This is a genomic window from Halomonas sp. GFAJ-1, assembly GCA_002966495.1.
Classification (GTDB): domain Bacteria; phylum Pseudomonadota; class Gammaproteobacteria; order Pseudomonadales; family Halomonadaceae; genus Vreelandella.
On record CP016490.1, the window covers coordinates 921,980 to 978,527 of the forward strand.

Here is a 56,548-nt window from a genome sequence, read left to right on the forward strand (position 1 = left end):
CTCAAAGGGGTAGGCGAGGCGCTAGCAATTAAACTGGCGCGCCTGGGGATTGAGCGCATTAGCGATCTGCTTTTTCACCTACCGCTGCGCTATCAGGACCGCACGCGGCTAACGCCCATCGGGCTGCTGCGGGCGGGTCAGGAAGCCGTGGTTGAAGGAGAAGTGACCGCCAGTGACGTGGTGAAGGGGCGCAGACGCAGCCTGCTGGTTCGCCTGCGCGATGGTAGCGGTATTTTAAGCCTGCGGTTTTTCCACTTCTCCCCCGCTCAGCAGCAACAGCTGCGCCCTGGGGTAACGGTGCGCGCCTTTGGCGAAGCACGCGCCGGGGCCACAGGCCTGGAGATTTATCACCCGGAGTACCGGCTAAGCGGCGGCAGCGAAACGCCGGTTGAGGAGTACTACACGCCGATTTATCCCACTACCGAAGGGCTTCACCAAACCCGCCTGCGGGCACTTACCCAGCAGGCGCTAGGTATGTTAGCGCAAACGCCAGCGGCGCTGCCGGAGGTGATACCCGACGCCCTGCTTCAGCGGTTTAACCTGCCGGGGCTGCACGCTAGCCTACAACTGCTGCATCAGCCGCCGCCGGATGTGGATTTAGAGTCGCTCACATATGGGCACCACCCTGCCACCCGCAGGCTCGCGTTGGAAGAGCTACTGGCCCACCAGCTTAGCCTGCGGGAAGTACGCTTACGCATTCAGGCTGACGGCGCGCCGGCGCTGCCTTCGGGGCGTGGTCTGCAAACCCGCTTCTTAGCTCAGCTGCCATTTGCGCTGACCGGTGCCCAGCAGCGCGTACTGGAAGAGATCGCCCTGGACCTTGCTCGCCCAGCCCCAATGCTGCGGCTGGTGCAAGGGGATGTGGGTTCAGGGAAAACGGTGGTAGCGGCAATGGCTGCGCTCTCGGCGCTGGCGGGCAACTGTCAGGCGGCGATGATGGCACCCACGGAGATCCTCGCCGAGCAGCACTACCGTGCCTTCAAGGCGTGGTTTGAACCGCTAGGCATTGAGGTGGCGTGGCTGGCGGGCAAACTTAAAGGCAAAGCGCGGCTAGATGCCAAAGCGGCCATTGCCGATGGCCGGGCGCGCATGGTGGTAGGCACCCATGCGCTGTTCCAGGCCGATGTGCATTTTCAGTGCCTGGGGCTGGCGATTATTGACGAGCAGCACCGCTTTGGGGTTCACCAGCGCCTAGCGCTGCGGGAAAAAGGTGAAGCCGGTGGATTGACGCCCCACCAGCTCATCATGACCGCCACCCCCATCCCCCGCACCCTGGCCATGAGCGCCTATGCGGATCTCGATGTCTCGGTGATTGACGAGCTACCGCCGGGGCGCACGCCGGTAAAAACCGTGGTGGTGTCGGATGAGCGCCGCCCCGAAGTGGTGGAGCGCATTCGCAACGCCTGTAGCGATGGCCGCCAAGCCTACTGGGTATGCACGCTGATAGAAGAGTCAGAAGTGCTGCAGTGCCAGGCTGCTGAAGTTACCCGTGAGGAGCTGACCCAAGCGTTGCCGGAGCTGTCGATTGGCTTGATCCATGGGCGCATGAAGGCCAGCGAGAAAGTCGCGGTGATGGAGGCTTTCAAAACCGGTGAGTTAGATTTATTGGTGGCCACCACGGTGATTGAGGTGGGGGTGGATGTGCCTAATGCCAGCCTGATGATTATCGAAAACCCCGAACGCCTAGGGCTTTCACAGCTTCACCAGTTACGTGGCCGGGTAGGGCGTGGCAGCACTGAAAGCTTCTGCGTGCTGCTTTATCACCCGCCGCTCTCGAAAAGCTCCCGTGAGCGCTTGGGCGTGATGCGCGAAACCACCGATGGCTTCCGCATCGCTGAGAAGGACTTAGAGATCCGCGGGCCAGGGGAAGTGCTGGGCACCCGCCAAACCGGCCTTGCCCAAATGAAAATTGCCGACCTTGAGCGCGACGCTGACCTATTAGAGCGTGTGACTGCCCTTGCCCAAACGCTACAGGGCAACGCCGAGATCACCGCCGTGCTGGTACGCCGCTGGTTAGGTGAAGCCGCTGGCCGCTACGGGCAGGTGTAGCAAGCGTGTTGTCAGGCTGCGGTGGGCGTTGGTTCCACCTCTTGCGTGCGGGCTAAACGGCTGGCGGCATCGCCTAGAGGAGCGAGTTGTTGGGTGATCAGGCGTAGCTGGCTCTGAATAGGCCGGTAGAGCGTCACGGCGCTCTCTTCATCGGGGGTGGGCTGCTCTTCTATTTGTACGAGTAGCTCGCGGGCGTGCTCATCCAGGGGTGCGATGGGCAAGCGTTTATGCAACTGCTCCGCCAGCTTTTCTAACAGGGCGCTGATGCGCTTAGCAAGGGGAACTAGCGCGGCATCGTCTTCGTCTTCTGCTAGCCGATGACGATGGGCTCCCAGTGCTGAGAGATGGCTTAACAGCGTATTGGACAGCACCAAAAAACGCAGCCCGTTATCGGCATCCTGCTTTCGGTAGTGGCCCGGCTCGTGGAGCATATTGGTCAGCAGCGTTGAGAGGGCCGCATCGGCATTGTGGGCATTACGGCGCGCTAGCCGGTAGGCTAAATCGTCCTGTTTGCCCTCTTCATACTGATGAACAATTTCGTCTAAATAGCGGCGGTGATTAGTCAGCACGTTGGCGGCTTCCCGGTAGAGCCTGCGGCCCTGCCAGTCGGGCAGAATAAAAAACACCGCGAGTCCCGCGATTAACGAACCAATTAACGTATCAAACAGGCGCGGCCAGATTAAATCAAAGCCGTCACCCACCTGATTAAAGCTGCACAGTATCAGCAGGGTGATGGATGCCGTAGCAATGACGTAGTGCTTTTCACGGTTAGCGAAAAATGAGACGCCCGCGGCCACCGCAATCATGCTCTGTACCAAGGGTTGAGGAAATAGGCTAATCGACACCCATCCCGCGACTAACCCGAGTACCGTGCCGACGATGCGCTGGGAAAGAAAGCGCCGCGTGGTGGCGAAGTTAGGTCGGCAGACAAGTAGCGTGGTCAGCAAAATCCAGAAGCCCTGCTCCGGGTCTAGCCACTGCAGCAGCCCGTAACCAACCACCAGCGCGGTGGTTAAGCGTATCGCATGACGAAAGGTGGGTGACCCCAGCGTAACGTTTAGCCGTACCCGGCGCCAGGCTTCCAGTAAGCTGGATGGCGAACGGTCAAAGAGCGCGCTGTCCCGGCGCGGGTCATCGCTATCGGGGTTGTGGGCACTGGCAATCTGCGCCTCTAACGTTGCAAGATTATCGGCCAAGGCGTTGAGGGGGTGCATCAACGGCCGCCATTCCGGCTTGCCGCGCTCGCTCAGATTATCGATAGAGGCGCGCAGGTCCGCGAGCGCCTGCTCACTTAGCTGGTGGTCAAAGGGGCGATTAAGCAGCAGTGATTTGGCCAACTGACGGCAGGCACGACCCTGCTGGTCGAGTAGCCGCTGGCAGCGGAACAGCACGTCGTGGTGGAAAAACGCTTCGGTGAGCGCGCCGTAGGGGTAGTGGGTCGAACTTGCTCGTTCGTGGATATCCTGGGCGATAAAGTATATCCGCAGGTAGCGGTTAAGCTTGCGACTCCCGCGCTGGCCTTCTAGGCGGCGGAAAATCATCTCTTTCGCTTGGTTAAGGGCATCGACCACAAGGCCATTTTGCCGCGCCAGCGCCACCCGGCGGGCCTCTATATCCACGCCGCGCACGGGTTCAAACAGCGCAGATTTGAGAATTAAAAACTCGCCCAGAGTTTTATATACCCTGGCCATGCTCTGCTTGACCGGCTGGCGGGAGAACAGCGCGCACCACACAACAGAAATAACCCCGTACCACGCTGCCCCGGCTAATAGCAGCAGTTGGCGAGCGGCGACGTCTTCATCCACGCCGCCGTGCTGTTCAATATTGATCATCGAGTAAATCGATAGAATCAGCGTGCCCGAGGCAATAGTGGCGTAACGCTGGCCGATGGCGCCCAGCATAATCAACGTGAAGGTAGAGAGTGCCAACCCAAGGGCAAACAGCCACGGCCACGGGAATAGCCACTGCACCACAAACGACGCCGAGGCAAAGCATAACAGGGTGACGGCCAACGCTTGTAGGCGCCCCTGCCAGCTGTCATCGGTTTCTGAAAGCGCGCTTGCGATAATGCCTAAAAACAGCGGGATCACCAGTGCCACGTCTCCCGCTACCCCGCTAAACAGCAGCGCCCCGCTGAAGGCGATAAACACCCGCAGGCTATAGGCGAACTTATCCAGTGTCCAAAGGCGCCGTAGGGGCAGTGAAAGCGGCATAGGGGCTCTTGTAGGCAGAGGTTGTTAGACTTTAGTTTATATGCTGCGTTGCCGCATGGCTAGGGAGACGCTGTTGTGGCCTATCAACGAAAAGCCCCGCAGTGCGATGGGCTGCGGGGCAATAGGCGGCAAGCAATAGAGCCACTAGCGTTACAAATACTTCAACAGCTTTTGCAGCTTGTTCATATCGGCGGAGTCGCCGACGAGGCGCACCTCGCCGTTTACCATGCCGTCTAGAAATGCCTGCTGGGTCGGCTTCTTGAGGATGCGTAGCGCGGCATCTTGGTCGCGAAAACGTAGCTCAAGATCAAGGTCAACGGGCAAGCCTTTGCCGGTGGTTACCCCTTGGGGCGTCATCCGGTAGTAGCGGGCAATGCTTAAGTCTTCGGTGGCAATCCCCCAGTCCAGTCCGCGCATGCGTTCTAGCTGCTCTTTAAAGCGCGGCTTGCGGCGTAGGGCACGCTTGAGCATAAAACTCAGCAGCCACAGCGTAAGCGTTAGCTTCATTAGGAAACGGCGTCCTTGAGCGCTTTGCCTGGCTTAAAGGCAACGTTTTTGCTGGCGGGAATTTGTAACGGGGCGCCAGTTTGCGGATTCTTGCCGGTACGTGCGGCACGTTCGCGAACGGTAAAAGTACCAAAACCAATCAGGGCGACGTCTTCGCCCTTGGCGACGCTGTTCGTGATCTCATCCAGGATGACGTTGAGGACTTGGCCCGCTTTGTCTTTGGAAAGGTCGGCACCTTCAGCAATAGCAGCGGCGAGTTCAGGTTTGCGCATAGAGGAAACTCCCTTGTAACAGAATCAAGCGTACGCTTGTGATGTGTAAGAAACAGTGTTGTTTAAGCATTACCCGGCTGGTCCAGCTTCTTAGACTAGTCGTGAATGCGGCGAAAATCAGCCTAGCAGCGCAGGGGCTGCTCTGGAAAGCTCCACTTTCCTTCTCACGCAGCCGCCTGTCAACGCAAAACCAATCAAACGACCGTCTTTATCTTCTGCCAACGCTGCCATTTCTCCCCCTTCTCCTTCAATTCGCCACTTTTCGGGCGTGGTTAACGGCGGGTAGGCCACCACGGGGAGTAGCGTTGTTTTTACGATGACCGGCCATGCGCCAAAGGCGACGCGAGTGGGCGTGCCGCTTAGGGTAGCCGCCAATGCTTTAATGCTGGCCTGAAGCGGCTGTACGTACATGGCGTTAACACCTTCAACACAGGCCACGTCGCCTAAGGCGTAAATGTTAGGCTCAGACGTGCGCAAGTAGCGGTCCACTTGTATACCGCTAGAGGCCACCGCGAGCCCAGAGGCGTTTGCTAGCGCGGTGCGTGGGGTAAGTCCCGTGGCCATTAACACCTTATCGGCTTGAAACGACTCGCCGTTATCAAGCTGGATGTCTATAGCGTGGTCATTAACGGCGTCGGTTATTGCCGTAATGGCGTGGCCCAGGTGGAGTGTTATGCCCGCCTCTTCAAAGGCTGTGGCTAGCGCGCGGCCTAGCGGTTCGGGCAGTAGGCGCGCTAGCGGCGTGTTTTCGGGGGCCAATAGGCTGACGTGGTGGCCGCCAGCAATCAGGTCGTTAGCAAACTCGCAGCCCACCAGCCCGGCACCAATCACCGCGACCCGCGTGGGGCCTTGTGTTAGTGCGGTATGAAAACGGCGGTAATCATCTAAGTCGTTCACGTTGAAGCAGCGGCTGCTAAGGCGCTCGGGCACGCTGAAGGGCGCGCGTGGGGCCGCGCCCGTCGCTAAAACTAAGTCGTCATAGTAAAACTCTCGGGCGTCACTCAACCGCACCTTTTGGTTATCCACATCCAGTTGGACAACCTGGGTGTGGGTAACTAGCGTTGCGTTAAGCTCTTCTGCTACGTCGGCTGCGCTGCGCTGGGCCAGCTTTTCGGGGCCAATGCGTTTGGCAAAGCCGGTGGAAAGCAGCGGTTTACTGTATTCGTCGCCGCTGTCAGCACTCAACAGAGCGATGGTACGGGTATCGCCTTGGCGGCGCAGGGCGCGGGCAAGCCCAATACCTGCCATGCCGGTGCCAATAATCACCAGCGCTGCGTGGGGGGCGTCGGCGCGTTGTTCAATCGGTGGGGGCATGCAGTCACCAAAAGTCGGTGGAACAAAAGCCTGTCAGAGCACCATGTTACACTACCGCTCACTTTTTTGACTGCCTTGGAGAACCCGGTGACGGCCCCAATTTTCCGGCAAGCCCAGCCTTTTATGCATTGGCTACCCGTTAATGCGCTGCGCCCTGCGATGAGCGCACCCTGGCGGCAATGGGTGGCTTCTACCGATTCGTTAACGGCGCGGCTAACCGCGGCGGCAGCCGATAAACCGTTTCGGGTGCGCTTATTACGCCAGACAATTGGCTTGCCTCAGCGGGATGAGGCGCTGGCCTTGGGTATTGAGCCGCGCCGCTATGCGTGGCTGCGGGAAGTAGCGCTCTGTGTGGACGATACGCCTTGGGTGGTGGCCCGCTCGGTAGCGCCGCTGACCCAGCTGCAGGGGAAAGGGTTAGAGGGGCTCGGCGAACGCTCTTTGGGCAGCTGGCTGTTTCGCCAGCCTGATTTAGTGCGTGGCCCCCTTTACGCCACCAAGCATTGGCCCTGTTTTGCCCACCGGCTTTGCGCGCCAAATGTGGCTGGCGTATGGGGGCGGCGCTCAGTTTTTCAGCACAGCGGGCTTTCGCTGCTGGTTCAAGAGTACTTTTTATCCACCATGGCGGATGATCTTGGCCTGCCTTCGCGCTAGGCTAACACTGCATCTTTATTCGTGAGGTAAGCATGGATCGTTCTCTGTTGCGGCCAACGGGGTGGGCTCGGGTGGCGGATTTTTTACAACTGATGCGCCTGGATAGGCCCATTGGTACCTGGCTTTTGATGTGGCCAACCCTGTGGGCGCTGTGGATTGCGGCAGAGGGAGTACCTGGGCGAAATGTATTGCTGATCTTTATTGCCGGTGTTTATGTAATGCGCGCGGCGGGCTGTGTGGTAAACGATTATGCGGACCGCCACTTTGATGGCCATGTGAAACGCACCAAGCATCGGCCGCTCGCCACCGGGCGTATCAGCGAAACCGAAGCGCAGCTGCTGTTTGTTGGGCTAGTGGCGATTGCGTTTATTCTGGTGCTGCTTACTAACTGGTTTACGGTTTTGCTCTCTATTGGGGGCTTGGTACTGGCGTTTATTTACCCCTTTATGAAGCGCTACACCCACTTTCCCCAAGTGGTACTAGGAGCGGCTTTCTCTTGGGCGATACCGATGGCGTTTGGTGCCGTGCTGGGGAGCGTGCCCCTTGAAGCATGGCTGCTGTTTTTCGCCAACGTATTGTGGACCGTGGCCTACGATACCCAGTACGCCATGGTTGATCGCGACGATGACTTAAAAATCGGTATTAAATCAACGGCGGTGCTGTTCGGAGATGCTGATCGATTAATCATTGGCCTGCTACAGCTTGCTACGCTGGCGCTATTAACCTGGGTAGGGCTACGAGTAGCGTTAGGCGGTTTTTTCTGGCTAGGGCTAATAGCGATGGCAGCGACGTTTGTCCATCAGCAGCGGTTGATAGCGCACCGTGAGCGTGATGGCTGCTTCCGGGCGTTTTTGAATAATTACTGGTCGGGCCTGCTTATTTTTGCCGGTATTGCTCTGAGCTGGTGGCCAATCACTGGCTAAATACGCTGAGTGTCATAAAATTGTCACTAAGCCATGGTGTTATCGTCACAGATATTTCATTGAACTGTTTTTCTATGAGCTAGTTTCATTGCACACCGTGAGGCCCAGGAATGACCGCCAAGACCGTTTTGATTGTCGATGATGAGGCGCCGATTCGCGAAATGATCGCAGTGGCGCTGGAAATGGCTGACTATCACGTGCTTGAAGCGGATAACGCCCAAGATGCTCATGCGATGGTTGTCGACCATCAGCCTGATTTGCTGCTACTGGATTGGATGATGCCCGGCACCAGCGGTATTGAGCTTGCAAGGCGCCTAAAACGCGAAGAGTCTACAGCTGAAATACCCATTATTATGCTTACTGCTAAGGGCGAAGAGGATAATAAGATTCAAGGTCTTGAAGCGGGTGCCGACGATTACATCACTAAGCCATTTTCGCCCCGTGAGCTGGTCGCGCGCTTGAAAGCCGTGCTAAGGCGTACCACCCCCCGGGGTGTGGAAGACCCCATTGAGATTAATGGCCTAATGCTCGACCCGGTAAGCCATCGGGTAAGCGCCCATGGTGAACCGCTGGAAATGGGTCCCACAGAGTACCGCCTGCTGCAGTTTTTTATGACCCACCAAGAGCGCGCCTATACCCGCAGCCAACTGCTTGATCAAGTATGGGGGGGCAACGTCTACGTTGAAGAGCGCACTGTTGATGTACATATTCGCCGCTTACGTAAAGCGCTAGGTGAAGCCCACCAAAACCTTATCCAAACGGTACGAGGCACGGGATACCGCTTCTCCGCTCGGGTGTAAATGGTGCGTCTCTGGAGTCGTGAGCTGTGGCGAATTGCTTGGCTGGCTACCTTAGGGGTCTTGCTGGGCTGGGCGCTAAGCGCGCCTGGGTTAGGGTTGGCCGCAGGGCTTGCGGTGTGCCTGTTTTACCATTTGCGCCAACTGCTGGCGCTTTTTCAATGGCTAACGCTGCATCCCCAGGATGAACCGCCTTCGGCGCGGGGCATGTGGGGCGAGCTATTTGATCGGCTCTACCGTTACCAAAAGAGCCAGCGCATTACCCAAACCCGCTTACGGGCTACCCTCGGGCGTATTCAAGAGTCATCGGAAGCCATGCGCGACAGCGTCGTCATGTTAGACCGCCATGGTGACCTTGAGTGGTGGAACAGTGCCGCCACTGAGATGCTGGGCCTACAAACCGCCCATGACCGCGGGCAGCATATTACGAATCTGCTGCGTGACCCGCGTTTCATCAGCTACTTCAATGCCAACGAGTATAGCGAACCGTTAACGCTAACCTCGCCAATTGATGAACGCCAAATTCTGCAGTATCAGATTACCCTCTATGGAGACGATGAGCGTCTCGTCATGGCGCGGGATATTACCCGGCTGCATCGTCTTGAGCAGATGCGGCGTGACTTTGTCGCGAATGTTTCCCATGAGCTGCGCACACCGCTAACGGTGCTTTCCGGCTATTTGGAGACCTACAGCGACTTAAGCGACCAGCTGCCGCCACGCTTAGGCCGGGGAATTGGTCAGATGGAGGAACAAACCAAGCGCATGCAGAGCTTGGTGAATGACCTGCTACTGCTTTCTCGGTTGGAAATTGACCAAGGTGGAAAAGACCACCAACCACTGGTCGTTGGGCCGTTACTTGAGAGCATTCGCCAGGATGCCTTGGCGCTCTCCGGCCAGCAGAAAGGCGATCAAGTGCCGAGTAGCCAGCTGCATAGCATCCACGTAAGTGTTGAGAGCGAGGCCCAGCTAGTGGGCAGCGAGCAGGAAATCCGCAGCGCTATTTCTAATCTTGCCTTTAACGCGGTGCGCTACACCCCTGCAGGCAGCCAAATAACCCTGCGTTGGGTCACCCTGGAGAACGGTAGCGCTTACATCTCGGTGGAGGATAACGGCGAGGGGATCGATCCGGTGCATATCCCCCGGCTGACTGAACGCTTCTACCGAGTTGATAAAGGACGCAGCACCGCCACTGGGGGCACAGGCCTGGGATTAGCCATTGTTAAGCATGTATTGCTGCGCCACGATGCTCAGCTACAGATAGTCTCCCGTCCTGGCGAAGGCGCGCAGTTTCGCTGCGTATTTCCTGCCACACGGGCCTTGGTGGCTAATACCGCCTTTTAAAAAACCACGCTGCGTTTTCAAACCCTGCATTCAACCACTGAATTCAACGGCGGTGCTGGTCAAACAATTCCTGTTACAAAGAAGCACGCGTTCCCTAAAAAAGACAACGCTTGTACAAGTGTGCCAGATTGTCTGTTAAGGATGGTCAAACGCTGCGCATGTGTCATTTTTAGCCACTTTTGCAGCTTTGACAGCGCTTTTAGAGTGGCTATAAATAATCGAATAATGTCTATAAGCCCCTGTATTTAATTTGTTTTATATTATTTTTTGGCAAGATGGCACAAGCAGTGCAACTACCTAGTTAAGGAAGATCACCGCTGGAACTGGTAAGCCTCAATGGCACTCTTCCTTAAAAATTAGCGGTATCACAGCGATCGAGGAGACGGAACATGATGTCCAAGGAACTACTCAAGAAAGCTGGCATTTTAGGTGTAAGTTTTGGCTTGATGGCTAGCCCATTAGCATTTGCTGACACCACGGACCATTCATCAATTGATCAAAACCAGGATATAACGGCTGATGAAGAGCCGAGGGATAGCCACTCGCAAAATGCAAATCCTGGTGACTATGACAGTGAAGATTTAACTACCGATCACGGTACGCAAGGCCCAGACGTGGTTGACGATCCCGAGTCAACTAACATGAACGGTGACGATGAAGAATATACGCCTGACGACGTTGTTGAAGAAAATAGTGCATCGTAATTAGTATTTTTTATCGGTAACATTAGTTTACAAAGCTGAAAATAACTCTTACGCTTAGGAGTGAGCACATAAGGGGCAAGGATGTCCCATAGCAAGGATGCTCACCGATTCAAGGAGTGAATCAAGCGACGAACAACACGTTAGTCAGGGTTAATTCCAAGGTTGGAGTCCCGCAAAAGGATAGGAAGCTAACGTTAGGTATCGCCCATATTAAGAGTTATCAAGACCCCGCCCTGGCGGGGTCTCGTTTTTTGTAGACGGTCGAAAAGTGTGTTCATTCCACACGTTCATTCCGCGGTGACCACACCACGGTAGTGGTGATCCCACATCAAAACGGCGCCTGCCACCGCACCAGGAATTAAGAATAAATTTGCCAGCGGAATCCAGGTAACCACGGTCACCAGCCCGCCGTAAGTTAGGCTTTGCCACCAGCGCCGTGAAAGTCGTTGGCGCATATCCCGAAACGTTATTTTATTGTTATCCATTGGGTAGTCTAAGTAGGTGATGGCCATTATCCAGGCAGAAAACAGTGCCCACAAAATAGGCGCCAGCAGGTTAAGCCCTGGAATCCAGCTAAACACCAACAGTGCTGCCGCGCGGGGCAGGATGTAGCCTAATTTCACCAGCTCACGCCCCACTGCATCAATCGCCGTTTTCGCCAGACCGCGGTCGTCTAACGGTTCGCGGCCAGTGGCTTGACGCTCTACTTTGGCGGCTAAAAAGCCGTAGAAAGGCGCGGCGATCAGGTGGGTGACTAACGTAAAGGTGAAAAACACGGCCAGTAGTAGGCTGACGAAAAAAAGAGGCCAAATTAACCAGGATAGCCACTCAAGCCAACTCGGCACCATTGCCATCGCGCTGTCTAGCCAGCCAGAAAAGCGGTTAACCACCAAGCGGAGCATGCTGGCATAAACCACAAGGTTTACCAGCAAGGGAAGGAAGACATAGCGCCGCAGGCCTTTCGATACACCAGCCGAGTGCCTCGGCTTAGCGCGGTAAATGCATTCAATGTGCGAACTCCTTATCAATACGCCCAGGCAGCGCATCTGGGCGTATTGCAGGAGGTATTACAGGATAGGTCAAGACTTTTTAAGCACGTCCTGATCTAAGCTGTCGAGGTCGGTATGGCGAATATCCAGTCCCTTTACGAGATAAACCACATATTCCGCGAGGTTGTTGGCGTGGTCGCCTACGCGTTCCAGGGCGCGCAGTACCCACATAATGCTGAGTACCGAGCTGATAGAGCGAGAGTCTTCCATCATAAAGGTCATCAGCGAGCGCATGGCGCTGCCATACTCGTCATCCACGAGCTCGTCTTCACGCACGACCTGCATGGCAAGTTCCGTATCAAAGCGGGCAAACGCGGTTAACGCATCGCGCAGCATTTTACGGACGTGTTCGCTGATATGGCGTACTTCTACCAAGCCACGAACACTGCCGTTGTTTTCACTTAATAGCATCGCGTTACGGGCAATCTTGCTGGCCTCATCGCCGATACGCTCAAGGTCTGAGGTGGCGCGAATAACCGCCAGCACTAAGCGCAAGTCAGAAGCTGCGGGCTGTCGGCGCGCTAGAACACGCGTGCACTCGTCATCTATTTGTAGCTGCAGATCGTTTACTTGGCGGTCGTTATCGCGCACTTTTTCGGCGAGGTGGCTGTCGCCTTCAAGCAGTGCGAATACGGCGTCTTGCACCTGCTTTTCCACTAGGCCACCCATGGCCATTAGGTGGGTTTTTAGCTCCTCTAGCTCTTGATTAAACTGGCGAGAGATATGCTGGCTGTGGGTATCGCTGGTAATGTCCATTGCGCACTCCTGACGGGTCGTCTCTGGGGCCTAGGTCATGCGGCCGGTGATGTAGTTTTCAGTGCGTTGTAAACGCGGGTTGGTGAACACTTGGTCGGTTAAGCCGAATTCAACCAGCTCGCCGTGCTGCATAAACGCCGTGTAGTCAGAAACCCGGGCGGCCTGCTGCATATTGTGGGTCAGCACCAAGGTAAGCTGCGATTTAAGGTTGCGAATCAGCTCTTCCACCTTGAGTGTTGAGATGGGATCCAGTGCCGAAGCGGGCTCATCTAACAGTAAAACGTCGGGTTGGACGGCCAGCGTGCGGGCAATGACTAAACGCTGCTGTTGCCCACCGGAGAGCTGCCATGCTGAACGGTGCAACTGGTCTTTAACCTCCTCCCATAGCGCGGCAGACGTTAGCGCCCACTCAATAATGTCGTCTCGCTTACGCTTGGGTAATCGGCGCTGCAAGCGCAGCCCAAAAGCGACGTTTTCATAAATTGACATCGGAAATGGGTTCGGGGTTTGAAACACCATACCCACGCGGCGCCTCAGCTCGGTGACGTTCGTTTGGGGGGCGTGAATATCCTGCCCTTCAAGCGCTATGTGTCCACTGTGGGAAACTGATTCGTTGAGGTCATGTAACCGATTAATCGCCCTAAGCAGCGTGGATTTACCGCAGCCAGAGGGGCCGATAAAAGCGGTAACCCGATGGCGAGGCACGTCGAGCGTCAACTGCCGCAAGGCAGGTTTCCCCGCATAGGCGAGGTTAAACTGATTGATGCTTAGGCAGCACTGCCCGGGAGCAAAGGTGGTCACCGGAGCCTGTGATGCTTGGCCTGACGCTTGGCTTGGTGTTAAGGGCGCTAGCATTCGTTTCCTCGTTGACGCCTTAGATAATGACGCAGAAATATGGCAGTTAGGTTAAGCACCAGCACAATCAGCACTAATAGTAACGCCGTGGCGTAAACCAGCGGGATGGCGGCCTGAACATCCTCCCCATGAAACGCCGTATCAAATAAATGATAGCCAAGGTGCATAAACTTGCGCTCAAGGTGCAAATAAGGGAAATCACCATCCAGCGGCATTTGCGGCGCTAGTTTTGCAACGCCCACCAGCATTAAAGGTGCCACCTCGCCAGCGGCCCGGGCGATGGCTAATATCACTCCGGTGAGCATCGCAGGGGTAGCCATAGGCAGCACCACCCGGGTTAACATTTCTAGGCGTGTGGCCCCTAGCGCTACCGCCCCTTCGCGCTGGGCGTCGGGTATTCGCGCTAAGCCCTCTTCGGTTGCCACAATCACCACCGGCAGGGTTAGTAGTGCAAGGGTCAGCGAGGCCCATAAAAGCCCGCCGGTGCCGAAGGTGGGCGAGGGCAGTTCATCGCTAAAGAACCAATTATCGATAGAGCCGCCAATGCCGTAGACGAACACTCCCAGGCCGAACACGCCGTAAACAATCGATGGCACGCCTGCTAAGTTGCGCACGCCAATGCGTACTAAATGGGTGAGCCGATTTTGATGAGCGATTTCATTGAGATAAATCGCCGCCAGTACGCCAAACGGGGTCACGATCACCGACATTAAAATAACCATCAGTACGGTGCCAAAAATAGCCGGCCACACGCCGCCGCCGGTATTGGCTGCCCGTGGCCCTTCGCTCAGAAAGCGCCAAACGTTTTGCCCCCAGGCTGTGGCTTTCTGCCACCAGGACATGGCATTGGGGGCCTGAAAATGGCGGATACTGGAGAGCGACTGGCGTAGCGCTTGGCCATCGGCGGTCAGCAACAGTAGCTCACTGCTAGCCCGCTGGCTGGCTGGCAGCGCTAGGGAAGTCGTCATGTACTCCCAGGCAGCTTGTCCGGTTAAGCGCTGGCCATCGCTTTCCACTGCGACTAAACGGCCAATAAAATCGCCCCAGGGGGTACGTTCTAAGCGGATTAGGTCGTTTGGGGTCGCTTGCTCAGCGATGTCCTCGACGTTTATCCAGCGCCAGTTAGCCCCGGTGATATCGCGGTTGCCGGTAAAATAGAGCCGCTCCATGCCCGCGTTTAGCGGTAGCGGGGTTTCGCGTACCGGCTGGCCGATAACCGTATCACCTGAGGCAAGCGTGACCTCCTCCAGGGTAGCTGGCCAGAAGTGCCCTAGCCCCCGGGTCGCCAACAGGGTGAGCAGCGCTGCCAACATCAGTAGTGAAAGCGCCACGCAGGCAGCGCATAGCCACGGCCACAGCCCATCATTTAGCCAGTTAACCCGCCGTTTGCTCTGTTCGGATAGTGGCGTCATTGGCTGCCCCCCAGCCGATGGTAGCGGCGGCGCAGTCGCTGGCGCACCACTTCTGCCAGGGTATTGACCAAGAAGGTAAAAATGAACAGCGCTAGTGCGGCCAAAATCAACAGATGATAAGTGAGTCCGCCGGGGGTCGCCTCGGGCAGTTCAATGGCGATAGCGGCGGAGAGCGAGCGTAGTCCCTCAAAGGGACTGGCGCTAAACAGCGCGGTGTTGCCGCTAGCCATGAGTACGATCATGGTTTCACCCACAGCGCGGCCTGCGCCAATCATGACCGCTGAAAAAATACCGGGGCCAGCTGTGGGTAGCGCTACTTTCCAAAGCGCCTGCCAACGGCTGGCCCCCAGCGCTTGCGCGCCTTCCATTAAGGTGGGGGGGATATCTGCGAGTGCATCTTCGGCCAGCGCATAAATACTCGGAATGATGGCAAACCCCATGGCGATACCGACAATCAGCGCGTTTCGTGTGGCGTAATCCATGCCGTAGCGTTGGTCGAGCAGGCGGCGTAGATCGCCCCCTAGCAGGTGGTGCTCAAGCCATGGCGCGAGCCACAGTGCCACGACGACCATGCACGCAAGCCACGGGATTAGCCATAGTCCCGCCCAGGAGTGCGGTAAGCGCTGGCGCAATCGGGTCGCCGCAAGATGCCATAAGACACCGGCCAACACGGCGCTGAAGGGCAGCCACACGATGAGCAGCAGGGCACTGGCTAAGTGGCGCTCTACCCAGGGTGCTAGCACTAAGCCAGCAATAAAGCCGACCACAACGCCAGGTACCGCTTCCATGAGTTCTAGTGCGGGTTTTAGCCGACTACGCAAACGCGCCGACATAAACAGTGCCGAGTAGATGGCTGCGCCTAACGCAATAGGCGTTGCAAACAGCATGGCGGCGAGGGCGGCTTTTAGGGTGCCCCAGGCAAGTGGTGAGAGCTTACTAAGCGCGAAGGTATCGCCTAATGCGAGCAGCGGAAGCGTTTCCCAAATAAGGAAAACCCCGATGGCCAGAATCGCCAATAACACCCCAATGCCCCCAGCGGTGATTAGCCCAGTGGCAATGCGGTCTTGAAGTTGGCGCAGCGGCAGATGAACGCGGGTTAGCCGGGGGGGAGTCATGTCGACATCATTGAGAAGCGGGTGCCATCGCTAAAATAAATATGCATGGGATTCTCCTTACCCTAAAACATTTTTATGACAATTAAATGACAGTCGTTACCATGGCTGCTGGGCGTTCAGGTCGCTAGGCGGCAGCGGTACAAAGCCTGAAGCGCGGACAATTTGCTGGCCTTCTGGCGACATAATCAGCTCAATAAACGCCTGCTCGGCGGCCGGTAACGCCTCCCCTGGGGGCAGATTAACGTAGAGATAGAGATCGCGGGATAAAGGATATTCGCCACGCTGAATCGCTGATTCCTTAGGCGCCAGGGCGTTGCCGTGCTGGTCGGCTAGATGCAGCGCTTTTACCATGGGGGTAAGGTGGTTGAAGCCTGCATAACCCATCGCGTTAGGCGATTCTCCCACTGCGGCGACCACGGCGGAAGAGCCAGGGTGCTCGCTAATATCGACCCGGAACTGGCCGCTGCATAGCGCCTGTTGTTGGAATAATCCGTGGGTGCCCGAGGCCAAATTGCGCCCATGCAGCGCAATACGCCCGTAAGGCCACTGCTCGGCATCAAGGAGCGCATCCCAGCGCCGAATGGGCTGGCTGGCACCACAGGCAAGGCCGGTGGAGAAAATGGCATCGACCTGCTGACGGGTTAAGACATCAAGCGGGTTGTGGCGATGGACAACGACGACCAGCGCATCCCGCGCCACACGCAGCTCAAGGGGCGGGTAGCCATAGTGGTCGATAAACTGCTGGCGCTCAGTCGCAGCCATCGGCCGGGACATCGGGCCAAGGCGTGTAGTGCCTGCAATTAACGCCGTGGGCGCACTGGCTGAGCCGCCCGCTTGAAACTGGAGGTTAATTTCTGGATGACGAGCGGTGAGCGCTTCTCCCCAGCGTAATACCAGCCCCGCCATGGTGTCGGAACCCACCGCCCCTAGCGTGCCGCTTGGCAGGGATGGCGCCACGGCGGGCTGCCCCCAGGCTAACCGGGTGACCACCAGCAGTGCACCTAGCAGCGCTAAGCGTAGGCGATATTTCTTCCTAAGCCATAAACCGTTACCCTTCAAACGCCTTTCCTCTTGTGATTAACTAATGCCACTCTATTGCGATGCAGCAACATCACAACAATAAACCCACAAAGCGACCACCTTATGACACCGTTGGATTCTGATTTGGACGATGTACCTGCGCCCCAAGGGCAGCTCACGTTAAAGCTACTGGCTTCTCGACAAGATACCAATCTCTATGGCGATATTCCTGGTGGGTGGCTCGTCAACCAGATGGATCAAGCCGCCGAGCTTGCCGCAGGCCGTGAAGCCGGCGGGCGAAACGCCACCGTTGCCATTGAAGCGATGGATTTTTTAAGCCCGGTACGTGTGGGGTCGATGGTCAGTGTTTATACCCAGGTGCGGGAAATTGGTCACAGCTCAATCAAAATTGATGTGGAAGTTTGGGTGCGCCCGCCTCACGGTCGCCATATTGAAGAGCGCCAGAAAGTCACCGAAGCACGTTTTGTCATGGTAGCGCTGGATGAAAATGGTCGAATTCGCGCGGTGCACAGCTAAAAAGGGCGCCGAGGCGCCCTTTGTGCTTAAGAAGATCGAGTTTTCTTAAGAAGTACCAGTGTGCTAAAAGTGGCTTAAGACGTTAGCTCATCACGGCTTTTCAAGTAAGCGTACTCACCCACATCGCTAAACGGGCGCAGTACTTGCTGGAAGGCTGAGTAAGACTCCCACACCCGGCGAGACGCTTCGTCGCTGTCTACCTGGCGCTGAATAACCTCTTGGGAAGATTCATGGAGCGCTTGCATGACATCTTCCGGGAAGGTTCGTAGCTGAACGCCGTGCTCATCTACCAGGGTTTCCAGCGCTTGAGCGTTGCGGTAGGCGAACTCACTGATCATGGCGAGGTTAGACGCGCGTGCCGCTTCGCGGATAACGTCCTGGAGGTCTTCCGGTAGGGCATTCCAGGCGTCCAGGTTAACGGTGCCTTCTAGCACGGCGGTAGGCTCATTCCACACCGAGGTGTAGTAGTAGTCGGCGACCTGATGCAGGCCAAACGCCATATCGTTGTAAGGGCCTACCCAGTCGGCAGCGTCAAGTACGCCGGTTTGGAGCGAGGTGAAAATTTCCGAACCGGGCATGTTAACGGTGGTTACCCCAATAGCGTTCATTGCTTCGCCTGCCAAGCCCGGTAGGCGCAGGCGCAGGCCTTGCATATCGGCCAGGGAGTTAATCTCTTTTTTGAACCAACCGGCCATTTGCGCGCCAGTATTGCCGACCGGGAAAGGCTTCAGGTTATGGTTGGCGTAGATCTCATCCCACAGCTCTTGGCCACCGCCGTGGTATAACCAGGCGTTCATTTCAGTGGTGTTCATGCCGAACGGTACCGCAGTGAAAAACTGCGAGGCGGCTACTTTTCCGCGCCAGTAATAAGAGGCGGAGTGACCCATTTCAGCGGTACCGGCGGCTACGGCGTCAAATACTTCCATGGCAGGCACCAGCTCGCCCGCACCGTGTACACGGATGCGCATACGGCCGTTAGAGAGTTGCTCTACCCGGCGGGCGAAGTCGTTCGCGCCAGTACCGAGTGCAGGAAAGTTTTTCGGCCAGGAGGTCACCATATCCCAGGTGTAGGTTTCGTTAGCGCTGGCGGTAGAAACAAACGGGGCGGCAGCGACACCGGCGGCGCCAAGGCCGGCGGCTTTGAGGAAATTGCGGCGTTGCATAATGAGCAAGACTCCGGAAATTATAGGATATTTTTGTCAGCGTGCAGAAAAGCACAGTGTCCGTTTGCCAGTATGCGCCAACCAAGTTTTAATCGGCAAGCCATTGCCCTCAACGCCAAGGCGTTGGCGTTTAAAGCGGCGTCAGCTTAGCAAACCCCAGCACCAGCCACTTAACGCCATCACCCTCGAAGCTGACCTGCACCCGGGCGCGGGCACCTTCCCCTTCGGCGTTCAGAATAATGCCTTCACCAAATACCGGATGCGCCACCCGCTGGCCCACGTGCAGGCTAGGTAGGTCACCGTCACTCTCGATGCTTTGTTGGGCAAAGGAGGTACGCGACGCGGTGACCGGGCGGGAAATATGCCCGCGCAGGCGTACTTCTTCCAGCAAGTGAGGCGGGAGTTCGCGCAAAAAGCGCGACGGGCGTGGGAATACCTCTTTGCCGTGTAGGCGGCGGGTTTCGGCGTGGGTGAGGTAGAGCTTTTGCATGGCTCGGGTAACGCCCACGTAGCAGAGGCGCCGCTCCTCTTCGAGCCTGCCAGGCTCTTCCAGCGACATTTTATGAGGGAACAGGCCCTCTTCAACGCCGGCAATAAAGACCACCGGGAACTCCAAGCCTTTTGCTGAGTGCAGCGTCATCAGTTGGACGCTGTCCTCAAACTCTTCCGCTTCGTGGTCGCCAGCGTTGAGCGCCGCTTCAGAAAGGAACGCTTCAAGCGCTGCCATACCTTCACCCGCTTCCGGGGTTTCAAACGCGTCGCCGTGGGTAAAGGCACGGGCGGCGGTAACCAGCTCTTCCAAGTTTTCTACTCGCGCTTGGCCTTTCTCGCCGCGCTCGCTTTTATGGTGCTCAATTAGCCCGGTATGCGCCGTCACGTGGTCGATGATTTCGTGCAGAGGCAGCCCGGCGGCATCGTTATCCAGCTGCTCTATCAGGTTGGCAAAGGTTTGTACTGCGTTGGCGGCACGGCCCTTTAATGTACCGTCGTGAATCGCATCATGGAGCGCCTGCCAAAGCGACACGCTTTGCTCCCGGGCGCGGTGGCGAACAATTTCCACTGTGCGGGTGCCAATGCCACGGGTGGGTACGTTGATCACCCGCTCTAACGAGGCATCGTCATCACGGTTAAGCAGCAGGCGCAAATACGCCAGGGCATTTTTGATCTCTAAGCGCTCGTAGAAGCGATGGCCGCCGTAAATACGGTAGGGCATGCCTTGGCGAATCAGCGTCTCTTCCAGCAGCCGCGACTGGGCGTTGGAGCGGTAGAGAATCGCAACGTCTCGGCGGTTAAAGCCTTCGTTGACCTTCTCTTTGATGGTATCGACGATATAGCGGGCTTCTTCAAGGTCGTTAAACCCGGCGTAGATAGAAATTGGCTCGCCTTCGATGCCATCGGTCCACAGGTTTTTACCTAGCCGTTCACTATTGTGGCTGATCAGCGTGTTGGCGGCCTCTAGAATTGCGCTGGTAGAACGGTAGTTCTGTTCCAGACGTACGGTATGGGTGTGCGGAAATTCCTGCTCGAAACGGCGGATATTTTCCACCTTGGCGCCTCGCCAGCCATAGATGGACTGGTCGTCATCACCCACGGCGGTCATCGGTGTTTTCATACCGGTCAGCAACTTCAGCCAAGCGTACTGCAGCGTATTGGTATCTTGAAACTCATCCACTAACACGTGACCAAAACGTTCCTGGTAGTGGTTTAACAGCGCCGGATTATCGCGCAGTAACTCCAGGCTTCTCAGCAGCAGCTCACCGAAATCCACCAGCCCGCCGCGCTCACAGGTTAGCTGGTAGCGTTCGTAAAGCTCGACCATCTGGCCCAGGTAAGCATCGCCATCGACGTTTACCTGGTGGGGGCGTAGGCCCTCTTCTTTGCAACCGGAAATAAAATGTTGTACCTGACGCGGCGGGTAGCGCTCATCGTCGATCGAATAATCTTTCAGCAGCCGTTTAACCAAGCGTAGCTGGTCATCGGAGTCGATGATTTGGAAGTGCTGGGGTAGCCGGGCATCCTGCCAGTGGGTGCGCAGCAGGCGGTGGGCAATGGAGTGGAAGGTGCCTACCCACACATGGCGCATAGAGATGCCCAGCAGCGCCTCTAAGCGGGTGCGCATCTCTTTGGCCGCTTTGTTGGTAAACGTCACCGCCAGCAGGGCGTAGGGAGAAAGTCCCTCGGCCTGCATCAACCAGGCGATGCGATGAACCAGCACGCGGGTTTTACCCGACCCCGCGCCAGCCAACACGAGTAGATTGCCCTGGGGGGCGCTAACTGCCTCGCGCTGGGCGGGGTTGAGCTGATCAAGAATCGCCGTGACGTCGTCCATATAAGCCGCTGCCGGTTCGAAAATGGGCAGCCAGTTTAGCACAGCCAGGGAACTGGCTGTGCGTACAGGGCGAGCGTTTAACTCTCTTCGGGGTAGCGCAGGGTGTTAAGGCTCTTTTTAACCGCTTTAAGCTGCTCGGCGAGCTTTGGCCCGCGGGTTTTGGCAACGCCAACTGCTAATACGTCGATAAGCACTAGGTGGGCAATGCGGGAGCTTAGCGGCGTATAGATCTCGGTGTCTTCGTGAACATCGATATACAGCGGCAGGCTGACCTCGCTGGCCAGCGGTGAGTCGCTTGGGCAGAGGCCAATCACCGTCGCGCCCGCATCGCGAGCCAAACGTACGCTAGCCACCAGCGCTTTGGTGCGGCCCGTCTGGGAGATCGCCACCACCACGTCGCCCTCTTTTAAGGTCACCGCAGACATATTCTGCATGTGCGGGTCGGCGTAAGCGGAGGTGGAGATCTGCAGGCGGAAGAACTTGTGCTGGGCGTCGAAAGCCACCGCGCCAGAGGCCCCAAAGCCATAGAACTCAACTCGGTTGGCCATGGCCAAGGCGTTAACGGCTTTCCCTAAGGCTTCGTTGTCGAGTCGGTCGCGCACCGATAACAGCGTGCCCACGGTGGAGTCGAAAATGCTGTGGGAAAATTCTGCGACTGAGTCGCTGTCGTTCATGGAGAACTGGGCGAACTGGCTGCCGCTGGCCAGCATTTGTGCCAGCTGTAGCTTGAAGTCCTGGAAGCCGTTGCAGCCCAATGCGCGGCAGAAACGCACCACCGTAGGCTCGCTCACTTTGGCTTCCGTGGCGAGATCCACAATCCGCATGTGGATAACTTCGTCAGGATTGCGCAGTACAAACCGTGCAACCTTTTGCTCGGAGCGACGGAAGTGCTCCATGCGGCGTCTCATTTCATCAAACAGGGCGCGGCTCACGTTCGGCTCCTTGGGTGCTCAACAAACAGGTATTTACAGTACGATAAAAAATACCTGTTTAAAACGTTCGTTTTTAATGACGGTTCATCGTTTGCTGCGGTAGAGCGGTAACTCGCTTGATGACAGCATGCCCGCGTCGGCAGCAGCGCCTAATCTGCAGGCGTTTAAATGCCGTTAAGACATTTGAGCAGGATTCGTCATCATTTTGTCAAGTAGGTTATAGTAAGAAGTGAAGTGCCGCACTGCATCATTTGCAAATCAGTGGTTACGGATGCAGGTGGACGTAGGCATATTCACCTGGAGGAACGTCGATTATGAGAAACGTCGAACGAATCACCTCGGTAAAAAACGAATTGCTCGACATCTTTATGAGCATGCAGGTCGATGAGCACGCCCAGCAACGGCGCAGCTCTGCCCAGCGCAGCTTAAGGGCGCGCAGGGGAATAGAGTTACATCGGGAGTTTCAGAAGTTGTCGCGGGATATCGCCCCCTTGCCCGAGTACGAGCAAGAGAGCGAACTTCACTAGCGTCTAAACGAAACCGCCCCGCTATGCAGCAGGGCGGCTGTTTGCTCGGCTTTGTTGAGGCCTTAGTAATGGCTCAAATAAGGCCAGTCACAAACACAATGATAACGCCAACGGGCGCTACATAGCGTGCGATGATGTTCCATAGGCTGACACCTGTTGCTGAGAGTCCCAGCTCAGCTTCCACGCTTTCGCGCTTCAAGCACCACGCCACAAATACAATCGCCCCCAGACCTGTTAACGGCAGCAGAACTTTGCTGGTAAAGGTATCCAGTAGGTCGAAAATATTCAGGCCAAAGAACAGCACCTCAGACCAGACGTTGAATGATAGAAGCGCCGCGACGCCTAATAGCCATACAGCAACACCACTCGCGAGAGTAGATGCGATACGGCTCATGGACGTGCGTTCTTCCAATGTTTCCACAACGGGTTCCAGCAGAGAAATAGCCGAGGTTAGCGCTGCGAAGGTTAATAGCAGGAAGAACATCAGTCCCAGAATGGTGCCGCCTGCCATATTGCCAAACGCCAGCGGCAGCGTAACAAAGATCAAACCTGGGCCTTCACCGGCACTCAAGCCATTGGCGAAGACAATCGGGAAGATGGCCAAGCCGGCCAGCAGTGCAATCACGGTATCCAGAATGATCACCGTGCGCGCAGTGCCCAGCAGGTTAACGTCTTCACCCAGGTAAGAGCCGTACGCCATCATGATGCCCATACCCAGCGACAGCGTGAAGAAAGCCTGGCCCATGGCGGCTAATACAACCCCACCGTTAAGCGCGCTCCAGTCAGGGCGGAACATAAAGGCTAATGCTTCGCCAAAATAACCGCTGGCTACGCCGTAGCCCACCAGGATGAGCATTAATATGATGAGGGCAGGCATTAACAACCGCGCCGCACTTTCCAGCCCTTTGGTGACCCCACGGGCCACGATGCCTACCACTAGCACCATAAAGGCGGTGTGCCAGAGCAGCAGCGTAGTGGGGCTACCTAGCATGCCGCCAAACAAGCCGCTGATGCCGTCTGCATCTTGGCCGTCAAAGGTGCCAATCACTGAGCTTAGCGTGTAGTTCAGCGACCAGCCGCCAATGACACTGTAAAACGACAGAATCAAAAATGCCGCTAAGACACCGCTAACCCCGATTAGCGCCCACGCCTTAGATTTACCGTGGTTCGCGGCCAGTTCGGCCATAGCGTTAATCGGGTTTTTCTGGCCTCGGCGACCAATCATCCACTCCGCCACTAGAATAGGCAGACCGACCAGCGCCACACAGGCGAGATACACCAGTACGAAGGCGGCGCCGCCGCTGTCGCCCACCATATAAGAGAAGCGCCAAATATTCCCTAAACCGACTGCCGACCCTGCGGCAGCGAGCACAAAGGCCATCTTTGATGACCACTGTGCATGTGCAAGTTTTGCCATGTTTCACCTTCTATATGGGTTCAATTGTAATTAATAAGGTGTTGCTATCGTAAAATGCTAATTTTCGGAAAACTAAACTGTGAGAAAAAGATATTTTCCAGCGTTATTTTCCGAAAGTAGACGCAATTTATCCGATAGAAAGAGTGCATGCCAGTAAACACAGCTAAAAAGGCTGTTTAAAACAGTTGGCTCTGCTTATCGCCAGCAAACGCTGGCAGGGGAGGTAGCGGTGCCAGTGTTTGTAGCTCTTTATAGAGCATGCGCGCCATCTCGGGAGACTCCCGGTTATCTGCAGTATGCACAAATAAGAAAGGGGTTTTCCCCTGTTTTATCCACAGGCTAAGACGCGATTTCCATGGGCTGAAGTAGCCGCTGTTGATGGTTTTGTCAATATGCCCAATGAAACGAATAACAGGCTGCTGTGCCGTGGAAAGCACGTGTAGTGGGACTTTCGGCTTTTCCTGCTGGGCGTGGGCAAGCCCAGCATGGCCATTAGCCGGGGTGGAAAACAGTGGGCGCACATCAAGCATCACGCGGTTAGCTGCGTAAGTTATCAACAATTGGTTAAGCGCCTTCTCAGCGGCTCCCTTGTGGAAAAACTCAGGGTGACGCACTTCGACAGCGCAGGGTAAATGTGCGGGCCACTGGGCGAGTAGCGCTTCTAGCTGGGGCAGCTCCTGGGGGCCAAAATCTCGCGGTAACTGAACCATGGTAGGGCCAAGGCGATCATGAAGTGGCTCCAGCGCGGCTAAAAATGCCCAGGCATCTTCCAAGCGCGTTAGCCGCTGATCATGGGTGACGCTAGCCGGCAATTTAAAGCAAAAGCGAAAGTAAGGGGGTGCCTGGCGAGCCCAAGCAGCAATTGTCTCAGGCTTGGGCGCACCACTGTAAAAGGTCGTGTTGCCCTCGACACTTGAAAAAACCGCCGCATAGTCACTTAAAAGGTCTGTTTTGGCGTGGCGCGGGTATAGGCTTCCCAGCCAATCTTGGTTGGCCCACATGGGTAAGCCTAAATAAAGCGGAAGCGTCATAAGAATTGAGCCTTCATAAGGAGGGCCTTCATTGGTATTAGGTTAGTACCAAGCGATCTAGTTACTAACTTGTAAAAATTGATCTGGATCAAGTGACAAGTTGAACTTAGTTACTACGCTTTATAAATAACTATTTTAATACACATCTACAGTGGTGTGTCCCTACCCTGTGGAGTTAGGCATGGCTAAAAAATCTCATCCAATAACGGCGGAAGAAACACCTCGCAAACGCCAGGAATTAGGGCTGTTTCTGTTTATTGTCGTGCTGCTATTTCCTATTTTGGCGATAGCGGTGGTAGGGGGCTATGGCTTTTCGGTATGGGTTTATCAGATGTTTGCAGGCCCTCCCGGCCCGCCGCTATAAGGCGCCCGTAACGCTTCTAAGAAATAAGTTTAAAAGGTGGTTAACCACTGTTTAGCACAGGGGTTAGTGTTCTTTTATTTTAGGAATACTTATGACGCGCACGAATAAAAACAATAATCGGCGCAATCTTTTTCGCCGCTTGTCGGGGCGTGATGATGTGCGTCGGCCGCCCTGGAGCAGAGCTGCCTTTCTCGACCTCTGTACCGGTTGTAACGCCTGCGTCGACGCGTGCCCGGAAGGCATTTTGACGCGCGGTGGCGGTGGCTATCCCGAGCTTAGCGTTGCCCAAGCGGGCTGCGCACTGTGCGGTGATTGCGCAACGGTATGCGAGCCACAGGCGATAGAGCGCGGCGCTAGCGTTAGCGAAGCCTTTGTTTGGCAAGCCGAAGTTCAGCCGCACTGTTTGGCACTGGCGAGTATCCATTGCCAAAGCTGCCAGGACGCCTGCGAGTGGAACGCGATTCGCTTTCCGCTGCGCCCCGGTGGTCGGCCGCCGCAACCTGAAATCCACCTAGAAAGCTGCACTGGATGCGGTGCTTGCTATTCCGCCTGCCCTAACCAAGCAATCTCACTGATAACAAAAGATACCGTCTATGTCTGATCAACTGCTACACATCATTAGCTTTATCGTTCATGCGCGGCCCGAGGCGCTGAAGCAGACAGCGGAGTGGATTACCCAACATAGCATTGGCGAAGTGATGGGCGAAGACGCGGCTGGAAAGCTCGTGGTCGTCGCCGAACATACTGACGAACAACAACTATTGGCTTTAATGGATCACGTACGCGAGCAGCCTGGGGTTATTGACGCCGCCTTTGTGTATCACGAAGTGGTTGATGCCCTGACAGCGGATGAGCCGCACGTACAGGAGGGGGAGCAATGAAACTAACACGCCGAGCGTTTGTAAAGGCGAACGCCGCAGCGGTGGCCGCTGCTACGGCAGGGATGTCGATTCCCGCAGGCGCCAGCAACCTGATTACCCATGCTGATCTGAACCGCTTGCAGTGGGATAAAGCCCCCTGCCGTTTTTGCGGTACCGGCTGTAGCGTCATGGTTGGCACCTATAACGGCCAAATCGTGGCGACTCATGGTGATAATCAGTCTGAAGTAAACCGGGGGCTTAACTGCGTTAAAGGCTATTTTCTTTCCAAAATTCTCTATGGGGAAGATCGCTTGACCCAGCCGCTGCTGCGTAAGCGCAACGGTCAATATGCTAAAGATGGCGATTTCGAGCCGGTCTCCTGGGATGAGGCGCTCGACCTCATGGCAGAAAAATTTACCAGCGCCATTCGTGAACACGGCCCGGAGAGCATCGCGCTATTTGGCTCCGGCCAGTGGACTATCTGGGAAGGCTACGCGGCGAGTAAGCTATTTAAAGCCGGGCTGCGTTCGAACAATATCGACCCCAACGCCCGCCACTGTATGGCTTCGGCGGTATTCGGCTTTATGCGCACCTTCGGCTCGGATGAGCCCATGGGCGTGTATGACGATATCGAACATGCGGATGCCTTTGTGCTGTGGGGCTCTAACATGGCCGAGATGCACCCGGTACTCTGGACCCGCGTTACTGACCGGCGCCTCTCTTTTCCGGACACCCAGGTCGCCGTGCTGTCGACCTTCGAGCACCGCAGCTTTGAGTTGGCCGATATCCCCATGATTATGTCGCCCAACGCGGATATCGTGATCCTTAACTATATTGCCAACCATATTATTCAGACTGACCGGGTAAATCGGTCATTCGTCGATAAGCATGTCAACTTCGCGCTCGGCACTGATGATATCGGCTATGGCCTGCGCGACGAGCATCCGCTGCAGCAGGCGGCGAAGAACGCTGATAACGCTAATAGCTGGACGGATATGAGCTTTGAGGCGTTCGCCGACTATGTTGCGCCTTATACCTTAGCGCGGGCAGCGCGAGAGTCCGGCGTCTCTGAAAGCCGCCTTGAGGCCTTGGCAGAGCTGTATGCCGACCCTGATAAAAAGGTGATGACGTTCTGGACTATGGGGGTCAATCAGCATACCCGCGGGGTGTGGATCAACAATCTGATTTACAACCTCCACCTGCTTACTGGCAAAATTTCAGAGCCGGGGAATAGCCCTTTCTCGCTTACCGGCCAGCCCTCAGCCTGTGGCACGGCGCGGGAGGTGGGTACCTTTGCTCACCGTCTGCCCGCCGACCGAGTGGTTACCAATCCGGAGCATCGCCGCGATGCGGAGAAAATCTGGAAACTGCCTGAGGGCACGATCCCTTCGTGGGTGGGCTTTGACGCGGTGGCCCAAAGTCGCCGCCTTAAAGACGGTGACATCAAGGTCTACTGGACCCAGGTAACCAACAATATGCAGGCCGGGCCCAACGTCATGCAAGAGATTCTGCCTGGCTGGCGTAACCCCGAAGCCTTTGTAGTGGTCTCGGATATCTACCCCACCGTTTCAGCCCAGTCGGCGGATCTGATTTTGCCCGCGGCGTCCTGGGTAGAAAAAGAGGGCGCTTTTGGTAACTCCGAGCGGCGCACCCAGTTTTTCCATCAGTTGGTCAATGCCCCCGGCGAGGCGCGCTCGGATTTATGGCAGACCGTGGCCCTCTCCCAGCGCATCCGCGTGGCTGACGTCTGGCCCGAAGAGTTGCTAGAAGCTGCCCCGGAGATGCGTGACAAAACCCTGTTTGATTTACTGTTTGCCAATGGTCAGGTCGACCAGTACCCCACCTCCGATATGGAAGAGGGCTACGCCAACGCTGAGGCAGACGATTTCGGCTTCTATATCCAAAAGGGGCTGTTTGAAGAGTACGCCCGCTTTGGCCGCGGCAAAGGCAAAGACTTGGATCATTTCGACGCTTACCACGCCAACCGGGGCAAGCGCTGGCCGGTGGTGGATGGCAAGGAAACGCTATGGCGCTACCGGGAGGGGTATGACCCTTATGTAGAACCCGGCAGCGGCTGGCAGTTCTACGCGAAGCCGGATAATCGCGCGTTAATTTTCGCAGTCCCGGCTGAGCCACCTCCCGAGGCTCCTGACGATGACTTCCCCTACTGGCTCTGTACAGGGCGGGTATTGGAACATTGGCACACCGGCTCCATGACCCGTCGCGTGCCTGAGCTTCATCGGGCCGTACCTGCCGCGCTTTTATATATGCACCCAGAGGACGCTCGCGCTGAAGGGTTCCGGCGGGGAAGCGAGGTTAAAGTGGCCAGCCGACGCGGGGATGTGAACCTGCGGGTAGAAACCCGTGGGCGCGTTAAACCGCCCCGTGGCTTAGTGTACGTGCCCTTTTTTGATGCCTCCTATCTGATCAATAAGGTCACGCTGGATGCCACCGATCCTATTTCAAAACAGACCGATTTCAAAAAGTGCGCGGTGCGCCTTGAACTCGTCAATCTGGCGTAAACAGGCTAAGGAGAATAACGATGAAATGGCTTTTTCCTCTCTGTTTATCCATGGCGCTGCTGGCGGGGGCGGCCGGTGCGGATGAGGCAAGCGATGCGCCTGCACCGGATGGCTTGCGTCTCGGCGGCACCATTAGCCAAACGCAGTCTGCGGCGCCTATTGCCGGTGAACCGCGAGATGGCGGCCGTGAAGTGCGCAGCTATCCAGAGCAGCCGCCGGTGATCCCCCACTCGATTCGTGACTACCAGGTCGATATGCGGGTTAACCAGTGCCTAAACTGCCATAGCCGAGAGCAGGCTGTCAGCGCGGGTGCGCCTATGGTGAGTATTACTCACTTTATGGATCGCCATAAGCAGGTATTAGCCGCCGTATCGCCGGATCGCTACTTCTGCACTCAGTGCCACGTGCCCAAAACCGATGCCACCCCTCTGGTACCCAATCGTTTCAAGTCGGTGGAAGAGGTGATTAACGAGGCGCTACGTGAGCGCCAGGAGGCGGGGCAATGAAGCGCTTTTTTACCCGTTACTGGCGTATTTTAAGCCGCCCCAGCGTTCACTTTAGCCTGGGGTTTTTAACCCTGGGTGGTTTTATCGCCGGTATCATCTTTTGGGGCGGTTTCAACACGGCGATGGAAGCCACCAACACCGAGCAGTTTTGCATCTCCTGCCATGAGATGGAGCGCAACCCGATGCAGGAGCTCAAAACCACCATTCACTACACCAATCGCTCTGGGGTGCGGGCGACGTGCTCGGATTGCCACGTTCCTCATGGCTGGACGCACAAAGTAGCGCGTAAAATGGAGGCTTCTAAAGAGGTGTGGGGTTGGGTATTTGGCTCAATTCGCACCGAAGAGCAGTTCGAGGCAAAGCGCCGCGAGCTTGCCGAGCGTGAATGGGTGCGGCTCCAGGCCAATGACTCGCTAGAGTGCCGCAACTGCCACGAATTCGACTCCATGGACTTCACCCAGCAGAGTACGCGTGCTGCCCGGGCCCACTCCACCAACCTTGCCTCGGGCGATGCAACCTGTATCGACTGCCATAAAGGCATCGCCCACGAACTACCGGATATGAGTCCTAAAATAGAGGCTGCTGTGGGAGTGCCCGATATCGTGTCCTGGGCCGCGCATTTAGAGCTGGAGAGCGGTGCCTATGCCGAGCAGTAGCGTCGGCGTTGATTGAAAAGTCGCTGGCGCAATAGATGCGCTAGATGCTAGAACAAGCATCATCGTCAATGTATGCGCCAGCGCACAGGGTGGAAGAGAGAATGAGTCAGGGAAAAGTATTGGTATTACATGGCCCAAATTTGAATTTGCTGGGTAGCCGTCAGCCAGAGATCTACGGCTATGAGACGTTAGAAGATGTGAATAACATGCTGCGGGAGAAAGCGGTGATGGCCGATTGGGACATCACCTGCTTTCAAAGTAATCATGAAGGCGCCTTGATTGATGCGATCCACGCCGCACGCCTTGATGGTACCCAGGCGATTATTATTAACCCGGCGGCCTATACCCATACCTCGGTGGCTATTCTCGATGCGCTTAATGCCTTTGATGGCAAAGTCATTGAGGTGCATCTCTCCAATGTGCACAAACGCGAAGCTTTTCGGCATCACTCCTATATATCGCTACGCGCCGATGGCGTGATTGCCGGATTGGGCGTGCAAGGCTATCGCGCTGCGTTAGAGGCTGTAATGGTCAATTAATATGCGCGCGGATGTACGCGACTTTGCTTTGCAGCACAGGTAGGTAAACATTAACGAGCGTGTCGAGGTCGACCCGAGCTGCGTTGGTGCTGATATTGATTGCCCCCATTAAGTGCTGCTTAGCATCAAAAACCGGAACAGCGATAGAGCGTAAGCCCGAGTCCAACTCTTGATCAGAAATCGCATAGCCTTGCTGGCGTGCATTAACTATTTGGCTGCGTAACTCTTTAACATCGGTCACTGTTTTATCGGTGTAGGGCTCTAGGGAAATAGTCGATAGGAAGTGATCAAGATCTTTATCGTTAAGCTGAGCCAACAACATGCGACCCATTGAGGTGTGCGCAGCCGGAAGTCTCGTGCCTACGGATAACGTAATCGCCATTAAGCGATGTTTGGCTGCAGAACGAGCGACATAAATAACATCGTTACCATCTAAGACGCCCAGAGAAGAAGACTCCCCGGTTTCTGCGGTTATTTCTTCCAAGTACTGTTGAATAACCCCTTGATAGTTGTTGGCGGATAGAAACGCGTAGCCTAACTGTAGAACTCGAGGGGCTAATTCAAAATAGCGTTGTTCTTTACGGACATACCCTAGCGCATGCAACGTCAGTAAGAAGCGCCTAGCTTTTGCTCTATTCATGCCAGTGCGCGTCGCCACTTCGCTTAACGTCATGCGTGGGTGTTCAGCGTCAAATGCCTGTATAACCTCCAGGCCGCTGGCCAGGGCAGTGACAAAGTCACGACTCTCTGTATTAAGCATCTCTTCTTGCATCGTCGCTATCCACTGTTTGAAGCCTCTGATAAGAGAGTAACGTAAAAAAGTTCGCCATGCGAACTTTAGGGTTTTCACTATAGGCTCGCTGTGGGGAGAGTATTTACTGCCATACTACTAAAGTTGTGTTTTTTAAAGTGTTAACAACAACGTAATCTCAAGGCATGCACTACGAATACGTGTACGCAATGCGAACAATAATTAACTAACGCACAGGAAGATAACAATGAATAAACTCCTTAGCGCAACATGTTTAGCTGCCTGTAGTAGCGCGCTTGCACTTGGCCTTGCTGTTTCCTCTGCCAGCGCCAATGAGTGGCCGACTGATGATATTCGCCTAGTCGTTCCATACGCCCCAGGTGGTACTACCGATGTGTTGTCGCGGCGCGTTGCCGATCTACTCCAGCAAGAACTCGATACTAACGTGGTGGTAGAAAACCGCCCGGGTGCGGGTTCCACTGTCGGCACCGGGCGCCTTGCACGCGGTGGGCGCGGTGCGGATCACACCATTCTTATGGCATCGCCAGGCCATACCATCGGTGCCGCTATTTATCCTGACCTCAGCTACGACCCCGTTGATGACTTCGTCTTCCTGCAGAACATGATCGATATTCCTAACGTCATGGTCGTGCCCGCTGACAGCCCCTATGAAAACGTTATTGAATTCGTAGAAGCTGCAAAAGAACAAAACATGACCTTCAGTCACAGCGGTGTGGGTAGCTCTATTCACATGTCTGGCGAGCTATTTAAAACGCTGACCGAGACCAACATGACCGCGGTGCCTTTTGCGGGTAGCGGTGCGGCACTGCCTGCGCTGTTAGGTGGTGATGTAGACGTATCGTTTGAAAATATGCCAACGGTTCTTTCCCACGTTCGCTCCGGCGATCTGCGTGCACTGGCGGTTACCTCCGCTGAACGCTCTGAGTACCTTCCTGATGTGCCAACATTAACGGAAATTGGCGAGCATAACCTTGACCAGTTCATCACCACTGCTTGGTTTGGGCTGATTGCCCACAGCTCCTTCCCAGAAGAAGCACAAAGCGTCATGCAAGATGCATTGGCCAGGGTGATGGAGCGGGAAGAGTTTCTAGATTTCGCAGAGCAGTTAGGCGCAGAGCCGGGGCAAGTGTCGGGTGATGCGTTTAAACAGTTCATCGTTGAAGAATTGGAGCGTTGGGACGGCGTCGCCCAGCAAGCTGGCATTAGCCAGTAAGCTAGGCAGCCTCTCATCAAACACTGAGGCGAGGACATGCGTTCTCGCCTTTATTGTTTTCCCTGGAGAAGGCAGCGATGACACCCTCAGATTCTAAGCGCAGGGTAAAAGACCCAAGTGACGTAGTCGCGGGAGTTATCCTGCTGGGCTTCTCGCTGGCACTGGTGTTTTACTTAGTGCCTAACTACGTCAATGAACCGCCTATTCTGCAAAACCCGATGATGTCGCCGCGCTGGCTGCCGGGAATCGTCGGCTGGTTGATCCTACTGTTTTCTATTCTGCTTATCCTACAAGGCTTCCTGTTGGATAGAAGCAGCGAGGAGGATGAACGAAATATCGAGAAAGGGACGACCCGGCGTTTCATATTGATGGTGGTCGCTCTGGTCATCTATGTCTCTCTATTTGAGTCGATGGGGGCGGTATTTACCGGCATTCTGGCGACCCTGGTGCTTTTTGTGGCACATCCCGTTCGCACCTGGTGGGTTTATAGCCTGGCCTTCGTTTTTCCTATCGCTGTGACATTTATCTTTGTAAAAGTGATGAATGTACCGCTTCCGATATCACCAATCGGTTTCTGATTGGCTACTTAATCTTCTGGGTGATCTATGGAACATTTTTCGGAAGTCATCGCGATATTTTTTAGCTTAGATAACTTTCTGGCCATCGCGATGGGCGTGGTCATCGGTGTGGTGGTGGGGTCCATTCCTGGGCTGACCGCCACGATGGCGGTGGCGCTGGCGCTGCCCTTTACCTTCTCCATGCAGCCGGTCGCCGCTATTTTGCTGTTGGTGGGTATTTATAAAGGCGGCATGTACGGTGGCTCCATTACCGCTATTTTGATTAGAACGCCTGGCTCACCTGCATCCGCGTGTACCTTGTTAGATGGCTACCCCATGGCCCAGCAGGGCCATGCCAAGAAGGCACTCAAAGCTGCGCTCTTCTCATCGGTAATCGCCGATTTTATTTCCAACATCGCGCTGATCTTTTTTGCCGCCTATTTGGCAAAAATTGCGCTAAATTTTGGCGCGCCGGAGTTTTTCTGGCTGATCTGTTTTTCGCTCACCATCATTATTTCCCTGGCCAGCGGCTCTATGATCAAAGGCTTGATGGCCGCGTTGTTAGGTATTCTGCTTTCTCTGGTGGGGCTGGATGAAGTCTACGGCTCCCAGCGGTTTACCTTTGGCAGCTATAACTTAATGGACAGTATCTCCTTTATTCCTCTGTTGATTGGCCTGTTTGCCATCCCAGAGATTATCGAGTTCTATCGCAAGAAGGCGCTTCCCCATATTAAGGCGAAGGCGAGCGGTGCTGGCCTGGCATTTTCTGAATTGAAGCGCTGCTTGACGACTATTGTGCGGGGCAGTTTGATCGGCGTGATTATTGGAGCCATCCCCGGTACTGGTGCTACGGCGGCTGCGTTTATTTCCTATAGCGATGCACGTAGGCGGTCGCCTAATAAGGCGAACTTCGGTAAGGGTGAGGTAGAAGGCGTTGCCGCTGCCGAGGCGGGTAATAACGGGGTTGCCGGGGCGACGATGATTCCGCTGCTATCGCTGGGTATTCCCGGGGATGTTATTACGGCGATTATTCTTGGGGCCTTTATGGTTCATGGGCTAACGCCAGGCCCCATTATGTTCCAAGAAAACCTGCCGCTCATCTATGCCTTGTTTATGGGCATTATGTTTAGCTCGCTGGTATTGCTGCTAGTGGGCAATGTGGCCATTAAGTACTTTTCATTAATTGCTGACATTCCTAAATCTATTCTTTTCCCGATTGTGTTGATGTTCTGCGTTTATGGGGCGTATGCGGTTAATAATGACACCTTTGACGTGTGGCTAATGCTGGCCTTCGGCGTCGTGGGCTATATCTTCAATCGCGCCGCGATCCCGGCAGCGCCATTTTTAATCGGCTTTATCCTCGGGCCAATGTTTGAAGATAACCTGCGCCGCTCGCTATTGATCGGTCATAACGATCTTTCGATCTTTGTGCGTGGCCCCATTACCTGGGTCTTTATTGCATTGACGGTGGGTTCCATTGCCTTGGCCCTTTACCGCTTTATTTCATCACGCCGTGAAGCGCGCAACGCCGTCGGTAAATCGCAGTAAGTACGACTACCGGAGAAAATGGCTATGGCAGGACCGCTAACAGGGCTTCGAGTGTTGGATTTAAGCCGCGTAATGGCAGGCCCCTGGTGTACGCAAATACTGGCCGATATGGGCGCCGAGGTGATTAAAATTGAGCACCCCACCCTCGGCGATGACACGCGCCACTGGGGGCCTCCCTGGTTAAACGATAAACAGGGCAAGGAGTCCCAAGAGTCGGCTTACTACCTGTCTGCCAATCGCGGCAAGCACTCGGTGACGGTGGATATTGGCCAGCCGGAGGGACAAGCGCTGGTGCGTGAACTAGCGGCAGAAAGCGATATTCTGGTGGAGAACTTTAAAAGTGGGGGCTTGGCGCGAAAAGGTCTCGATTACGCCACCCTAGAAGCGATTAATCCCGGGTTGATTTACTGCTCAATCACCGGCTTTGGTCAAACCGGGCCAATGGCGGCAATGGCCGGCTATGACTACCTAATCCAAGCTCAATCCGGCCTAATGAGTATTACCGGTGCCGCCGACGGTGAGCCGGGGGCTGGGCCGCAGCGGGTAGGCATGGCGGTCTCCGACCTGACCACAGGGATGAATGCCACCATCGCCATTCTGGGTGCTTTGCATCACCGACATAGCACCGGGGAGGGCCAATATATTGATATGGCGCTGCTGGACGTTCAGGTCAGTTGGCTGGCAAACCAAGCGCTTAACTACTTCTGCAGTGGCACACCGCCCACCCGCACCGGTGAGTATCACCCTAACTTAGTGCCTTACCAGCCGTTTCCTACGGCTGACGGTGAAAAAGTCATTATCGCCATTGGCAACGATGGGCAGTTCAAGCGCTTCTGTGAGGCGGTGGGGCGCCCTGAGCTAGCCATTGATCCTCGTTTTGGCACTAACCCTGAGCGGGTGAAGCACCGTCTGGTGCTAATTCCACTGATGGTGGAGATCACTCGGACCCGCACCAGCCACGAATGGATTGAAATGCTAGGCGCCATTAGCGTTCCCTGCGGGCCGATTCAGAATATTGCCCAAGTCTTCAATGACCCGCAGGTTCAGGCGCGAAACATGCAAATTGAGCTAGAAAGCGACACCGGCGTAGTGCCTGGTGTGGCTAACCCTATTAAATACTCCAAAACGCCGTTGGCGTATCACAAGCCACCGCCGCGACTGGGCGAGGATACCGATAGCGTGTTAGAGCGCCTATTACACAAGAGCGCTTCCGACATCAGCGCCTTGCGCCAAAAGGGCGTGGTGAAATAAGCCTTCGATTTGCCTAACCGACCGTAACACCGCCGCACACGAAGAGGGTCTGTCCGGTGATGAAGCCGCTACGCTCATCGCAGAAGAAACTGACGGCCTGGGCCACGTCGTCAGGTTGGCCCATGCGTTGTAGCGGAATATTGTCGATGATGCGGCGTGCGCGCTCCGAATCAGGCGGGTTATTTTGCCAGAAGGCGCTGGTGGCAATAGGCCCAGGAGCAACACAGTTAACGGTGATGCTGTGTTCAGCCAGTTCCAGCGCCCATGTTCTGGCCATGGATTGCAGCGCTCCCTTTGTTGCGCTGTAGATAGTTCGCGCTTCTTTGCCCAGCACCACGCGGCTGGCATTTATGACGATGCGCCCCATACCTTGTGCCTTCATAGCAGGAAGCAGCGCTTGGGTGCAGATCAGCGCCGAGCGTACGTTCAGGTGCATCAATTGGTCGAAGTCTTCAAGCGTTGCCTCCTCAAGCAGAGCGGGGGCGACGATACCTACATTGTTGATTAGCCGGGTCACCGTATAACGCTCGGCGATTTCTGCCATCACCCGTCGTGTCGCGTCGGCATCGGCAAGGTCGACCTGGTAGGCGTCAGTCTGCAGCGCATCGACTTCCGGCGCAACGATATCCACCACGATAACGTGATAGCCATCCTGTTGGAGTCGTAACGCGATAGCTTGACCGATGTTTCTAGCGCCGCCGGTAACCACGGCGCAGGCGTATTGATTATTTTGGTTATGTACAGAAGGTTGGCTCATTGTTGTTGTCCTTTGCTGACCTAAACCGGTGTCCATTAGAACGCCAATACGCAGTGTGATGCATGCAATCCGGCTTTATACCTTGGTAGCGTCACTGCCCAGGTAACGCGTGCAAATAAAGGGCTGAAAAGTAAATAAGTAGCTGAAAAATATCTTTAAAACGCGTTACTCAGTGCGGGGGATAGGCCATCCAGGCACTGAATAGCCGCTAGGCATTTGACCTCATTAGCGATCGGCAGTAACTTGTTCGTATTAAGAATATATGTTCGTTAAACGCACAAGCGCTAACAACGTCGGCAACGACCTGCTAAGAGGCACCCATCATGGCCGAGTTTCTCAGCTTGCATGACGCGGTAGCGCGCTACGTCCAAGACGGCGCCACCGTTGCCATGGAAGGCTTTACCCACCTGATTCCGTTTGCCGCGGGTCACGAAGTGATCCGTCAGCAAAAGCGTGATCTGACGCTGATCCGCATGACCCCCGATATCATCTACGATCAAATGATTGGCGCGGGCTGTGCCAAAAAAGTCATCTTCTCCTGGGGCGGTAACCCCGGCGTGGGCTCGCTGCATCGCCTGCGTGACGCGGTGGAGAAAGGCTGGCCGTGCAAGATCGAGATTCTTGAGCATAGCCACGCGGCCATGGCCTGTGCCTTTGAAGCGGGTGCGGCTGGATTACCGCTGGCGGTTTTCCGTGGCTACATCGGTAGCGAGCTGCCCAGCGTCAACGACCAAATCAAATTCATCGAGTGCCCGTTTACCGGTGAACGCCTGGCCGCTATACCGTCGGTGCGCCCAGATGTCTCGATCATCCACGCCCAGCGGGCGGATCGCCAAGGCAACGTGTTGGTAGAAGGCATTGTTGGCGTACAAAAAGAAGCGGTGCTGGCCGCCAAACACAGCATCGTCACGGTGGAAGAGATTGTCGATGATCTGAACGCACACCCCAATGCTTGCGTGATCCCAAGCTGGGCGATCAGCGCCGTTGCGGTGGCCGAGAAAGGCGCGCTGCCTTCCTATACTCACGGTTATTACGGCCGCAGCAATCGCTTCTACAAGGAGTGGGATGCTATTGCTCGGGATCGCGACACCTTTACCCAGTGGCTTGACGACAACGTCTTTAATGCCGCCGATAACGTGGGAGGCCAAGCCTGATGAGCCTGGAATATACCTCGTCTGAAATGATGTCGGTGACGGCGGCGCGAGCGCTGGAGAACGGCATGACCTGTTTTGTGGGCATCGGGCTGCCCTCGGAAGCCGCCAACCTGGCGCGGCTGACCCATGCCCCTGATGTGGTGCTGATTTACGAGTCCGGCACGCTGCAAACCAAGCCTGCGATTCTGCCGCTTTCCATCGGTGATGGTGAACTGTGCGAATCAGCGCTGACCACCGTGGCGGTGCCGGAGATGTTCCGCTACTGGCTGCAGGGCGGCAAAATCGATGTGGGCTTTTTGGGCACCGCGCAAATCGACCGCTTTGCTAACCTTAACACCACCCTAATTGGCGATTACAAGGCACCCAAGGTTCGCCTGCCGGGTGGTGGCGGTGCCCCGGAAATTGCCACCAACGCCGGGGAAGTGTTTATCACCCTGAAGCACTCCAAACGTGCTTTTGTAAAAGATGTCGACTTCGTCACTACGCTAGGCTTTGGCCGCGACGGCAAAGGGCGTGATAACGTGCCCAATATCGGCAAAGGCCCCACCCGCGTCATCACCGACCTGTGCGTGATGAAGCCTGATCCCGACACCAAAGAGCTAGTGGTGGTATCGCTGCACCCAGGCGTAACCCGCGAGGACGTGATTGACGCCACCGGTTGGGAAGTACGCTTTGCCGAGCAGCTTGAGAGCACCCCGGAGCCCAACGAAAACGAGCTGACGATTTTGCGTGAGCTGAAAGCGCGCACCGAGCGAGCCCACGCGGGCGCATAAGAAGTACTTTATGAGGTGCATCGCGGGAGGTATCCGAGGATAGTAAACGCGTCGTGGTACGCGGCCGCAATGGGTATATCCACTTAACTGCCTAAAAGTCTACGCGAATGCGTGGGTAGTCGCTTATTGCGTAATAAAAAAGGGAGCCCGTTTAAGCGGGCACCCTTTTTTTAGGTAATGCTAATAACGCTTAAAGATGATTAAGCGCTTTTCTTCTTTGTGATCTTAGGATCGCTCGCTTTATCTTTTTGATCACTCGGTTTGCTGTCGCTGGCGTCGCTTGGCTGTGGGAGCGATGGCAGCGATTTGGCGAGCATTTCTACACTGTGGCGGTAGTAGAGCTGGCTCTTATTATGCTCGCCCATGCTGGCGTAGAGGCGGGCAAGCTCGGCACATACTTCACCATTGGGGCGCTGGCGCTGACTAGCTTCAAAGTATTCCAGCGCTTTTTCCCACTGGCCAATACGTAGCGATAGGCGCCCGCATGCTAACAGCAGTTCTGGGTCATTGGGGCGCTCTTGCAGCCATTTCTCTGCTTTCACCAGCTGGCGCGCTGCGTCTACGTTAAGCAAGCCGTAACGTTTTACCAGGCGTGCATCCCAGTGGTGGTCCAGCGAGTGATTGAGCAGCCGTTCAGCAATAGGCTCTTCGTTCGACTGGAGCAGCGCCTCGGTGTAGAGCACGATCAGCTCAGTATTCCCACGCAGGTAGTCCGGCATATCGGCCCATAACCCCCGCACGCGCTCGATATTCGTGGGGTTCTTGGCCTCAAACACAATCAGTTCACGGTAGGCCTTGAACTCCAGCTGCTCACGCTCTTGCTGAGTAATCAGCTTTTGCGCGGCTAAGCGCGGGATCAGGTGGCGTAGCCCCTCCCAATCGTTAACGCTGAGATGCACCTGCTTAAGCATCTTGAGCACTTGAGGGTGGTTGGTCAGCTGCTTATCCAAACGGTTAAGAATCGCCAGTGCTTCTTCAGGCTGCTGACGGTCGATCATCAACTGAGCCTGCATCAGGCCAATCGCTGTGTCGGCGCCTTCGGTCGTTAGCTGAGCCTTGTTGAGATGCTCTTGAGACTTAACATGGTGGCCTTGGTAGTGTGCCGCCAGCGCCGCTGAAAGGTAGTTAACCAGTGGGGTGCTGGAGTCATTGGCAGCGTTAACCAGCGTTTTTTCGGCTTTTTTGAAGCGGCCTTCGGTAAGGGCCACTAAGCCATGCACCGTGCGTTTCATGGCGCGGCGATTGCGGGCGCGGCTGTTCCAGGTGCGAAAGTTACCCACTGGACGAATAATGCCGCTTAAAAGCCGCAGGGCAAAGTGCAGCACAAGGAAGGCGGCGAGTAGCAGTACCAGGCCAAACCAGAAGGAGGTCTGTACCGAGGTTTCACCGACACGAATTAACCAGTAGCCAGGCACCGCCATCATTAGGTGCCCAAATAGGGCACCTACTGCAAGGCCTGCGACGATAAGAAGAATGAGCTTTCTCATGCATCACCTCCGCCTTGGCGACGCGATTCAAAGCGGTTTTCAATGAAGTTCGCTAGCGCCTGCTGTGACGCGCTGATATCGGGCAGTTCTGGCTTCACCTCGGTTTGCTTTAGCTCTTCTAGGCGATTAATGACGCTTTGAGTCTCGTCACGATCGGTGTCGTAGTAGCTGTTAAGTAGACCCAGGGCTTTATCAAGGCTCGCTTCGTAAAGTTCCTGCTCTTCTTTCAACAGGGCCAGTTGCGACTGCTCAAGCACTAGGCGCAGGCTTTGGCGCAGATAGGTCTCTTGCTCTGGAGTAATCAGCGTTTCCAACGCTTCGTCATGATGGCGAATCACGACAAGATCTTTTAACTCTTCGCCAAAGCGTGCCAGCTGGCGCTGGAAGGTACCTGTAGGCGGCTGCTCGATGCTAGAGGTAACGGCACGCTCTTCCACTTCCTGGGAAAGACGCAGGCCAGCGATGCGTTCCTGCTGGGCGTTCAGCGCCAGATAGATACCGGTGCGGTCTACGCGGGGTACCGCATCAAGGGCGGCCAGCTCATTGGCGATTTCACGGCGTACCGAGGTGAGTGCCGGGTTGTCGGCGTCCACTAGGCGGGCGTCGGCGGTGTTAAGCAGGGCGGCTGCACCATCGACATCACCTTCAAGCTGCAGGCGCTGGTTGGCTAAGCGCAGCAGATAGGCGGCTTCTGCGTGTAGCCAGTCGCGCTCGTCGGTTTCCTGCTCTTGGGAGAGCTGGGCCAGCACTTGATCCAGCGTCTCGTCGACGTCACTGCGGTAAGTGTCAAGTTCACTGCGCAGATCGCTCAAGGTGCTTTCCAGCGCCTGACTGCGCTCTGCTTCGCCACTTTCGATACGTGACTCAAGGTCGCTAACGGCCTGCTGGGAGGCGCTGTCTTCAGTCTGCTGAGTCAGCGCATCAATGCGCTGCTGTTGACTATCCAGGCGCTGCCAGCCTTGCCAAGCAACCAGTACTAATGCCACCGCCAGGATAATCACCAGCACAATGGCGAGCATGCCGCTCTTGCCACTGTTGCCGCCGTTGCCACTGTCGCTACCCGAGTGGCGGTCACCACCACTGTTAGTGGGCGGCGGCGTGAAGGCGCCTTTGGGGCTTGCGCTCGCGGTGCTCGTACCCGCTGCCTGTTTGGGGGCAGGCTCATCTTTTTTGGCACCGCTGTGTGGTGCTACAGGTGCGGCGCTTGTGGTGTCTTGCTTAGAATCGGCGGGTTGGTGGCCGCCTTTATTACGCCGCCGGGAACGGCTGTTCTTAGCGGCATAAGAGGAAGATGCTGAGGTAGTGCTTGACCCTGCAGGCTCGCTGTTGGAAGAGGCGGGCACGGCGGTATCGCTCGGCTTAGCGCCCTCTTGGGATGCATCGGCAGACGTCTTGTGTACGCCTTCCTGATCGTTTAGTTGTTTGCTCATCTGTCGCTAGCCCTTATTAAGTTCCTTGATCGACATCGGCACCCTTTGGGTTGCAGGACCGATCCAACGCGGCTGCTAGTGCAGCCGGCGTTGCTCCCGACGCCACCTTGAGGTCACAAAAACCCAGTTTACCGGCCAGTGTAGCTAAACGGTGACTGGAAACGATTAGCGGTTGGTTCAACGCTGCTTGATTACACCATTTTGCCAGATGTTCAAGCAGTTCGCTGCTGGTAACGATTAACGCCCGGTAATCGCCTACTAAAAGACGTTGCTGCATGGCCGCTGAGGGCGGTTGATACACTCGCCGATATACTTCTACGCGGATGACTTGCGCGCCACGCGTTTCCAGCGTCTCGGTGAGTAGTGTGCGGCCGCCTTCACCCGCTACCAGTAGTACTCTCTGGTGGGTTAATGCTTTTAGTGAGGCAAGTGCCAGCAGTGCCTCGCTGGTATCGTCACCGCTTGCAGGTGAAGGAATGTGAACGCGTACGCCTAGCAGGTTGTAAAGGGTGTAGGCGGTGGTGCTGCCAACACTGTAGTAATCAATCCCTACAGGAAGCTGCGGCCAATAACGCTCCAGCGCTTCGCTTAAACATTCGGCTGCGAAGGGGCTGACCACTACTATCTTATGGTACTGATCAATATCCAGCCAGATTCTGCGCTGTTCCGGTGTTTCAGGCAGTGCTTCAAGCTGCATGACCTCCAGGGATTCGACCCAAGCGCCCTGGGCGCGCAGCGCAGCGGCAAGCGCTTCACCACGCTCTCCGGGACGGCAGATCAGTACCGGTTGGGTCATACGTTGCGGCCGTAAACCTCGGCCAGGATATCCCCAGCCCCTTGGTCAAGGAGGTCTTCAGCCACCCGAATGCCCAGCGCTTCCGGCTCGTGGATGGAGCCACTGCCTTCGGCCCGTAGCACTTCGGTGCCTTCAGGGTTGCCCACTAAACCGCGCAGCCAAATGGTTTCGTTGGCCTTGTCGAGAATCGCATGACCACCGATAGGCACCTGGCAGCCGCCTTCTAAGCGGGTGTTCATTGCCCGTTCGGCGCGCACGCGGGTGGCGGTGTCAGGGTCATCCAGAGGAGCCAGTAAGCTGATCAGCTCAGGGTCATGCAAGCGGCATTCGATACCCAGCGCCCCTTGGCCGCAGGCCGGTAGGCAAATTTCTGGGGGCAATGCTTGGGCGATACGTGCATCCAGCCCTAGGCGTTGCAGCCCCGAGGTGGCAAGAATAATCGCATCAAATTCACCGGCGTCTAATTTTGCCAAGCGAGTTTGTACATTACCGCGTAGATTAAGAATTTGAAGATCAGGGCGGGCCTCGCGCATTTGCAGGCCACGGCGTAGGCTGGCCGTGCCGATGCGGGCACCTTCAGGCAGCTCTTCAATGTTGCTGTAGTGGTTGGAGACAAAAGCATCGGTGGGGTCGGCGCCATCTAAAATCACCGAAAGCCCGAGGCCTTCTGGGAAGTGCATCGGCACATCTTTCATAGAGTGCACGGCAATGTCTGCGCGGCCATCCAGCATGGCGTCTTCCAACTCTTTGACAAACAGCCCTTTACCGCCAATTTTAGAAAGCGGCGTGTCGAGAATTTTATCCCCTTTGGTAGAGAGCGGAACCAGCTCGACTTCCAAACCGCTGTGTGCCGCCATCAAACGGTCGCGGACGTACTCGGCCTGCCACATGGCCAACTGGCTTTTACGCGTGGCAATGCGCAATTTAGTGATGGATGACACGTTATTCTCCCTTGGCCGCTGACACGGCGCGTCGAACTATGATAAGTCTCATGATAAAGCACCCGGCCACACAGTAAAAATAACCGGTTAAATTTAAGCGTAGCGTTGAAACGCGACTTACATCTTTAGGTAACGCGATGCCCCTTGAAGAACCGCAAGGTCAGCTCGATCAATTTTTCCGGCTCTCGCAAGACATGTTCTGCTGCCTCGACGCTGCGGGCATAGTGCTTAACGTCAATCCTATGTTTGAAACACTGCTGGGCTATAGCGCTGCAGAGCTGGTGGGCCGACCGTGCGGTAAAGTGATCGACCCGCGTGATTATAAGGTGATTGAAACGGCGCTGGCGCAACTGCTTCAAGGAGAAATCATCAAAGCCTTTGATGTTCGCGCGTTAACCGCAGCAAGGCAACTGCTGTGGCTGGAAGTCACGGCGTCACTCGGCGATAAGGTGATTTATGTCATTGCCCGAGATATTACCCGGCGCAAGGCCATTGAAAAGCAGCTTTTACGCAATCAGCGGCTGCTGGAAATGGCGGGTGAGTCTGCGCTGATTGGTGGCTGGTACGTAGATGTGGTGAATAACGTGCCCGTTTGGTCAGACGAGCTGTGCCAAATTCACGGCATGCCGCCGGGGTTTAAACCCTCTGTGGAGGAGGCTTTCGCTTTTTATGCGCCAGGCTCTAGAGAACAACTGATGCGCGATTTTCAGGCGTGTAGCGATACCGGCATTAGTTTTGACGGCGAGTATGAGGTGATCACGCGTCAGGGGCGACACCTGTGGGTGAGAGCCATTGGCAGAGCGGTGAGAGATGAGCACGGAGAGATTTTTCAAATACAAGGCTCAACCCAGGACATTAGTCACCGTAAAGCCACCGAGCAAAAGCTACAGCTGCTAGAGCGCAGCGTTGAGTCGAGCACTAACGGCGTGATTATCGTTGATGCGCTCAGCGACGATCTACCGATGGTTTATGTCAATGCCGCGTTTGAGCGCATCACGGGCTACTCCCGGCAAGCCGTGCTGGGGCGTAACTGTCGGTTTCTTCAGGGAGAGGATACCGCGCCGGAATCTCGGCGACAGCTGCGTAAAGGTATTAATGCCCAGCGTGAAGTGCATGTGGTGATTCGCAACTACCGGTGCGACGGGACGCCGTTCTGGAACGATCTATACATTTCGCCGGTGCGCGATGAAGCCGGCGTAGTGACCCACTTTATTGGCGTACAAAATGACATTACCTCACAGCGCGAGTATCAAGCGCAGTTACGCCATAACGCGAGCCACGACGCGCTGACCGGGCTGCCTAATCGGTTGTTGCTCAACCAGCGCTTGGCCCAAGGGTGTCTGTTAGCAAAGCGCTACCATCGCTACTTAGCCGTTCTGTTTGTCGACCTAGATGACTTTAAGCCGATTAACGACACCCTGGGCCATGAAGTGGGGGATTTTCTGCTGATTGAAGTGGCTAAGCGGCTGGAGGAGGAGCTGCGCCCTTGGGATACCGTGGCGCGCTTTGGTGGCGATGAGTTTGTCGTGCTGCTGCCAGATTTAGCCCACGAGCAGGATGTACTGCAAGTGGTCGAGCGTCTGCTTGCCCGGGTTTCGTCGCCCTACTGGTATCGCACCAGCGAGCTACGAATTTCCGCGAGCATTGGTATTGCCACCGATGACGGGACTATGAGCGAGCCACGCCAGCTGATTCAACAGGCAGACCTTGCGATGTACAAAGCCAAGCGGCGGGGGCGCAACACCTACCAGTGGTATACCGATGAGTTAAATCGCAAGGTAACCGAGCGCGTCAGTTTGCGTCATGCTCTTCAGCAGGCCATTGAGCAAGACCAGTTTGAGCTACATTATCAGCCTCAGGTTTGCCAACGCGGCCGGGTGGCCGGGGTAGAAGCACTGCTCCGCTGGTACCATCCTGAGCGTGGCAATATCCCGCCAGTGCAGTTTATTAGCCTAGCGGAAGACACCGGGCAAATTATGCCCATCAGTGAGTGGGTGCTGGCCACCGCGTGCCGGGACGCGGTGGCCCTCAACGCCGCAGGCCACGGCCCGATCACCATGGCCGTTAATGTGTCACCTATGCAGTTTCAGCGGCCAGGTTTTTTGGCTTCAATAGAAAAAGCGCTACAAGAGAGCGGTCTTGCGCCTGAGCTGTTGGAGCTAGAGCTTACCGAAGGTGTGCTCATGGATAGCGCCGAGCACACGATTCAAGCGCTGCATGCCCTGCGCCGCATGGGGGTACACATAGCGCTGGATGACTTTGGTACGGGGTTCTCCAGCTTGAGCTACTTAAAGCGCCTACCCATTAATAAGCTCAAGGTTGACCGCTCCTTTGTGCGCGAAGTGGTTAACGACCGCCGCGACGCTGCCATTGTGGATGGCGTTGTCACCATGGCGGATAAGCTGGGTCTTGAGGTATTGATTGAAGGTATCGAAACCGCCGAGCAGTTTAACTATTTCAAAGGGGTTCAGCGTGCCCACTTCCAAGGTTACTACTTTGCTCGGCCGATGCCCCTTGCAGCGTTCTATGCGTTTTTACAATCCCCGCTTACCGCCACCGTTACAATTGAGTCACCTACGTCTTAAGCGGCCACTGTTTAAAACGGCATGCCGCTGAGTGCGGCGACTCTGGTACACTTTCGATTAACGATTCCATTAGTTTTGTCAGCAGGATATGCCTCCGATGAGCCAAGCTACGAACCAGTCTTGGGGCGGTCGCTTTAGCGAGCCCACCGATGCTTTTGTTGCACGCTTCACCGCGTCAGTAACGTTCGACCAGCGCCTAGCGCGCCAGGATATCCAGGGCTCTATCGCCCATGCCACCATGCTTGCCCGGGTAGGCGTGCTCAGCGATGAAGAGCGCGACGCCATTATTAACGGCCTGACCGAGATTCAGGGCGAGATTGAGCGGGGCGAGTTCAACTGGTCGGTGCCGCTTGAAGATGTGCACATGAACATTGAGGCGCGGCTGACCGATAAAATCGGCATTACCGGCAAGAAGCTGCACACCGGGCGCTCGCGCAACGACCAAGTGGCCACTGATATCCGCCTGTTTATGCGCGATGAAATCGACGTCATTGAAGCGGAATTGGTACGCCTGCGCGAAGGCATGATTGAGCTTGCCGACCGCGAAGCCGATACCATTATGCCGGGCTTTACCCACCTGCAAACGGCGCAGCCGGTCACTTTTGGCCACCACCTGCTAGCCTGGCAAGAAATGCTGGCCCGTGACCACGAACGCCTGCTGGACTGCCGCAAGCGCGTGAACGTACTGCCACTGGGCGCTGCAGCGCTGGCAGGCACTACCTACCCCATCGACCGCCACGTGACCGCTGAGCTGCTCGGTTTCGACCGCCCAGCAGAAAACTCCCTGGACGCCGTCTCCGATCGTGACTTCGCCATCGAATTTACCAGTTTTGCCAGCATTCTCATGATGCACCTGTCGCGCATGAGCGAAGAGCTGGTGCTGTGGACCAGCGCCCAGTTTGACTTTATCGACCTGCCTGACCGTTTCTGCACCGGCTCCTCCATCATGCCGCAGAAGAAAAACCCGGACGTGCCTGAGCTGGTGCGCGGTAAAACTGGCCGGGTCTACGGGCACTTAATGGCGCTGCTGACGCTCATGAAGTCCCAGCCGCTGGCCTACAACAAAGATAATCAGGAAGACAAAGAGCCGCTGTTTGACGCGGTAGACACCGTGCGCGACTGCTTAAAAGCCTTTGCCGACATGGTGCCCGCCATTGAGCCCAAGAAAGAGAGCATGTATGAAGCCGCGCGGCGGGGCTTCTCCACTGCTACAGACCTCGCTGATTACTTAGTGCGCAAAGGCGTTGCCTTCCGTGATGCCCACGAAATTGTTGGTTTGTCAGTGGCCTATGGCCTGAAAACCAAAAAAGACCTCTCGGAAATGACCCTGGAAGAGCTGCAGCAGTTCTCCACCATTATCGAGCAGGACGTGTTTGAGGTGTTAACGCTAGAAGGCTCTGTAGCGGCGCGTAATCACATTGGCGGCACCGCGCCTGACCAAGTGCGCGCAGCGGCAAGCCGTGCCCGCGAAGCGCTGGCAGCGCTTAAAGGTGATGCATGAAGCGGCAAGCCTTCACATTGAGCGCAGTGCTACTAACGGCGCTGCTACTCGTCGGCTGTGGCCAGAAAGGACCGCTTTATCTGCCTGACGATACCAACGATTCGGCCGCCGAGCAGGAGGGGTAATGGATCACTTTAACTACCGTGACGGCGTTCTTTATGCTGAAGATGTGCCGCTAACGCAGCTGGCTGACGCGCTGGGCACGCCTTGCTATGTCTACTCCAAGGCAACGCTGAAGCGCCATTTCCGTGCCTATACCGAAGCGCTAGGTGGCCACCCGCACCTGATTTGCTACGCGGTAAAAGCAAATTCCAACCTTGCTGTTTTAGGGCTGCTAGCAACGCTAGGCGCCGGGTTTGATATCGTCTCAGTGGGCGAGCTTGAGCGCGTATTGAAAGCCGGTGGTGACCCTGCAAAAGTGGTTTTCTCGGGGGTTGCCAAGCAGCCTCAGGAGATGGCCCGCGCCCTTGAGGTTGGCATCAAGTGTTTTAACGTTGAGTCGCGCTCAGAGCTTGAGCGCTTGAATCGCGTGGCAGGTGAGCTGGGAAAAATTGCGCCAGTCTCGCTGCGGGTTAACCCGGATGTAGACGCGGGCACCCACCCGTATATTTCTACCGGCTTGAAAGATAACAAGTTTGGTATCCCGGTAGATGAAGCGCTAGACGTTTATCAGCTAGCGGCCAGCCTGCCCAACCTGCGGGTGGCAGGGCTTGATTGCCATATCGGTTCCCAGCTTACCGAAACCGCGCCGTTCTTGGATGCCCTAGAGCGGTTATTAATGTTGATGGAGCGGTTGCGTGAGCGTGGCATCGAAATCGACCACCTGGATTTAGGCGGCGGCCTGGGTGTGCCTTACCGCGATGAAACGCCACCCCAGCCATTTGATTACGCCAGCCAGTTGCTGGCGCGTCTCTCTCGCTGGAAAGGCGGTGAAACGCTGACCCTGCTGTTTGAACCCGGCCGCTCCATTGCCGCCAATGCAGGTGTCATGCTGACTCGCGTGGAGTTTTTAAAGCCTGGCGAAACTAAAAACTTTGCGATTGTTGATGCCGCCATGAATGACTTGATTCGCCCGGCGCTGTATCAAGCATGGCAGGCCATTGTGGCGGTGGATACTCGCCACGAGCGCGCAACAGCCACCTACGATGTGGTGGGGCCGGTGTGCGAAACCGGTGACTTCTTGGGTAAAGAGCGCGAGCTGGCGATTACCGAAGGCGACCTGCTGGCGGTGCGCTCGGCGGGGGCTTATGGTTTTGTGATGGCCTCCAATTACAACAGTCGCCCGCGTCCGCCAGAAGTGATGGTAGATGGCAGTCACTACCATGTAATACGCGCCCGGGAAAGTTTGGAAAATCTGTGGGCTGGCGAGGCGCTGTTGCCTGAAGGGGCGCGCTGATGCTGCTCCACTTCACTAAAATGCACGGCCTGGGCAACGACTTTATGGTCGTTGACCTTGTCACTCAGCGCGCCAGGTTGCTCGATGAGCAGATCCGCCAGTTGGCGGATCGCCGCTTTGGCATTGGCTTTGACCAGCTATTAATCGTCGAGCCGCCCCGAGACCCGGAGATGGATTTTCGTTACCGCATCTATAACGCCGACGGTAGCGAAGTGGAAAACTGCGGCAACGGCGCGCGCTGCTTTGCCCGCTTTGTGCGTGACCAGCGCCTGACCCATAAACATGAAATCCACGTGGAAACCGCGGGTGGCCCGCTGGTGCTGAACGTGCAGCACGATGGCATGGTGCGCGTGGATATGGGCAGACCACGCTTTAACCCTGCCACGCTGCCGTTTGAGGCGCCTGGCGACCAGCCGCTTCATGAGGTGGCTGTGGAGGGGGAGACGCTGCAGCTGGGCGTAGTGTCCATGGGCAACCCCCATGCGGTTTTGCAGGTGGAGAGTGTCGATAGCGCACCGGTGGAGCGCTTAGGGCCGCTGCTTGAATCACACCCGCGCTTTCCCAAGCGAGTGAACGTCGGCTTTATGCAAGTGGTGGCGCCCAATGAGATCCGCCTGCGCGTGTTTGAGCGTGGCAGCGGCGAAACCCTTGCCTGCGGAACCGGCGCCTGTGCCGCCGTGGCTAGCGGTATCCGCCAAGGGCTGTTGAAAAGCCCGGTGACGGTACACCTACCGGGGGGGCAGCTCAGTATTGAGTGGCCTGACCCTGAAGCATCGCTTGTCATGGTTGGGCCCGCAACACGGGTCTTTGATGGTCGTGTAGCACTCATCTAATTCGAGGAGAACGGCGATGTCACAAGCCCCCGAGCCGCGCAAGACGCTCGACCCTGACCAAGTGGCGTTTTGGCTGGCCCGTCATCCCGATTTTTTTGTCGGTCGAGAAGGGCTATTGCAGCAGCTCAAGGTGCCCCATCCCCATATAGAGGGTGCCGTATCGCTGCTTGAGCGGCTAGTCATTGATTTGCGCCAGCGCGCCGAAACCGCGGAAGACCGCCTAGAGCACCTGCTGGAGACCGCACGGCATAACGAGTCCCAATATCGCCGCCTGCGAGAAACGCTGCTGGCGCTGGTCGAAGCGCAAGATCGTGATGCGTTAGCCCAGGCCCTGGCCACCCAGCTAAGCGAGCGTTTTGATACGCCCGCTATGGCGCTGTGGTGCCCGGCGTCATTAAGCGATAGCGAAGCCGCGCCCCCACAGCCGCCGCGTCACGTGTTAGACCAGCACGCCAGCGCGCGGTTAGCGGCGCTGCTGGATGGCCGCACCAGCCGTTGCGCCAAGCTTAGCGTGAGCGACTGGAAGTGCCTGCTGCCCCATACCAAGGCGCCGCGTAGGGCCGGTTCCTGCGCCATTTCACGGCTATCGGCAGGGGAGCCGCTAGGGTATTTACTGCTTGCCAGTCCCGACCCCGAGAGCTACCGCGCCAGTATGGATACGCTGTTTACCGAGTACCTGGGCGATATTGTGGCGCGGCTGTTGATGCGCCTGGAACCCCATGCCTAACACGTCCATTGCTGAGCAGGTTGAGCGCTATTTAGCGGTCCTGGCGGCCCACGCAAGCCCGGCTACGGTAGCGGCTTATCGCCAGGATTTAGCCGCGCTTTGCCGCTTTACGCAGCAGCGTGACATCACTGAGCCCAGCGCGCTGGATGCCACCCTGCTCAGAGCATTTTTAGGGGCCGAGCGCAGCCGTGGCCTAGCCCCCAGAAGCCTGGCACGCAGGCGGGCTGCGCTTTCGCGCTTTGCGGATGACCTGGTAAAGCAAGGCGTGCTTGCGGATAACCCCGTCGGCCTGCTGCGAACCCCGAAGCAACCAAGCCATCTGCCCAGGCCCGTGGATGTAGATGCGCTGGCGCGCTTTTTAGATACCCCCCACGACGGCACGCCGCTGGCGATACGCGACCAAGCCATGCTGGAGCTGTTTTACTCCAGTGGCTTGCGCCTGGCGGAGCTGGCGGCGCTGGACCTTAACCATTTAACCGCTAATCATGTGCGGGTAATGGGTAAAGGCAGTAAGCCCCGCCAAGTACCGGTGGGTCGGCGAGCTCATCAGGCGCTCACAGCGTGGCTTGCCTGCCGTAGCGGGCTTGCGCCTGAGGGTAACGTCGCGCTATTTGTCGGTCAGCGCGGCTCGCGCCTTGGGCATCGTGCTATCCAAAAGCGTTTGGCGCAGCTGTCGGTAACCCGTGGCTTGCCTGAACACCTGCACCCTCACCGCCTGCGCCACTCGTTTGCCAGTCATCTGCTGGAGTCGAGCCAGGATCTACGCGCGGTGCAAGAGCTACTCGGCCATGCCAACTTATCTACCACCCAGGTATATACGCGGCTGGATTGGCAGCACCTAGCCGAAAGCTACGATGCTGCTCACCCGCGCGCTAAACGCCGCCCTGCTGGGAGCTAACCATGTCGTCGCTAGAAGCGATTACTTTTGATCTTGATGATACGCTTTGGGACAACCAGGGCGTGATGCTAAAAACGGAAGAGGGGCACTATCGCTGGCTGTTAGAAGCCCTGGCGATGTGGCGCGAAGCACGCCAGGAGCCGCCGTTAGCACTGCATTACCAGCAAGGCGTGGCGGATTATTTGCAGCGTCGCCAGCAGTGGGCACAGCGGGTGCCGGAACGGCGTGGAGACTTTACTTGGCTGCGGTTAAGGGCGCTGGAAGAGCAGCTTGAGGCACAGGGCCTGACGCGCAGTGCCGCCTTCATGTGGGCGGCCGCCGCGATGAATGAGTTTCACCGCCTGCGGGTACAGGTAACGCCTCATCCTGAAGCGGCCGGTTTGTTAGCCGCTTTAGCTGAACGCTACCAGTTGGCCGCGATTACGAATGGCAATATCCACTTAAAGCGCCAACCTTTGGCCAGCTATTTTCCCGTGGCGATTGCCGCAGGTGAGTTGCTGGCGCCGAAGCCTGATCCCAAGCCCTTTCTTACCGCGCTTGAGCGGCTTAACGTGGCCCCAAACCGGGCTATGCACGTGGGTGACTCGTGGAAAGAGGATGTGCTGCCCGCCCAGCAGCTGGGGATGCATGCTGCGTGGATTGCCGAGCGCGGTGACCAGGCACTACCCGCGCGCGTCCACCGCATAGCCCATGTCAAAGAGTTGCCTAACCTGATCGAGTGGCTGGAGAAGCGGCGCTGAGTGCGCTGTATTTTCACCAGCGAATGTTACGAGCCGCTTAGGCAGGCGGCTGGTCGTGCTCTGATTGGTCCGGTGTATGCAGCCACTGGTCGAGCTTCTTGGAAAGCGTATCCACGCCGTCGCGCTTAAGCGATGAAAAAAGCTGCACAGACACGAGGTCCTCCCACTCTTTCAGGCGTGAGCGGACTTTTTGTAGCGTGGCACTGGCTGGGCCTTTTTTGAGTTTGTCGGACTTGGTGAGCAAAATATGCACCGGCATTTCACGCTGGTCGGCATAGTTGAGCATCATTTGGTCGAACTCGGTAAGCGGGTGACGTACATCCATCAGCAGCACCAAGCCGCGCAGGCTAAAGCGGTTACGAAGATACTCAGCCAAGTGCTTTTGCCACTCTAACTTGACCGATTCTGGCACTTTGGCGTAACCATAGCCGGGCAAATCAACCAAACGGCGTGATTCATCGTTCATCACGCTAAAAAAGTTAATCAGCTGGGTACGACCCGGGGTGCGCGACGTGCGCGCCAGCGCGGTCTGCTGGGTAAGCGCGTTAATAGCGCTGGATTTACCTGCATTGGAGCGCCCGGCAAAGGCCACTTCCGCACCGGTATCGTCAGGGCAGAGCGCAAGGGTCGGCGCACTGATAACAAAGCGGGCGGTGGGGTAGTTCAGTCGGGGGACTAGGCTATCATGGGGGGTAGTCATGGAATCAATCCTGGAAAACGAACGTATAAACGGCCCGCTTCACCACATTAGTGTGAAAAAAAGCGATACCGCGACGAATTACCCCGAAAGCAGTCTTGGACTTGCATTCCCGCCGCTAGGGTGATTCGTTATAATGCAAGAGGTTTATAACTGCGACCTGGGGCGCTAGTGTACCATCGCGCTCTAGCCAGCAGCGACCAACACGACATGTTGTTCGTTTTGGCGGAGCTGACCCTGGTAAAGTGCTGAACCTGGGCAGCGCCCGGGATGCGTACCAGTCAATAATCAAACGGCATAGTGGACTAGCAATGAGAAAGTTACTGGCAAGCCTGGCAATTACCATGGGTGCCGTTGGCACCGCCCATGCGCAAACCGACTATCAAGCGGAAGCCGATGCTTCAGCAGGTCGTGAACTGGCCCAAACCTGTGCGGCCTGTCACGGCCAAGCGGGCATCAGCCCGTCGGGTGCGTTTCCTAACCTGGCAGGTCAGCAGATGTCTTACCTGGCCAAGCAAATTAAGGACATCCGCGATGGCCACCGTATGGTGCCCACCATGGCGGGGCAAGTAGATGATTACTCCGACCAGGACGCCTGGGATGTAGCCGCGTTTTTCGCTGGGCAAGATGCTAACTTGGGCCAAACTAGCGATGAAGATGCAGAGCTTCTCGCCCGCGGTGAAGAGCTCTATCGTGCAGGTGACATGGCGAAAGGTATCCCCTCCTGTAGCGCTTGCCACACACCTACCGGTGTTGGTATTGGCAGTGCGGTGTATCCGGGGCTTTCCGGTCAGCATGCGGAATATACGATTGCTACTCTGCAGGATTTTGCAGCCGGTGAGCGGGCTAACGACCCGAACAACATAATGCGCGATATCGCTTCTAAAATGAGCGACAGCGACATGGAAGCGGTAGCGAACTACCTGTTGGGCTTGCACTAAGTTCAGCGTCTAGGGTTCTCCCTTTTGCTAAACGACGTTGGCAAAGCGGGGAACCTGTGGCCTACATTGACGGTCACAGCTTTCGCTTATCCTTGGAGAATTCTCGCTATGTTTAAAACGTTAGTGGTCGCGTTGGCCGGTTTCGGCCTTTCCGCTGCTGTCAGTGCCCAGGAGTTGGTCGAAGGCCAGCACTACACGCTACTTGCTACCCCCGTGGCGACAAACGTAGACGAAGGGCAGATCGAAGTGACCGAAGCGTTTTGGTACGGATGCCCGCACTGCTATCGCCTCCAAACGCCGGTAAGCGAGTGGTATGAGTCGCTTGAGGACGATGTCAGCATCGTGCACATGCCTGCGACCATGGGCGGTGACTGGAATACCCACGCGAATGCTTTTTATGCCGCTAAGTCGCTGGGGATTGAAGAAGAGCTGCATGCAGATTTCTTCGCTGCGATTCATGAAGACGGTCGTGCGTTAACAGATGCTGATGACATTGCGGCATTTTTTGCGGATTACGGCGTCAGCGAAGAAGAAGCAAAGCAAGCGCTAACGGCTTTCAGCGTGCGCAGTGACGTTAACAAAGCGAACAGCCGCATGCGAGAAATGCGCCTTATGGGTGTTCCTGCGCTAGTGGTTGATGGCCGCTATGTGATTACCCCTAGTACGGCCGGCAGCTTGGATAACATGCCGCAGATTGCCGGTGCGTTAGTTGAGCGCGTCCGCAGCGAGCGCACAGAATAACAATGCTGGAGCAGGGTCATGTTGGCAGCTTAACAGGTGGGCTAACGTCCAATCGCGGAAAATCGTTATTGGATCATGGCCACCTCAGGCTACTGACGTTCAATCTGCAGGTGGGGATTCAAACCTCCGCCTACCACCACTATGTAACCCGTAGCTGGCAGCATTTTTTACCTCATCCCCAGCGTTTGAAGCGGTTAGCGGTGATGGGTGAAGTGCTAAGCCAATTCGATGTGGTTGGGCTGCAGGAAGTGGACGGCGGTAGCTTCCGCTCCAGCAGTATTAACCAAGTGGAATTCCTCGCCGGTCAGGCGGGGTTTCCCCACTATTTTCAACAGCTAAACCGTAATTTGGGGCGTATTGCCCAGCACAGTAACGGCCTTTTATCCCGTTTAGTGCCCAGCCGTATTGAGGAGCACCGCTTGCCGGGTGCGATGCCTGGGCGTGGGGCGATACATGTGCGCTATGGCAATGGGCCTGATGCACTGCATATCTTTGTGGCCCACTTGGCGCTCAGCCATCGTGGCCGTGTTCGGCAGCTTAATTATCTCAGTGAAATCATCGAGCCGCTTCGTCATGTCGTGGTGATGGGTGATTTGAACTGCACGCCTGAACAGCTTCATGCCCATGAGCGTTTTAGTACGTCCCTGCCGCTCCACCCGGTCAAGCCGCTTTTAAGCTATCCGTCGTGGCAGCCACGCCGTGCGCTAGATCATATCCTACTCTCGCAAACCCTCGAAGCCGCCGAAGTGCGCGTGTTAGACCATCTGTTTTCGGACCATCTGCCGATTGCCGTAGATCTGCCGCTGCCTGCCGCTTGTCTAAATGCTTTAGCCGATGCAGAGCAGAAGCCGAGGCATTAGCCAACACGCGCTAATGCGCCGAATAAGCATATTAATTGTCACTTAGCGCCGAATAGCGTGCTTATGGGGATGACGTCCGGCCTAGAATCAGCGATGATTCTGGGCCGTTTTATTAATGCAGGACAACAACAATGCGCGCAAATGCCCAGGAGCCCCGCTTATTGCGCTGGCTCGACTGCTTGACCGAAGGGGTGGGCCGGGCCATTGCCTGGCTAGTAATCTTCATGATGGCGATTCAATTCGCTGTTGTAGTGATGCGCTATTTCATCGGTATCAACAGTATCGTGATGCAAGAGTCGGTGATGTACATGCATGCCGCTGTTTTCATGCTGGGTGCGGCTTGGACGCTTAAGCGCGATGGCCATGTACGGGTCGATATTTTTTACCGCCGCTTATCGGCGAAAGGGCGCGCCTGGATAGACTTGCTTGGAACGCTGTTTCTTCTCATCCCTGTCGCGCTATTTATCGCTATTAGCAGCTTTCGCTATGTGCAGAGCAGTTGGGCGGTGATGGAGCGCTCCCCCGATGGCGGCATCCCAGGCGTGTTTCTGCTCAAAACGCTGATTTTAGTTATGGTGGGGCTGCTGCTGCTGCAGGCGGTTGCGCAGCTAATGCGCCAGACATTGATTATTCGCGGCAAGCTATCCAACGCCTCCCACGAGCATGAGGAGATTCTCTAGTGCTGGCTACTTTACTAGAATTTATGCCGCTGGTGCTGTTCGCTACGGTGTGTGCAGTGCTCATGCTTGGTTATCCGGTTGCCCTAGCGTTGGCAGGTACCGCGCTGGCGTTTGCGGGCTTTGGCTTAATGCTCCAGTCCATGGGCGTGGCTGTGCCCTTTGAAGCCCGCATGATGAACGCCATGCCTAACCGGCTTTACGGCATTATGACCAACCAAACGCTGCTGGCGGTGCCGCTGTTTGTGTTGATGGGGGTGCTTTTAGAGAAGTCCCGAGTGGCGGAAACGCTGCTCGATGCGATGGCCATGGCGTTTGGCGCCCTGCGTGGCGGGCTGGGCATAGCGGTCGTAATTGTCGGCATGCTGCTGGCGGCCTCCACCGGCATTGTGGGTGCAACCGTGGTGACGATGGGGCTGCTATCGCTGCCCACGATGTTGAAGCGTGGTTATTCCCCCGCATTGGCGACGGGCACAATCTGTGCAACGGGAACGCTTGGGCAGATAATTCCGCCCTCTATTGCCCTCGTTCTTTTGGGGGATGTGCTGTCGAATGCTTACCAGCAGGCCCAGCTGTCCATGGGAGTGTGGAGCCCTAAAACACTCTCTATTGGTGATCTTTTTATTGGGGCTCTGGTGCCCGGCCTGCTGCTGGTGGTTGCGTATATTGTTTATCTGTTAATCACCGCTTGGTTAAAACCCTCAACGGCTCCCGCAGCTGATCGTGCAGCTCTAAAAGCGGAGCTGGGCCATACAGGCAGTATTTGGCCGTTGCTATTAAAAGGTTTACTGCCCCCCGTACTGCTGATCGTCGCTGTTTTAGGCTCCATTTTAGGTGGGTTTGCTACACCCACCGAAGCGTCAGCCGTGGGTGCATTTGGTGCGCTGTTTTTGGCTGCCGCTAACCGCC

At 56.2% G+C, this 56,548-nt stretch carries 54 protein-coding genes and 1 pseudogene (2 of these 55 cut by a window edge); 33 read left to right on the top strand and 22 right to left on the bottom strand.

All coding sequences use genetic code 11. The annotated features are described in order from the left end of the window. On the top strand, positions 1-2,049 hold the 3' portion of the coding sequence (locus BB497_04230) for an ATP-dependent DNA helicase RecG (GenBank protein AVI61964.1). It extends 30 nt beyond the left edge of the window; the window shows 2,049 of its 2,079 coding nt (coding positions 31-2,079); its start codon lies off the left edge, out of view; the stop codon is at positions 2,047-2,049. Between the two features lie 11 nt (positions 2,050-2,060). Here the strand turns inward: BB497_04230 and BB497_04235 are convergent, their stop codons facing one another. The 4 genes from BB497_04235 to BB497_04250 form a co-directional block, all read right to left on the bottom strand. After that, positions 2,061-4,262 (bottom strand): TIGR01666 family membrane protein, encoded by a 2,202-nt coding sequence (locus tag BB497_04235; GenBank protein AVI61965.1) that lies wholly within the window; start codon positions 4,260-4,262, stop codon positions 2,061-2,063. 150 nt (positions 4,263-4,412) lie between these two features. After that, positions 4,413-4,769: a hypothetical protein gene (locus tag BB497_04240; GenBank protein AVI61966.1), complete on the bottom strand. Its 357-nt coding sequence runs from the start codon at positions 4,767-4,769 to the stop codon at positions 4,413-4,415. Further along, entirely contained in the window at positions 4,769-5,041 is a 273-nt protein-coding gene (locus tag BB497_04245) for a DNA-binding protein HU (GenBank protein ID AVI61967.1), read from the bottom strand. Before BB497_04245 ends, BB497_04240 begins: the two co-directional genes overlap by 1 nt. A 117-nt stretch (positions 5,042-5,158) precedes the next feature. Then, positions 5,159-6,355 carry a pyridine nucleotide-disulfide oxidoreductase gene (locus BB497_04250; GenBank protein ID AVI61968.1) on the bottom strand — a complete coding sequence of 399 codons (1,197 nt, stop codon included), beginning with the start codon at positions 6,353-6,355 and terminating at the stop codon, positions 5,159-5,161. Between the two features lie 123 nt (positions 6,356-6,478). On the opposite strand from BB497_04250, the gene BB497_04255 reads away from it, so the two are divergent. From BB497_04255 to BB497_04275, 5 genes are all read left to right on the top strand, one after another. After that, a complete protein-coding gene (locus tag BB497_04255; protein AVI64254.1) occupies positions 6,479-7,009 on the top strand; it encodes a chorismate lyase in 531 nt (176 codons plus the stop codon). A gap of 32 nt (positions 7,010-7,041) precedes the next feature. Beyond that, entirely contained in the window at positions 7,042-7,932 is an 891-nt protein-coding gene (locus BB497_04260) for a 4-hydroxybenzoate polyprenyltransferase (GenBank protein ID AVI61969.1), read from the top strand. Between the two features lie 110 nt (positions 7,933-8,042). Continuing rightward, positions 8,043-8,732 carry a phosphate regulon transcriptional regulatory protein PhoB gene (locus tag BB497_04265; GenBank protein AVI61970.1) on the top strand — a complete coding sequence of 230 codons (690 nt, stop codon included), beginning with the start codon at positions 8,043-8,045 and terminating at the stop codon, positions 8,730-8,732. Positions 8,733-8,735: 3 nt separating this feature from the next. Beyond that, positions 8,736-10,070: a phosphate regulon sensor histidine kinase PhoR gene (locus BB497_04270; protein AVI64255.1), complete on the top strand. Its 1,335-nt coding sequence runs from the start codon at positions 8,736-8,738 to the stop codon at positions 10,068-10,070. A gap of 389 nt (positions 10,071-10,459) precedes the next feature. Continuing rightward, on the top strand, positions 10,460-10,774 hold the full coding sequence (locus BB497_04275; protein ID AVI61971.1) for a hypothetical protein: 315 nt from the start codon (positions 10,460-10,462) through the stop codon (positions 10,772-10,774). A gap of 287 nt (positions 10,775-11,061) precedes the next feature. On the opposite strand, the pseudogene BB497_04280 reads toward BB497_04275, so the two are convergent. The 6 genes and pseudogenes from BB497_04280 to BB497_04305 form a co-directional block, all read right to left on the bottom strand. Next, positions 11,062-11,783: pseudogene (locus tag BB497_04280) on the bottom strand (sulfate transporter CysZ). A 70-nt stretch (positions 11,784-11,853) separates the two neighbouring features. Continuing rightward, on the bottom strand, positions 11,854-12,579 hold the full coding sequence (locus tag BB497_04285; protein ID AVI61972.1) for a phosphate transport system regulatory protein PhoU: 726 nt from the start codon (positions 12,577-12,579) through the stop codon (positions 11,854-11,856). Positions 12,580-12,609: 30 nt separating this feature from the next. Beyond that, entirely contained in the window at positions 12,610-13,434 is an 825-nt protein-coding gene (locus BB497_04290; GenBank protein ID AVI61973.1) for a phosphate ABC transporter ATP-binding protein, read from the bottom strand. Beyond that, positions 13,428-14,846: a phosphate ABC transporter, permease protein PstA gene (locus tag BB497_04295; protein ID AVI61974.1), complete on the bottom strand. Its 1,419-nt coding sequence runs from the start codon at positions 14,844-14,846 to the stop codon at positions 13,428-13,430. Before BB497_04295 ends, BB497_04290 begins: the two co-directional genes overlap by 7 nt. After that, the gene (locus BB497_04300) at positions 14,843-15,961 is read right to left on the bottom strand and encodes an ABC transporter permease (GenBank protein AVI61975.1); all 1,119 of its coding nucleotides are present in this window, start codon (positions 15,959-15,961) and stop codon (positions 14,843-14,845) included. Before BB497_04300 ends, BB497_04295 begins: the two co-directional genes overlap by 4 nt. 96 nt (positions 15,962-16,057) lie before the next feature. Beyond that, positions 16,058-17,020, bottom strand: coding sequence for a phosphate ABC transporter substrate-binding protein (locus tag BB497_04305; protein ID AVI61976.1), 963 nt, complete (start codon positions 17,018-17,020; stop codon positions 16,058-16,060). Between the two features lie 84 nt (positions 17,021-17,104). Between BB497_04305 and BB497_04310 the strand changes: the two genes are divergently transcribed. Beyond that, entirely contained in the window at positions 17,105-17,518 is a 414-nt protein-coding gene (locus BB497_04310) for an acyl-CoA thioesterase (protein AVI61977.1), read from the top strand. 74 nt (positions 17,519-17,592) lie between these two features. Here BB497_04310 and BB497_04315 read toward each other — a convergent pair whose 3' ends face one another. The 3 genes from BB497_04315 to BB497_04325 form a co-directional block, all read right to left on the bottom strand. Further along, positions 17,593-18,681, bottom strand: coding sequence for an ABC transporter substrate-binding protein (locus BB497_04315; GenBank protein AVI61978.1), 1,089 nt, complete (start codon positions 18,679-18,681; stop codon positions 17,593-17,595). Positions 18,682-18,811: 130 nt separating this feature from the next. Further along, entirely contained in the window at positions 18,812-21,010 is a 2,199-nt protein-coding gene (locus tag BB497_04320; GenBank protein ID AVI64256.1) for a DNA helicase II, read from the bottom strand. A 77-nt stretch (positions 21,011-21,087) separates the two neighbouring features. Then, a complete protein-coding gene (locus BB497_04325) occupies positions 21,088-21,942 on the bottom strand; it encodes a transcriptional regulator (protein ID AVI61979.1) in 855 nt (284 codons plus the stop codon). A gap of 314 nt (positions 21,943-22,256) precedes the next feature. On the opposite strand from BB497_04325, the gene BB497_04330 reads away from it, so the two are divergent. Then, positions 22,257-22,469: a hypothetical protein gene (locus BB497_04330; GenBank protein AVI61980.1), complete on the top strand. Its 213-nt coding sequence runs from the start codon at positions 22,257-22,259 to the stop codon at positions 22,467-22,469. 73 nt (positions 22,470-22,542) lie between these two features. Here BB497_04330 and BB497_04335 read toward each other — a convergent pair whose 3' ends face one another. Continuing rightward, positions 22,543-23,886 carry a transporter gene (locus BB497_04335; protein AVI61981.1) on the bottom strand — a complete coding sequence of 448 codons (1,344 nt, stop codon included), beginning with the start codon at positions 23,884-23,886 and terminating at the stop codon, positions 22,543-22,545. A gap of 176 nt (positions 23,887-24,062) precedes the next feature. Beyond that, positions 24,063-24,917: a hypothetical protein gene (locus BB497_04340; GenBank protein ID AVI61982.1), complete on the bottom strand. Its 855-nt coding sequence runs from the start codon at positions 24,915-24,917 to the stop codon at positions 24,063-24,065. Positions 24,918-25,098: 181 nt separating this feature from the next. Between BB497_04340 and BB497_04345 the strand changes: the two genes are divergently transcribed. The 7 genes from BB497_04345 to BB497_04375 all read left to right on the top strand — a co-directional run bounded on the left by BB497_04345 (position 25,099) and on the right by BB497_04375 (position 30,364). Continuing rightward, the gene (locus BB497_04345; GenBank protein AVI61983.1) at positions 25,099-25,281 is read left to right on the top strand and encodes a nitrate reductase; all 183 of its coding nucleotides are present in this window, start codon (positions 25,099-25,101) and stop codon (positions 25,279-25,281) included. 91 nt (positions 25,282-25,372) lie between these two features. Continuing rightward, entirely contained in the window at positions 25,373-25,882 is a 510-nt protein-coding gene (locus BB497_04350) for a ferredoxin-type protein NapF (protein ID AVI61984.1), read from the top strand. Beyond that, on the top strand, positions 25,875-26,162 hold the full coding sequence (locus BB497_04355; GenBank protein ID AVI61985.1) for a hypothetical protein: 288 nt from the start codon (positions 25,875-25,877) through the stop codon (positions 26,160-26,162). The genes BB497_04350 and BB497_04355 overlap by 8 nt, the downstream gene beginning before the upstream one ends. Further along, positions 26,159-28,663, top strand: coding sequence for a nitrate reductase catalytic subunit (locus BB497_04360; GenBank protein AVI61986.1), 2,505 nt, complete (start codon positions 26,159-26,161; stop codon positions 28,661-28,663). The genes BB497_04355 and BB497_04360 overlap by 4 nt, the downstream gene beginning before the upstream one ends. A 20-nt stretch (positions 28,664-28,683) precedes the next feature. After that, positions 28,684-29,169 carry a cytochrome C gene (locus BB497_04365; protein ID AVI61987.1) on the top strand — a complete coding sequence of 162 codons (486 nt, stop codon included), beginning with the start codon at positions 28,684-28,686 and terminating at the stop codon, positions 29,167-29,169. Next, positions 29,166-29,825: a cytochrome C gene (locus tag BB497_04370; protein ID AVI61988.1), complete on the top strand. Its 660-nt coding sequence runs from the start codon at positions 29,166-29,168 to the stop codon at positions 29,823-29,825. The genes BB497_04365 and BB497_04370 overlap by 4 nt, the downstream gene beginning before the upstream one ends. 101 nt (positions 29,826-29,926) lie before the next feature. Next, on the top strand, positions 29,927-30,364 hold the full coding sequence (locus tag BB497_04375) for a type II 3-dehydroquinate dehydratase (protein AVI61989.1): 438 nt from the start codon (positions 29,927-29,929) through the stop codon (positions 30,362-30,364). Here BB497_04375 and BB497_04380 read toward each other — a convergent pair. Continuing rightward, the gene (locus BB497_04380) at positions 30,357-31,136 is read right to left on the bottom strand and encodes an IclR family transcriptional regulator (GenBank protein ID AVI61990.1); all 780 of its coding nucleotides are present in this window, start codon (positions 31,134-31,136) and stop codon (positions 30,357-30,359) included. The genes BB497_04375 and BB497_04380 overlap by 8 nt on opposite strands. Before the next feature lie 226 nt (positions 31,137-31,362). On the opposite strand from BB497_04380, the gene BB497_04385 reads away from it, so the two are divergent. The 4 genes from BB497_04385 to BB497_04400 all read left to right on the top strand — a co-directional run bounded on the left by BB497_04385 (position 31,363) and on the right by BB497_04400 (position 35,705). Further along, on the top strand, positions 31,363-32,349 hold the full coding sequence (locus BB497_04385) for a Bordetella uptake protein (protein ID AVI61991.1): 987 nt from the start codon (positions 31,363-31,365) through the stop codon (positions 32,347-32,349). A gap of 77 nt (positions 32,350-32,426) precedes the next feature. Continuing rightward, positions 32,427-32,927 (top strand): hypothetical protein, encoded by a 501-nt coding sequence (locus BB497_04390; protein ID AVI61992.1) that lies wholly within the window; start codon positions 32,427-32,429, stop codon positions 32,925-32,927. 27 nt (positions 32,928-32,954) lie between these two features. Continuing rightward, on the top strand, positions 32,955-34,454 hold the full coding sequence (locus tag BB497_04395; protein AVI61993.1) for a C4-dicarboxylate ABC transporter permease: 1,500 nt from the start codon (positions 32,955-32,957) through the stop codon (positions 34,452-34,454). 24 nt (positions 34,455-34,478) lie between these two features. Continuing rightward, positions 34,479-35,705: a CoA-transferase gene (locus BB497_04400; GenBank protein AVI61994.1), complete on the top strand. Its 1,227-nt coding sequence runs from the start codon at positions 34,479-34,481 to the stop codon at positions 35,703-35,705. Positions 35,706-35,718: 13 nt separating this feature from the next. Here BB497_04400 and BB497_04405 read toward each other — a convergent pair whose 3' ends face one another. Further along, entirely contained in the window at positions 35,719-36,462 is a 744-nt protein-coding gene (locus tag BB497_04405) for a short-chain dehydrogenase (protein ID AVI61995.1), read from the bottom strand. Between the two features lie 323 nt (positions 36,463-36,785). On the opposite strand from BB497_04405, the gene BB497_04410 reads away from it, so the two are divergent. Together BB497_04410 and BB497_04415 are read left to right on the top strand one after the other, a co-directional pair. Next, complete coding sequence (locus BB497_04410; protein AVI61996.1) at positions 36,786-37,616, top strand: 3-oxoadipate--succinyl-CoA transferase subunit A; 831 nt, start codon at positions 36,786-36,788, stop codon at positions 37,614-37,616. Further along, a complete protein-coding gene (locus tag BB497_04415; protein ID AVI61997.1) occupies positions 37,616-38,389 on the top strand; it encodes a 3-oxoadipate--succinyl-CoA transferase subunit B in 774 nt (257 codons plus the stop codon). The genes BB497_04410 and BB497_04415 overlap by 1 nt, the downstream gene beginning before the upstream one ends. 200 nt (positions 38,390-38,589) lie before the next feature. On the opposite strand, the gene BB497_04420 is transcribed toward BB497_04415, so the two are convergent. The 4 genes from BB497_04420 to BB497_04435 are packed head-to-tail and all read right to left on the bottom strand — an operon-like array spanning position 38,590 to position 43,043. Beyond that, positions 38,590-39,876: a heme biosynthesis protein HemY gene (locus BB497_04420; GenBank protein AVI61998.1), complete on the bottom strand. Its 1,287-nt coding sequence runs from the start codon at positions 39,874-39,876 to the stop codon at positions 38,590-38,592. Beyond that, positions 39,873-41,306 (bottom strand): hypothetical protein, encoded by a 1,434-nt coding sequence (locus BB497_04425; protein ID AVI61999.1) that lies wholly within the window; start codon positions 41,304-41,306, stop codon positions 39,873-39,875. Before BB497_04425 ends, BB497_04420 begins: the two co-directional genes overlap by 4 nt. 16 nt (positions 41,307-41,322) lie before the next feature. Then, positions 41,323-42,102 (bottom strand): uroporphyrinogen III synthase, encoded by a 780-nt coding sequence (locus BB497_04430; GenBank protein ID AVI62000.1) that lies wholly within the window; start codon positions 42,100-42,102, stop codon positions 41,323-41,325. Then, positions 42,099-43,043, bottom strand: coding sequence for a hydroxymethylbilane synthase (locus tag BB497_04435; GenBank protein ID AVI62001.1), 945 nt, complete (start codon positions 43,041-43,043; stop codon positions 42,099-42,101). The genes BB497_04430 and BB497_04435 overlap by 4 nt, the downstream gene beginning before the upstream one ends. 137 nt (positions 43,044-43,180) lie before the next feature. On the opposite strand from BB497_04435, the gene BB497_04440 reads away from it, so the two are divergent. The 7 genes from BB497_04440 to BB497_04470 all read left to right on the top strand — a co-directional run bounded on the left by BB497_04440 (position 43,181) and on the right by BB497_04470 (position 51,723). Continuing rightward, entirely contained in the window at positions 43,181-45,628 is a 2,448-nt protein-coding gene (locus BB497_04440) for a diguanylate cyclase (protein ID AVI62002.1), read from the top strand. A 97-nt stretch (positions 45,629-45,725) separates the two neighbouring features. Then, entirely contained in the window at positions 45,726-47,129 is a 1,404-nt protein-coding gene (locus tag BB497_04445) for an argininosuccinate lyase (protein ID AVI62003.1), read from the top strand. A gap of 124 nt (positions 47,130-47,253) precedes the next feature. After that, positions 47,254-48,525, top strand: coding sequence for a diaminopimelate decarboxylase (locus BB497_04450; protein AVI62004.1), 1,272 nt, complete (start codon positions 47,254-47,256; stop codon positions 48,523-48,525). Then, positions 48,525-49,358 carry a diaminopimelate epimerase gene (locus tag BB497_04455; protein ID AVI62005.1) on the top strand — a complete coding sequence of 278 codons (834 nt, stop codon included), beginning with the start codon at positions 48,525-48,527 and terminating at the stop codon, positions 49,356-49,358. The genes BB497_04450 and BB497_04455 overlap by 1 nt, the downstream gene beginning before the upstream one ends. Before the next feature lie 16 nt (positions 49,359-49,374). After that, positions 49,375-50,085 (top strand): hypothetical protein, encoded by a 711-nt coding sequence (locus BB497_04460; protein AVI62006.1) that lies wholly within the window; start codon positions 49,375-49,377, stop codon positions 50,083-50,085. Then, complete coding sequence (locus BB497_04465; protein ID AVI62007.1) at positions 50,078-50,983, top strand: tyrosine recombinase XerC; 906 nt, start codon at positions 50,078-50,080, stop codon at positions 50,981-50,983. Before BB497_04460 ends, BB497_04465 begins: the two co-directional genes overlap by 8 nt. A 2-nt stretch (positions 50,984-50,985) precedes the next feature. Further along, positions 50,986-51,723: a haloacid dehalogenase gene (locus tag BB497_04470; GenBank protein ID AVI62008.1), complete on the top strand. Its 738-nt coding sequence runs from the start codon at positions 50,986-50,988 to the stop codon at positions 51,721-51,723. A gap of 37 nt (positions 51,724-51,760) precedes the next feature. Here the strand turns inward: BB497_04470 and BB497_04475 are convergent, their stop codons facing one another. Continuing rightward, positions 51,761-52,423, bottom strand: coding sequence for a YihA family ribosome biogenesis GTP-binding protein (locus tag BB497_04475; protein ID AVI62009.1), 663 nt, complete (start codon positions 52,421-52,423; stop codon positions 51,761-51,763). Between the two features lie 308 nt (positions 52,424-52,731). On the opposite strand from BB497_04475, the gene BB497_04480 reads away from it, so the two are divergent. The 5 genes from BB497_04480 to BB497_04500 form a co-directional block, all read left to right on the top strand. Beyond that, on the top strand, positions 52,732-53,361 hold the full coding sequence (locus BB497_04480) for a cytochrome C (protein AVI62010.1): 630 nt from the start codon (positions 52,732-52,734) through the stop codon (positions 53,359-53,361). 108 nt (positions 53,362-53,469) lie between these two features. Next, positions 53,470-54,102: a disulfide bond formation protein DsbA gene (locus BB497_04485; GenBank protein ID AVI62011.1), complete on the top strand. Its 633-nt coding sequence runs from the start codon at positions 53,470-53,472 to the stop codon at positions 54,100-54,102. Between the two features lie 2 nt (positions 54,103-54,104). Next, complete coding sequence (locus BB497_04490) at positions 54,105-54,962, top strand: endonuclease (protein ID AVI62012.1); 858 nt, start codon at positions 54,105-54,107, stop codon at positions 54,960-54,962. Between the two features lie 131 nt (positions 54,963-55,093). Further along, the gene (locus BB497_04495; GenBank protein ID AVI62013.1) at positions 55,094-55,642 is read left to right on the top strand and encodes a C4-dicarboxylate ABC transporter permease; all 549 of its coding nucleotides are present in this window, start codon (positions 55,094-55,096) and stop codon (positions 55,640-55,642) included. Beyond that, on the top strand, positions 55,642-56,548 hold the 5' portion of the coding sequence (locus tag BB497_04500) for a C4-dicarboxylate ABC transporter (protein ID AVI62014.1). It continues 509 nt past the right edge of the window; the window shows 907 of its 1,416 coding nt (coding positions 1-907); its start codon is at positions 55,642-55,644; the stop codon falls past the right edge of the window. The genes BB497_04495 and BB497_04500 overlap by 1 nt, the downstream gene beginning before the upstream one ends.

Excerpts from the sequence above, each read along its gene's own strand:
- BB497_04235 (AVI61965.1), bottom strand. The coding sequence starts at position 4,262 with ATGCCGCTTTCACTGCCCCTACGGCGCCTTTGGACACTGGATAAGTTC.
- BB497_04240 (AVI61966.1), bottom strand. The coding sequence starts at position 4,769 with ATGAAGCTAACGCTTACGCTGTGGCTGCTGAGTTTTATGCTCAAGCGT.
- BB497_04245 (AVI61967.1), bottom strand. The coding sequence starts at position 5,041 with ATGCGCAAACCTGAACTCGCCGCTGCTATTGCTGAAGGTGCCGACCTT.
- BB497_04250 (AVI61968.1), bottom strand. The coding sequence starts at position 6,355 with ATGCCCCCACCGATTGAACAACGCGCCGACGCCCCCCACGCAGCGCTG.
- BB497_04255 (AVI64254.1), top strand. The coding sequence starts at position 6,479 with ATGCATTGGCTACCCGTTAATGCGCTGCGCCCTGCGATGAGCGCACCC.
- BB497_04260 (AVI61969.1), top strand. The coding sequence starts at position 7,042 with ATGGATCGTTCTCTGTTGCGGCCAACGGGGTGGGCTCGGGTGGCGGAT.
- BB497_04265 (AVI61970.1), top strand. The coding sequence starts at position 8,043 with ATGACCGCCAAGACCGTTTTGATTGTCGATGATGAGGCGCCGATTCGC.
- BB497_04275 (AVI61971.1), top strand. The coding sequence starts at position 10,460 with ATGATGTCCAAGGAACTACTCAAGAAAGCTGGCATTTTAGGTGTAAGT.
- BB497_04285 (AVI61972.1), bottom strand. The coding sequence starts at position 12,579 with ATGGACATTACCAGCGATACCCACAGCCAGCATATCTCTCGCCAGTTT.
- BB497_04290 (AVI61973.1), bottom strand. The coding sequence starts at position 13,434 with ATGCTAGCGCCCTTAACACCAAGCCAAGCGTCAGGCCAAGCATCACAG.
- BB497_04295 (AVI61974.1), bottom strand. The coding sequence starts at position 14,846 with ATGACGCCACTATCCGAACAGAGCAAACGGCGGGTTAACTGGCTAAAT.
- BB497_04300 (AVI61975.1), bottom strand. The coding sequence starts at position 15,961 with ATGACTCCCCCCCGGCTAACCCGCGTTCATCTGCCGCTGCGCCAACTT.
- BB497_04310 (AVI61977.1), top strand. The coding sequence starts at position 17,105 with ATGACACCGTTGGATTCTGATTTGGACGATGTACCTGCGCCCCAAGGG.
- BB497_04315 (AVI61978.1), bottom strand. The coding sequence starts at position 18,681 with ATGCAACGCCGCAATTTCCTCAAAGCCGCCGGCCTTGGCGCCGCCGGT.
- BB497_04320 (AVI64256.1), bottom strand. The coding sequence starts at position 21,010 with ATGGACGACGTCACGGCGATTCTTGATCAGCTCAACCCCGCCCAGCGC.
- BB497_04330 (AVI61980.1), top strand. The coding sequence starts at position 22,257 with ATGAGAAACGTCGAACGAATCACCTCGGTAAAAAACGAATTGCTCGAC.
- BB497_04335 (AVI61981.1), bottom strand. The coding sequence starts at position 23,886 with ATGGCAAAACTTGCACATGCACAGTGGTCATCAAAGATGGCCTTTGTG.
- BB497_04340 (AVI61982.1), bottom strand. The coding sequence starts at position 24,917 with ATGACGCTTCCGCTTTATTTAGGCTTACCCATGTGGGCCAACCAAGAT.
- BB497_04345 (AVI61983.1), top strand. The coding sequence starts at position 25,099 with ATGGCTAAAAAATCTCATCCAATAACGGCGGAAGAAACACCTCGCAAA.
- BB497_04350 (AVI61984.1), top strand. The coding sequence starts at position 25,373 with ATGACGCGCACGAATAAAAACAATAATCGGCGCAATCTTTTTCGCCGC.
- BB497_04355 (AVI61985.1), top strand. The coding sequence starts at position 25,875 with ATGTCTGATCAACTGCTACACATCATTAGCTTTATCGTTCATGCGCGG.
- BB497_04360 (AVI61986.1), top strand. The coding sequence starts at position 26,159 with ATGAAACTAACACGCCGAGCGTTTGTAAAGGCGAACGCCGCAGCGGTG.
- BB497_04365 (AVI61987.1), top strand. The coding sequence starts at position 28,684 with ATGAAATGGCTTTTTCCTCTCTGTTTATCCATGGCGCTGCTGGCGGGG.
- BB497_04370 (AVI61988.1), top strand. The coding sequence starts at position 29,166 with ATGAAGCGCTTTTTTACCCGTTACTGGCGTATTTTAAGCCGCCCCAGC.
- BB497_04375 (AVI61989.1), top strand. The coding sequence starts at position 29,927 with ATGAGTCAGGGAAAAGTATTGGTATTACATGGCCCAAATTTGAATTTG.
- BB497_04380 (AVI61990.1), bottom strand. The coding sequence starts at position 31,136 with ATGCAAGAAGAGATGCTTAATACAGAGAGTCGTGACTTTGTCACTGCC.
- BB497_04385 (AVI61991.1), top strand. The coding sequence starts at position 31,363 with ATGAATAAACTCCTTAGCGCAACATGTTTAGCTGCCTGTAGTAGCGCG.
- BB497_04390 (AVI61992.1), top strand. The coding sequence starts at position 32,427 with ATGACACCCTCAGATTCTAAGCGCAGGGTAAAAGACCCAAGTGACGTA.
- BB497_04395 (AVI61993.1), top strand. The coding sequence starts at position 32,955 with ATGGAACATTTTTCGGAAGTCATCGCGATATTTTTTAGCTTAGATAAC.
- BB497_04400 (AVI61994.1), top strand. The coding sequence starts at position 34,479 with ATGGCAGGACCGCTAACAGGGCTTCGAGTGTTGGATTTAAGCCGCGTA.
- BB497_04405 (AVI61995.1), bottom strand. The coding sequence starts at position 36,462 with ATGAGCCAACCTTCTGTACATAACCAAAATAATCAATACGCCTGCGCC.
- BB497_04410 (AVI61996.1), top strand. The coding sequence starts at position 36,786 with ATGGCCGAGTTTCTCAGCTTGCATGACGCGGTAGCGCGCTACGTCCAA.
- BB497_04415 (AVI61997.1), top strand. The coding sequence starts at position 37,616 with ATGAGCCTGGAATATACCTCGTCTGAAATGATGTCGGTGACGGCGGCG.
- BB497_04420 (AVI61998.1), bottom strand. The coding sequence starts at position 39,876 with ATGAGAAAGCTCATTCTTCTTATCGTCGCAGGCCTTGCAGTAGGTGCC.
- BB497_04425 (AVI61999.1), bottom strand. The coding sequence starts at position 41,306 with ATGAGCAAACAACTAAACGATCAGGAAGGCGTACACAAGACGTCTGCC.
- BB497_04430 (AVI62000.1), bottom strand. The coding sequence starts at position 42,102 with ATGACCCAACCGGTACTGATCTGCCGTCCCGGAGAGCGTGGTGAAGCG.
- BB497_04440 (AVI62002.1), top strand. The coding sequence starts at position 43,181 with ATGCCCCTTGAAGAACCGCAAGGTCAGCTCGATCAATTTTTCCGGCTC.
- BB497_04445 (AVI62003.1), top strand. The coding sequence starts at position 45,726 with ATGAGCCAAGCTACGAACCAGTCTTGGGGCGGTCGCTTTAGCGAGCCC.
- BB497_04450 (AVI62004.1), top strand. The coding sequence starts at position 47,254 with ATGGATCACTTTAACTACCGTGACGGCGTTCTTTATGCTGAAGATGTG.
- BB497_04455 (AVI62005.1), top strand. The coding sequence starts at position 48,525 with ATGCTGCTCCACTTCACTAAAATGCACGGCCTGGGCAACGACTTTATG.
- BB497_04460 (AVI62006.1), top strand. The coding sequence starts at position 49,375 with ATGTCACAAGCCCCCGAGCCGCGCAAGACGCTCGACCCTGACCAAGTG.
- BB497_04465 (AVI62007.1), top strand. The coding sequence starts at position 50,078 with ATGCCTAACACGTCCATTGCTGAGCAGGTTGAGCGCTATTTAGCGGTC.
- BB497_04470 (AVI62008.1), top strand. The coding sequence starts at position 50,986 with ATGTCGTCGCTAGAAGCGATTACTTTTGATCTTGATGATACGCTTTGG.
- BB497_04475 (AVI62009.1), bottom strand. The coding sequence starts at position 52,423 with ATGACTACCCCCCATGATAGCCTAGTCCCCCGACTGAACTACCCCACC.
- BB497_04480 (AVI62010.1), top strand. The coding sequence starts at position 52,732 with ATGAGAAAGTTACTGGCAAGCCTGGCAATTACCATGGGTGCCGTTGGC.
- BB497_04485 (AVI62011.1), top strand. The coding sequence starts at position 53,470 with ATGTTTAAAACGTTAGTGGTCGCGTTGGCCGGTTTCGGCCTTTCCGCT.
- BB497_04490 (AVI62012.1), top strand. The coding sequence starts at position 54,105 with ATGCTGGAGCAGGGTCATGTTGGCAGCTTAACAGGTGGGCTAACGTCC.
- BB497_04495 (AVI62013.1), top strand. The coding sequence starts at position 55,094 with ATGCGCGCAAATGCCCAGGAGCCCCGCTTATTGCGCTGGCTCGACTGC.